The following is a 52751-nucleotide window of genomic DNA, read 5'->3' on the forward strand; positions in this document are numbered from 1 at the left end:
CCGAAGCCGGCCGCGCTGCGGTAGGCGGTGAGGCGGCCATAGTCCGGCAGGAAGCCGTTCTCCGGGTCCTCGGTGGTGATCCGGCATTGCAGCGCGTGACCGTTGAGCGAAATCGCTTCCTGCACCGGCACGCCCGCGGCGCGCACGACGATCTCGCCGTTTTCATTGCGCGTGTTCTCGGTCATGCCGATATGGCCGCCCTCCGTCACGCGGATCTGCGCCTTGACGATATCGATCCCAGTGACCATCTCCGTGACCGTGTGTTCGACCTGGATGCGCGGATTGACCTCGATGAAGTAGAACTGGCCGGAATCGGCATCCATCAGGAATTCGACCGTACCGGCATGGGTGTAGCCGACCGCGCGCATCAGCCGCAGGGCCGATTCGCACAGCGCGGCCCGGCCGGCATCGTCGAGATACGGCGCGGGCGCCCGCTCCACCACCTTCTGGTTGCGCCGCTGCACGGTACAGTCGCGCTCATAGAGATGCACGAGGTTGCCGTGCGTGTCGCCGAGCACCTGCACTTCGACATGGCGCGCGTTGCGCACCAGCTTTTCGACATAGACCTCGTCATTGCCGAACGCAGCCAGCGCCTCGCGCCGCGCCGCGGCGAGCGCCCCCTCAAGGTCCTGCTCGCTTTCCAGGACCCGCATGCCGCGTCCGCCGCCGCCCCAGCTTGCCTTGAGCATCAGCGGATAGCCGACGCCGGCGGCCAGGCGCTTGCACGTATCCAGGTCATGCGGCAGCGGATCAGTTGCCGGCATTACCGGCACGCCCGCCTCGATCGCCGCGTTGCGCGCCGCCACCTTGTTGCCAAGCTTGCGCATGACCTCGGGCGACGGGCCGATCCAGCGGATTCCCGCGTCGATCACGGCCTGCGCGAAGTCCGGGTTTTCCGAGAGGAAGCCATAGCCCGGATGAATGGCGTCGACCTTTGCCTGCCTGGCAATGCGCAGGATATCGTCGATGTCGAGGTAAGCCGCCAGCGGCTTCTTGCCTTCGCCGACCAGGTAGCTCTCATCGGACTTGAAGCGATGGAGCGCGAGGCGGTCTTCCTTCGAATAGATCGCCACCGTGCGCACATTCATCTCGGCGGCGGCGCGCATCACGCGGATCGCGATCTCGGAACGGTTGGCAATCAGCAGGGAACGGATAGGAGCGTAGTCCATGGGGCGCAGGGAAACGAACCAGCCGTGCGCAACCGCCACGGCAGGGTCAGGTGATCAGGGATGCAGCACGGGCGCAAGGCTTGCCCGGGCCGCTAGTCGTAATGGGCAAATGGGGCGTGCGAGTCCATCCAGTCATAGTGCGCCGATGCAGCGGCCCATGCCCAGTTGGCTCGCTTTGGCGACGGCTGGTCCCGATCGCCATGCTCGCTTCGATTCTGGCCGGCAAGCGGCTGATCGCCATCTCCGGCAAGCTCGCGGCTGTGCCCGCGGGCTCCGTTTCTTCCGTAGTACATCGTGGTGCCTTCCTCTTCAAGACCAGGTTCGCCTGCCCGCGACGCAGCGCGATGGCCAGGGCGACGGCAGGTTTGCAGGCGCGATGAAATACGCGCCCATCCCGGCCTGCTGCCGCAAGAAGCGGGCCACGGCCGATTCAGGCCCCATCCCTTTGATTTAGTGGAGGATTTTCTTCCGAGGCCAGCCTATCGGATTTCAGAAATGAAATTTTTCATTTCATCGATGCCGCGGCCAATGCGCGATGCAGCACCTATGCCGCGCGGCAACCGATAGTGCCAGCGTGGGCAACGTGGCCAGGTCGACGACACCCGCCCGGCCACGAATGCCAGGCCTTCAGCAGGCCGCGGGCTGGGGCGAAGCCAGTGCGCAGTATGCGGGGGCGCCGGCCTTGGCCATGCGGGCGCAGTACGCGGGATCGTCCGCCCTGGCCATGCGGGCGCAGTACGCCGGCTCCTCCGCCTTCGCCATGCGTGCGCAGTACGCCGGTTCTTCCGCCTTGGCCATCCGTGCACAGTACGCGGGCTCCTCCGCCTTCGCCATGCGCGCGCAGTACGCGGGTTCTTCCGCCTTCGCCATGCGCGCACAGTACGCGGCCTCGTCAGCTGCTGCCCGGGCACAATATGCGGCAGACGTCAGCGGGCTGCCGAATTCGCGCATGCTCAGCGCATCGCTCGCCGCGGCCATTTGCAGGAGGCGGGCCTCATCCTCCGGGCCATCGATGCCAACGTAGGGGTCGTGGTGAAGGACATAGCCGAAGATGCGCTCGCAATCGCTGGCATAGCGCCTGGTGTCCAGGATGTGGGCATGCCAGAAGGCATCCACCTGCTCGCTGGGGACGGCGGGCGTGTCCGGATGCTTCGCCGCCAGCTTGAGGAATTGCCGGTAGCCGCTCTCCGCCTGCTCCAGCGATTCTGGCGACCAGTGCGCATACTTCTGGTGCAGCAGCTTGGCCTTCATCCTGGAAAAGTCCAGGGCGTCGATGGCCTGCCACATGATTTCAATAGTACGGACCTGCATGATTCATGCTCCCATTTTTATTTGACTGCCTTTTATTGGACTTGCATAAGCGCGCGCCGGATTGCCGGCAGTCAGGCGCGCAGCGGTTGCGGCCCGTGCTCGATAGCGGGGCCGTTCTCCATGCGGCTGGCGAGGAAGGCAGTGATCTTCGCCGGCGGCAGCGGATGGCTGAAGTAGTAGCCCTGCACCTCGTCGCAGCCTTCGCGGCGCAGGAATTCGAGTTGCACCTCGTTCTCCACGCCTTCGGCGACCACTTCCAGGCCGAGCCGGTGGCCGAGCCCGATCACCGCGCTGGTAATCTGCGTGTCGCTGCGGCTTTCCGGTACGTAGCGGACGAAGCTACGGTCGATCTTGACCGTATCGATCGGGAAGCGGCTCAGGTAGGCAAGTGAGGAATAGCCGGTGCCGAAGTCGTCGATCGCCAATCGAACGCCGGTGCGCTTCAGGCGCGAGAGCCAGCTGGAAGCCTGTTCGGCATCGCGCATGATCATGCTTTCGGTGAGTTCCAGCTCCAGCAGGTTGCCAGGCAAGGCCGCTTGCCGCAGGGCATCGATAATGGTCAGCCTGAGCGACTTGTCGGCAAACTGCCGTGCCGAAAGATTGACTGAAACACGCACCGGCGGCAGCCCCTGCGCGCGCCATGCGGCATTCTGCCGGCACGCTTCGCGCAGCGCCCAGGCGCCGATCTCGACAATGGCGCCGCTCTGCTCCGCGAAGGGAATGAAATCTCCGGGCATGACCAGGCCCAGTTCCGGGTGGCGCCAGCGGATCAGTGCCTCGACCGCCGTGCACGCTCCCGACGCGAGCGCAATGCGCGGCTGGTAGTAGAGGATGAATTCGTTCTGCTCGAGCGCGCGGTGCAGGTGCGTCTCCATGTCGATGCGCCGCTGCAGGGACGCGCTCATGCCCCGGCAGTAGAACTGGTAGCCGTTCTTGCCGAGCTGCTTGGCACCGTACATGGCCAGGTCGGCATGCTTGAGCAGGGTCTGCCAGTCGCTGCCGTCCTCGGGGAAGGAGCTGATGCCGATGCTTGCCGTCATGCGCAGCTCCGACTCGTTGACGACGAAGCCTGGCGCGAGCGCAGCCTGGATCCTGGCGATGGTCCGCTCCAGGAGCGTCGAATCGCCCTTGGGGTCCAGCAGCACGACGAATTCATCGCCGCCGAAGCGGGTGATCAGCTCCACCTCCTCCAGACTCCCGCGCAACCGGTCGGCCATCTCGCGCAGCACGATGTCGCCGGCGTTGTGGCCGATCGTGTCGTTCACGACTTTGAACTCGTCCAGGTCCACGAAAATGACATGCAGCGCCTGGTCGCTCGCGCGGGCACGGGTCAGCGCCTGCTCGAACTCGGCCTTGAACATGAGGCGGTTGGGCAGGCCGGTGAGGGCATCGTGATTGGCGAGGAAGCGCAGGTTCTCCTCGGCCTGGCGCCGCAGCAGGAAGTGCCCGGTCTGATTGGCAATGCCGCCCGCCATCGCGAGCGCATGCGTATCGGGGCTGCGCTTGCTGCGGGAATAGAGTTCGACCACGCCGAGCGTCACGTGCCCCCTGCTCAGCGGGAAGGCGAACACCGTCCGGATGCCGCCCGCGTCGAGCCACCTGGCTTGCGAATGCCGGGCCATCGCGCTCCGGCTTGCATACCATTGCGGCGCCTGCAAGACCGCAGCGCCGGCCGGCCCTGCGGGGCGCTCGGCGAACCAGGGCTGCAGCACCTTGACGCGGGCCAGGTAGACCGGTGGCAGCTTCAGCCCCTGGCTGTCATCGCCCGGCCAGAAGGCACCCGCCTCCCAGTCCATGCCTTCGAGCAGCGTGTGGACAATCTCCTCCAGCACCTCGGTTTCGCTGGTGGCGGTGGCCAGGTGCAGGGCAATCTGGTGTTCCTGCATCCTGGCCTGCTCGGCGGACTTGCGCTGGCTGATGTCCTGCGCGGTGCCCCGCAGCACGGCGCTGTCCGCCGCCCCATGCGCGTGGCCGATCAGGTGCAGCCAGCCCCGCCGCCCGCGCCGCGAACGGTAGGGGCACTCGAACTCGAACGGCTGGCGATCCTGCAGGGCTACCCGCATCCTTTCCTGCAGCACGGCGCAATGGCCGGCGTCGATCGCCTGGAACAGCGCTTCCGGAGTCGGTTTGTCGCCGCGCAAGCCCAGCAGGCGCGCCATTTCCCGGGAAAAATGCGCGATGTCCTTGTCCAGGTCGATGCGCCAGTCGCCCAGGCGGGCAATCTGCTGCGCCTCGGCCAGCGCGGCCTGGCTGTCGCGCAGGCTGTGCGTCATCTGGTCGGCCACGGCCACGGCGCGCGCCCGCGAACTCGACAGCGCATAGGCCAGCCACCCCAGCAGCACGCTGATGATCAGGCCGGAAATCACCACCAGCGCCGGCAGGTAGCGCTGGGGACCACTGATGGCCTTGGCATCGGCAGCAAACGCGATTACCCAGCGCCGTCCGCCGAAATTCCGCACCACGCTCTTGACCAGATCATGCTGGGCCGGGGCCGCCTGGCCGTCCGCCAGTGCCGTCGCGCCACGCGCGGCACTGGCGTGGACTGCGCTGCCGCCAGCGCCCCGGCTGCGCTCCCCGACCGCCAGGCCGGTCAGGCTGTCATAGAGCAGGTTGGCGGCGGAGGACGGGACCGCCGCCTCCGCGAAGTCTCCGGCGTCATGCACGCGGAACCGGATCCGGCGCAGGTTCTCATTGCTGACCAGGTCCTTCAGCAGGTCACCCACCCGGATCCCCGCGCCAACCGAGCCGACATAGGCGCGTCGGCGCGCTTCCACGGAATCCAGGTCGGGCACCTTGCGGTACACCGGCAGGCGCAGGGCGATGCCCACATGCGGGTTCTTTGCCTCGCTGAAGATCAGGCGCCCGCTGCTGACTGACTCCCCGGTATCGCGCGCGCGTTCAAGCGCAGCCAGGCGCCGTGGCTCGGCGCCCATGTCGATGCCGATCGACGCCAGGTTGATGTCGAGCGGCTCGACATAGGTCAGCACGAAATGGCCCGGCCGCCGGCCGGGGGGCCGCACGTTAAACGTCACGCCCGCCTCGCGCAGGATCGGATCGCTGCGCTGCCGGGCGACAAAGGCGTCGATCTCGGCCGCCGGCACGTACGGCGCGTAGTTCAGCGTCTGGAAACCGGGATAGCGCTGCGGCAGGTTCAAGCCGCTGACGAAATCGCGAAACTCGCCGCGCGAGACATGGTCGCTGGCGCCGAACAGCGCCTGCATGGTCACGAGTACATCGGTATAGAGGCGGATCCGTGTATCGATCTGCTGGATCACATCGCCAGTATCGTTCTCAAATCGCAGGCGGACGTCCTTTTCCAGCAGGTCGGTGCAGAACGCATAGACGACAGCCGTCGTCATCACGCCAAGCAGCAAGGTGCCCGCGGTGATGGTGCGCGACCCAAGGCGTCCAAGCGGGCGCAGCGCGCGCGCAAGCGTCTGGCGCAAGATTGTTCCCCCCCGGATGTCGATGGCAGCCATGCGGCTGAGCGGCCGTCACCAACGACTGATGCTAATAGTGCACTTATTGGCTGGGGTTCTATTCGGAATCCAGCCTCTTATATGTATTAACAATCTATAACAAGCGGGGAAAAACGGGCCCTGATTATCGCCGCGTAAACACCCAACTTAAGTGGGGTGGCAGTTTAGGGGGACAGTGGCCTGGCTTGCTAGCCGCAAGCGCAAATAGTGACTCCGTTCGCGAGTTATCCAGGCACGCGCTGGCCGTGGGCTTCGAAATCAGATCAACGGCTTTAACGGGAGCATCTGCAGAAACTGGCGCTCTTTCGTCGCCAGATTGCGATATGGACTTCGAGGGTGGAATCGTTGGCGCCGCTCTACGCAACGGCACGAGCAGCAGCAGAGAAGTGGCGGGTGTCTGCTCGCACAGCAGGAATCCGGACCCGCAAAAAACAAAACCCCGGAAGACCGCGATCTTCCGGGGTTCGCCGCCATTTCTGGCGGAGACGGAGGGATTCGAACCCTCGATCCAGGTTTTGGCCCGGATGCTCCCTTAGCAGGGGAGTGCCTTCGACCTCTCGGCCACGTCTCCCAAACTTGCGTTGCGTGAGGGAGCCACACAACGAAGCGCGTATTCTAGCGGCGCCGCACGTGTTGGTCAACGAAAAATCGATCACTCAACACAAAAACCGCGGTCCCGCCAGAAGTGTTCACGAACGGATCACGCCTGTTCCAGTTCGAAGGCCTTGTGCAGCGCGCGCACGGCCAGTTCCATGTACTTCTCGTCGATCAGCACCGAGATCTTGATTTCCGAGGTGGAGATCATCTGGATGTTGATGCCCTCTTCCGACAGGGTGCGGAACATCTTGCTGGCGATGCCCACGTGCGAGCGCATGCCCACGCCCACCACCGATACCTTCGACACCTTCGGGTCGCCCGACACGCTGCCGGCGCCGATGTGCGACTTCACGCCGTCGTTCAGGATGGCCAGCGCGCGCTGGTACTCGCCGCGCGGCACGGTGAAGGTGAAGTCGGTCTTGCCGTCGACGGACTGGTTCTGGATGATCATGTCGACGTCGATGTTGGCGTCGGCGACCGGGCCCAGGATCTGGTAGGCGATGCCCGGCTTGTCCGGCACGCCCAGAACGGTGATCTTGGCTTCGTCACGGGCAAAGGCGATGCCGGAGATGACGGCTGCTTCCATGGTGGAGTCTTCCTCAAAAGTGATCAGCGTGCCCGAGTGCATTTCCTGCTCGAGCGGCATAAGCGGGTCGGTCAGCGACGACAGCACGCGGGTCTTCACGCGGTACTTGCCGGCGAACTCCACGGAGCGGATCTGCAGCACCTTGGAGCCGAGGCTGGCCATTTCCAGCATTTCTTCGAAGGTGATCTGGTCCAGGCGGCGGGCGTCTTCGACCACGCGCGGGTCGGTGGTGTACACGCCATCGACGTCGGTGTAGATCAGGCACTCGTCGGCCTCGATGGCGGCGGCGATGGCCACGGCCGATGTGTCCGAGCCGCCACGGCCCAGCGTGGTGATGTTGCCGTCGTCGTCGATGCCCTGGAAGCCGGTGATCACGACCACGCGGCCGGCGTCGAGGTCGGCCAGGATGCGCTCGTCGTCGATCGATTCGATACGGGCCTTGGTATAGGCCGAGTCGGTCTTCACCGGCACTTGCCAGCCGGTGTAGCTGACCGCGTCGATGTCTTCGCCGTGCAGCGCGATGGCCAGCAGTGCCACGCTGGCCTGCTCGCCAGTCGAGGCGAGCATGTCCAGTTCACGCGGATTGGGCTGCGGCGAAATTTCCTTGGCGAGTCCCAGCAGGCGATTGGTCTCGCCCGACATGGCCGAAGGCACCACGACTACGCGGTGACCGGCGCGGTGCCACTTGGCCACGCGCTTGGCGACATTCTTGATGCGTTCCGTGGAACCCATCGAAGTGCCGCCGTATTTGTGAACGATGAGAGCCATCTTCTTGTCGACGCCAGCGATTATGCAAAGCCCTTGAAAATACACGAACAAGCCCCGTGAGGCAAGGCGGGAGCGGGGTTCGGGCTGCAGATCGGAAGTGATGCCGGCGGCGATCCGGGAGCTTCAGTGCGTCGGCATCGCCACTGCCGGCGGCCGCGGATGCCATTCGACGCACCAGCGCGGCGCTGCCGGGGCGTCCGGCCAGCGGCGGTGCATGCCCAGGCCGGCGGCCAGCACCAGCGTATCGCCAGACCACAGCAACGGCAGCCAGGCGCGGCGCCAGGCCGGGATGCCGGCTTCCTGGCAGGCCTGCTTCAGGGCCCGGGCCGGGCCGCCCGGACGCAGCACGATACGCTCGCCGCCGCTGCGGGCGGCCAGGCGCAAGGGCTGGCGCAGCACCGCTTCGGGCACGCCGAAGGTGTCATCGCGGAAGAAATGGAGTTCGCCGCGCCAGGCTGACACGACGATGCGGGCCTCGCCGCGCCAGTCCAGCGTCACGGGTGCCGGCGCAGCGATCGGTGGCGGCGTGCAGGCCAGCACGCGGTCGCGGAAACGGCGCAGGACCAGCCCCTCATGCGCGATCGCGGGCTCGCCGCCAGCGTGGGTGACCAGTTGCTCGCGCATAGCCGCCAGCCGAGCGGTGGACGGCGCGCGCACGCCGAGGTCGCGCAGCCAGAAGCGCAGCACGGCATCGGCATGTGCCACGGGCAAGGCGCGCAGCCCTGCCAGGTCGAGTTCGGAAAGCGTGTCGGCATCGCGGCCGGGGCGCGCCAGCGCCGCCAGCGAGGCGGCTGCCAGTTCGTCGATCAGTGCGCCTGCCTGGGCGAAATGCGCGGCCGCCTGCACCACATTGGCCGACAACGCCGGAAAGGCCGCCACCAGCGCCGGCAGGTGCGCGCGCAAGGCATTGCGCGCATAGCGTTCATCGGCATTGGACGGGTCGTCGACCCACTGCAGTGCGTTGGCCGCGCAATAGGCCTCGATCTCGGCGCGGGCCACATCCAGCCAGGGGCGCAGCAGCATCACGCCGCTGCGCTCGTCCAGCGGGCGCAGCGCTGGCATGCCAGCCATGCCGGCCACTCCAGCGCCGCGGAACAGCCGCAGCAGCACGGTCTCGACCTGGTCGTCCTGGTGGTGGGCAAACAGCAGCAGGCGCGCGCCGCTGTCGGCGCACATCGCCGCCAGCGCGGCATAGCGCGCGCGGCGCGCAGCCGCTTCCACGCCCTCTCCCGCTTCGGGCTGCACCGATACCCGCCGCACGAAATAGCCGACCTGCCACTGCGCGCACAGCGCGGCGCAGAAGCGGTCCCAGTCGTCGGCATCCGCCTGCAGGCCGTGGTGGACATGCAGCGCCACCACGCGCGCGCCAACGCCCCACTCCGCCGCGGCCGCGCGGGCGGCATGCAGCAGCGCGACCGAATCGCGACCGCCCGACAGGGCCACGGCGATCGTCGCCGCGCCCGTGCCGCCGCCAGAAACAACAAAGGCCGCACCGGCCTGTAGGGCCTGTGCGACCTTGTCGGTCAGCCGGGCGGACGGTTCAGTCCTGGGTGCCGGTTTCCTTGAACTTGCCATAGGCGAGCAGGCGCTCGTAGCGGCGGGCCTGCAACTCCTTCACGCTCATGCCCTGGAACTGGCGCAACGACTCGGCCAGCGAGCGCTTGAGCATCGCCGCCATGCCCTTGTAGTCACGGTGCGCGCCGCCCAGCGGCTCGCTCACGATCTTGTCGATCAGGCCCAGCGCCTTCAGGCGGTGCGCGGTCAGGCCCAGCGCCTCGGCGGCTTCCGGCGCCTTCTCGGCCGTCTTCCACAGGATCGAGGCGCAGCCTTCGGGCGAAATCACCGCGTAGGTGGCGAACTGCAGCATCTGCACCACGTCGCCCACGGCAATCGCCAGCGCGCCGCCCGAACCGCCTTCACCGATGATGGTGGCGATCAGGGGCACCTTCAGGCCGGCCATCACGTACAGGTTGTGGCCGATAGCCTCTGACTGGCCTCGCTCTTCGGCATCGATGCCGGGGAATGCGCCCGGGGTGTCGACGAAGGTGAAGATCGGCAGGCCGAACTTGTCCGCCAGCTCCATCAGGCGCTTCGCCTTGCGGTAGCCCTCGGGCTTGGGCATGCCGAAATTGCGCATGGCGCGCTCTTTCGTGTCACGGCCCTTCTGGTGGCCGATGACCATGCACGCCTGGCCGTTGAAGCGCGCCAGGCCGCCGATGATCGAAAGATCGTCGGCAAAGGTGCGGTCGCCGTGCAGCTCGTGGAAATCGGTAAAGATCTCGCGCACGTAGTCCAGCGTATAGGGACGCTGGGGGTGGCGGGCAATTTGCGCAACCTGCCACGGGGTCAGGTTGGCGTAGATGTCTTTGGTCAGCTGCTGGCTCTTGCCGGCCAGCCGCGAAATCTCTTCGGAAATATCAACAGCCGAATCGTCCTGCACGAAGCGCAGTTCTTCGATCTTTGCCTCAAGTTCGGCAATGGGCTGCTCAAAATCCAGGAAGGTGGTTTTCATAAAATCACACGTACCTGTCTGTGAAGGGGCGCATTCTACCGGAATTTGGTCGCTATCTTAGCGCCTGCCAGATAGCCCGGACTGCACCTGCCACTAAATTTTCTTTCTGCGATGCCTAATACGTCACTGGCAACGGGTCGAGACTGCGCCACATATACCACGTCGCCACGGTTCGCCACGGCTCCCAGTTGGCCGCGACTTCGCGCGCCTCGCTGCGGGTGACGGGTTCGCCGCTGAAATAGTTGGCGGAGATTGCGTTGATCAGGCCGATATCGTCCAGCGGCAGCACGTTGGGCCGCATCAGGTTGAACATCAGGAACATCTCCGCGGTCCAGCGGCCGATGCCGCGGATCTGCGTCAACTCCGCGATCACGGCTTCGTCGTCCATCTGCGCCCATTCGGCGACATGCACCATGCCCGCCTTGAAGTGGTCGGCCAGGTCGATCAGGTATTCCCCCTTGCGCTTGGACAGGCCGCAGCCTGCCAGCTTCTCGGGACCGGCGCGCAGGAACTGGGCCGGGGTGAGCTTGGGGCAGAGCGTATGCAGCCGCTCCCACACCGACTGCGCCGCCTTGACCGAGATCTGCTGGCCCACCACCGCGCGCGCCAGCGTGACGAACGGATCGCCACGCGACACCAGGTGCGCCGGGCCGTAGGTCGGGATCATCTTGCGCAGTATGCGGTCACGCTTCATCAGGTCGGCGCAGGCTTCGTCCCAGTAGGCGGGGCGCACCGCATCGATGACGGTTTCGACCGGCAGCGGCACCGCATCCGCCTCGGGCAGCACGGCCTTGGCGTTGCGCGTGCCCCTGGCCGCGTCCTTGCCATCCGGCAGCGGCGCCTCGCTGGCGCCAGCCTTGCCCGGGCGCGGACCGGCCGCCTTCGCCCGGCCCCTCGTAGCGGGAGACGTGGCCGGCGGCGTGGCGGTGGCGGGCTTGCGCGCGGCAGCGTTCAAGCACGCCTCCACTCGGTGGCACCGCCCGGCTTGTCTTCCAGCACGATGCCCGCTTCCAGCAGTTGCGCGCGGATGCGGTCCGCTTCGGCAAAGTTGCGCTCCAGCTTGGCGGTCTTGCGCGCGGCGATCAAGGTCTCGATCTGTTCCGGCGAGATGCCGTCGTCGGACCTGCCGCCTTGCAGGAAGGTATGCGGATCGCGCTCGAGCAGGCCCAGCGTGCCCGCCAGCGCCTTGAGCTGGCGCGCAGCCGCGGTCGAGCCGGTGCGGTTGATCTCGCTGGCCAGGTCGAACAGCACCGACATCGCGATCGGCGTGTTGAAGTCGTCGCCCATGGCCTCGGCAAAGCGCCTGGCGTGCGGCTCGTCCCAGTCCACCGCGCAGCCGCCCGGCTGGCTGTCCTTGAGTGCCGTGTACAGGCGTGTCAGGGCGTGGCGCGCATCGTCCAGGTGCGCGTCGCTGTAGTTCAGTGGGCTGCGGTAGTGCGCGCGCAAGATAAAGAAGCGCACGACCTCAGCGTCGTACGACTTCAGGACCTCGCGGATGGTGAAGAAATTGCCAAGCGACTTGGACATTTTTTCGTCGTTGATGCGCACGAATCCGTTGTGCATCCACATATTGACGAAGGGCTTGCCGCTGGCGCCTTCAGACTGCGCAATCTCGTTCTCGTGGTGCGGGAACTGCAGGTCAGCCCCGCCGCCATGGATGTCGAAATGCTCGCCCAGCAGCGTGCAGCTCATGGCGGAGCATTCAATGTGCCAGCCCGGGCGGCCGGCGCCCCACTTCGAGTCCCACTTGCTCTCGGGCGGCTCGCTGGCCTTGGCGGACTTCCACAGCACGAAGTCGAGCGGGTCCTGCTTGGCGTCGTTGGCGCTGACACGCTCGCCGGCGCGCAGGTCTTCCAGCGACTTGCCCGAGAGCTTGCCGTAGCCGTCGAACTTGCGCACCGAATAGTTCACGTCGCCGTCGCTGGCCTGGTAGGCCAGGCCCCTGGCTTCCAGCTTGCCGATCATGTCGAGCATCTGCGGCACGTAGTCGGTGGCGCGCGGCTCGTGGTCAGGGCGGATCACGCCCAGCGCGGCGGCATCCTCATGCATGTACTGGATAAAGCGCGTGGTCAGCTCGCCGATGGTCTCGCCGTTCTCGGCCGCGCGGCGGATGATCTTGTCGTCGATGTCGGTGATGTTCTGCACATACGTCACCTCGTAGCCGGCGGCACGCAGCCAGCGGTGCACCATGTCGAACACCACCATCACGCGAGCGTGGCCAACGTGGCAATAGTCGTACACCGTCATGCCGCACACATACATGCGGACCTTGCCGGGTTCGATTGGCACGAATGGCTGTTTCTCACGCGCGAGCGTGTTGTAGATGTTCAGAAGCTGCATGAAACGAAGTGAGTGGTGAGAGGAGACTGCCGGGGTTCGCACAGCAGGCAGCGCGGGCCGTGGCGCCGGTTGCCCGGCGCCTGGCAGGCCGCCGGCGGCAACGCGGTCACTGGCGCATTTCCGTCGCGCCCCATATCTTACCGGAAGGCGGTGCGCAGGTTGCCTCCGGCACCGCGCAGCCAGGCCGCGCGAGATGCCGCGCCTGCCGCCCCGATGGCATCGCCCTTCGTGCCGGACTTGCCGCTTTGCTAGAATGCCGCGGAGTATAACGGACCTGTCCTCAATGAGCCTGCCGCTGCCCTCCCCGTGTTCTGCCATGTTCGCCGCCCCCGCGCGCCGACGCGGCCATCGCGCCGTACTGCCCCTGCTGGCCCTGGCCGCCGCGCTGGCGGCCCCTGCCTACGCGCAGAACGGCCCGCTGTCGCTGGCCGCGCCGACGGCGCCGGCCGGTGGCATCCAGTCGACCGACCCTGGCATGAGCGAGGCCCAGCAGGCCGCCAACGCGCGCCGCTACGACGAAGCCATCAAGGGCTTTGACCGCGTGCTGGCCGCCAACCCGCGCAATGCGCAGGCACGCTTCCAGCGCGCCTGGGCTCTGGCCCAGTCCGGCCGCGAGGACGCCGCCATCCAGGCCTTTACCGAAATGGCGCAGGACTTCCCGGAACTGCCCGAGCCCCACAACAACCTGGCGCTGCTCTACGCCAAGCGCGGCGACCTGAAGCGCGCCGAGGCCGAGTTGCTGCTGGCCACCGAAGTCAAGCCGGGCTTCGCCATTGGCTACACCAACCTAGGCGACGTCTACCGCCGCCTGGCCGAGCAGGCCTACACCGAAGCGCTGCGCCGCAATCCGGGCGATGCCCGCGCCAGCACCGGCCTGCGCCAGCTGAACCCTGATGCCGCGTCGCCGGCGGCGCCCGCCGGCACTGGCCGCAAGGCGACGCCAGCGCAGCGCCAGGCACCTGCCAGCGCCCCTGCGGCCAACTGACGGCCACCCATTCCAAGGTCCGGGCGCGGCGCGCCCGGACCATGTGCATCCAGACTTACCGGAGTTCCTTCATGATCCGTTCCCGTCGCATCGTCCTGGCCGGCCTGACCGCAGGCGCCCTGGCACTGTCCTCGTTCAGCGCGCTGGCGCAGCAAAAGGCCGCCGAACGCGTCCAGTTCGCCACCAGTGCCGGCAAGTTCACCATCGAGCTCTACCCCGAGGCCGCGCCGAGGACCGTCGCGAACTTCCTGGAATATGTGAAGAGCGGCTTCTACAGTGGCACCATCTTCCATCGCGTGATCAATGGCTTCATGGTGCAGGGCGGCGGTTTTGACCGCGACATGAAGGAAAAGCCCACCCGTGCGCCTATCCCGCTGGAAGCCCGTAGCGGCCTGAAGAACAAGGCCGGCACGGTGGCCATGGCACGCACCAGCGACCCCAACTCGGCCACCGCGCAGTTCTTCGTCAATGTGGTGGATAATTCGAATCTCGACTACCCGCAGCCGGACGGCAACGGCTACGCCGTCTTCGGCAAGGTGGTGGAAGGCATGGAGACGATCGACAAGATCAAGAGCGTGCCGACCACGGCCTACGGCCCCATGCGCAATGTGCCGGCCGCGCCGATCGTGATCGAGTCGGCCACCGTCGTCAAATAATTACCGAACAGAGGAAATCCCATGTCCAAGGTCCAGCTCCACACCAACCAGGGTGTCATCACCATTGAACTCGACGCCGAAAAGGCCCCGAAGTCGGTCGAGAACTTCCTGTCGTACGTGCGCAAGGGCCACTACGACAACACCATCTTCCACCGCGTGATCAAGAACTTCATGGTCCAGGGCGGCGGCTTCGAGCCCGGCATGAAGCAAAAGGGCACCGACGCCCCGATCGAGAACGAAGCCGGCAACGGCCTGAAGAATGACCGCTACACCGTGGCCATGGCGCGCACCAACGCCCCGCACTCGGCCACCGCGCAGTTCTTCATCAACGTGGTCGACAACGACTTCCTGAACTTCTCCTCGCCCACGCCGCAGGGCTTCGGCTATGCCGTGTTCGGCAAGGTGGTGGAAGGCACCGACGTGGTCGACCAGATCAAGGGCGTGCGCACCGGCAGTTCGGGCTTCCACCAGGACGTGCCGCTGGAAGACGTGGTGATCGAGAAGGCCGTCATCGTCGAGTAAGCCGATGCCTGCCGATTGCGGTTCCGTGCGCATCCACGTGCCGGCATTCCCCTTCCGACACCGCGCATGACCGCAATCCCCCACACGCCGGTGGCCGGTCCCTTCGAGGCACAGGCGCCGGCGTGGTTCATTTCAGACCTGCACCTGACGCCCGGCATGCCCCGCACGCTGGCGGCCTTCGAGCGCACGCTCGAGCGCGCCGCGCAGCACGCGCGCACGCTGTTCATCCTGGGCGACTTCTTTGAATTCTGGATCGGCGACGAAGAAACCGACTCGCCCTTCGCGCAGCGCGTGACCGGCGCCCTGCGCGCACTGGCCGCGCGCGGCGTGGCCGTGTATTTGATGCACGGCAACCGGGACTTCCTGCTGGGCAAGCGTTTCGCCAGCGCGGCCGGTGCCAGCCTGCTGCCCGACCCCACCGTGATCCACTGTGCCGGCCAGCGCGTGGTGCTGAGCCACGGCGACATGCTGTGCATCGACGACGAACGCTATAACCGCTTCCGCCGCTGGACCCGCAAGGGCTGGGTGCAACGCGTGTTCCTGGCACTGCCGCTTAGCGCGCGTCTGTCGATCGCCCGCAAGCTGCGGGCAGACAGTGAAGGCAACCGCGCCAGGCAGTTGAGCGCGGGTGCGCCCGTGCCGGTGATCTATGGTGATGTGGCGCCCGCCGCCGCGGCCGAGTTGCTCGGCGCCGCCGGTGCGTCGCTGCTGGTGCATGGACACACGCACCGCCCGGCACGGCATGAAGAAGCCGCCGGCGTGCGCTGGGTGCTCACTGACTGGGACCTGGACGGCGCCCATCCGCGCGCCGCGGTGCTGCAACTGGATCGCGACGGCTTCCGCCTGTTGCCGCAGACGGACTGAGCGACAGCGCCGGCCCGGCCCCTGCCCCGCTCACTTCATCAGCCTGCGCAGTTCGCTTGCGTCGAAGGGATCGTTCGGCGTGTTCTCCAGGTGTTCGCCAAGCCGGTCGAGTGCGGCCAGCACCGCCTCGATGCGGTCGTGCTGGCGCCCCGCATTGTCGATCAGGCTCTTGAGCGCCAGCGACACCGGATCGTCCGCATTGGGCGTGATGCCGTAGGCCGAGAACTCCTGCTTGGCACCCTGCTGCGCCGATGGCGCATCCGGCAGGATGATACGGGCCGGGATGCCCACGGCAGTCGCGCCCGGCGGCACCGGCTTGAGCACCACCGCGTTGGAGCCCACGCGCGCGCCGTCGCCCACCACGAATCCGCCCAGCACCTTGGCGCCCGCGCTCACCACCACGTTGGCGCCCAGCGTGGGGTGCCGCTTCTGGCCCTTGTACAGCGAGGTGCCGCCCAGCGTCACGCCCTGGTAGATGGTGCAGTCATCGCCGATCTCGGCGGTCTCGCCGATCACCACGCCCATGCCGTGGTCGATGAATACGCGCCGGCCCAGCTTGACCGCCGGATGGATTTCGATGCCGGTGAAAAACCGCGCCCAGTGCGAGATCCAGCGCCCCAGCCAGTGGAAGCCCGCGTTCCAGCATCCATGCGCAAAGCGGTGGAACACCACGGCATGCAGGCCGGGGTAGCAAGTCAGCACCTCCAGGCGGCTGCGCGCGGCGGGATCGCGCAGCATGATCGTGTCGATATCTTCCTTCAGGCGAGAGAACATCTTGGTCGTGTCGTGTTGCCGCGCCGTGCGCCGCGCCACGCGGGCTGGTGCCCGGGACAGGGTCGCCGGCGAGGTCAGTGGCCGGTGGGGACGGGATCAGGGAGTGTAAGTGATTTGCCGGACCCGCTTGGGGTACCGGTGTTTGGCCCCTGATCCGTCAGGGACATTGCGGCGATGCTGCGATCAACATCGCCCGGGCCTGCGCAAACCCGCAGCCGCGGGACGACAGCACGCGCGCTTGCCGCGCATGCCTGCATCGCCCTGCATCGAATCGCTCCGGTTTGCTGCCACTGTCCTTGCTCCTATCACCGGTCCTGGTGCGGGCCCGGCTGGTTCTGCGCGGCGATCAGCATGTGCTTGGCGATGCCGCGCAGGATATTCACTTCCTCGCGCTCCAGGCCGCTGCGTGCCAGCAGCCGGCGCAGCCGGGTCATCAGCCTGCGCGGGTTGGACGGATCGAGAAAGCCGATCGCCTCCAGGCCCGTCTGCAGATGGCCGAACATGGCCTCGACCTGCTCGGCCGTGGCCGGCTCACCAGCATAGCCGATATTGGCGCCGGCGTCCGGGGCCGCCTCCAGCAGCGCCAGCCGCAACTCGTAGGCGATGAGCTGCACCGCCTGCGCCAGGTTCAGCGAGGTATAGGCGGGATTGGCGGGGATATGGGTGACGGCGTTGCAGCGCTCGACCACTTCATTGGGCAGGCCATAACGCTCGTTGCCGAACACGAAGGCAACGCCGCCGCTGCCGGACAGCGTCTGCCGCGCACGTTCCGCGGCCGCGCGCGGCAACAGCCGCGGCGGGCCGAACTCGCGGTGGCGCGCGGTCATCGCCACGGTCAGCGCGGCGCCGGCCAGCGCCGCGTCGACCTGGTCGACGATGAGCGCGCCCGCCAGCACATCGTCGGCACCGCTGGCCATGGCGATGGCGTCGGGGTGCCGCAGCACCTCCGGCTCGCGTGGCGAGACCAGCACCAGGCTGCCGAAGCCCATGGTCTTGATCGCGCGCGCCACCGAGCCCACGTTGCCCGGGTGGCTGGTTTCGACCAGCACGAAACGCACGCGGCCGAAGGCGTCGCCGCCGGGGTCTCCGCTGTTGCCATCGGCAGCGGGCTGGCTCGTATCAATTGCCGGGTTCATATACAATTCGAGGTTCTTCTTTGGCGCGGCGCCAGGTTTTTGCTTGCTCGCGAGACTCTCGCGGCACATTTGCAGCAGAACCGGCGACGCCCGACGTTCTTCTACAATCCGTTGTGTTGTCAGCTGCCCATGAGCGGGCGTGCGGCGCTTTTGCGCCCCGCCGCGTCGTCATGGCCGGCCTGGAGAGATTCATGCATCCGATGCTCAATATCGCCGTCAAGGCGGCCCGCAAGGCGGGATCCATCATCAACCGCGCGTCGCTCGACGTCGATCTGGTGCGCGTCTCGCGCAAGCAACACAACGATTTTGTCACCGAAGTGGACCGCGCCGCCGAAGCCGCGGTCATCGAGATCCTGCGCACGGCCTACCCGGAACACGGCATTTTAGCGGAAGAATCCGGCCAGTCCTGGGCCGAGGGTGAAGACACCCACGAGTACACCTGGGTCATCGACCCGCTGGACGGCACCACCAACTTCATCCACGGCTTCCCGCAATACGCGGTCTCGATCGCCCAGCTGCACCGCGGCACGCCCGTGCAGGCCGTGGTCTACGACCCGACCCGCGATGAACTCTTCACCGCCAGCAAGGGCGCCGGCGCCTTCCTGAACAACCGCCGCATCCGCGTCACGCGCCGCGACAAGCTGGCCGACTGCCTGATCGGCACCGGCTTCCCGTTCCGCGATCTGGAAGGCCTGGACGAATACATGGAATTGTTCGCGCTGATGACGCGCAGCTGCGCCGGCCTGCGCCGCCCGGGCGCAGCCGCGCTGGACCTGGCCTATGTGGCCTGCGGCCGCCTGGACGGCTTCTTCGAGCGCGGCCTGCAGCCGTGGGACATGGCTGCCGGCATGCTGCTGATCACCGAATCAGGCGGCCTGGTCGGCAACTACGCCGGCGAGCCGCGCCAGATGGAACAGGGCGAAGTGCTGGCCGGCAACCCCAAGGCGTTCGCCCAGATGGTGCGCCTGCTGTCGCCGTTCTCGCTGGACAACGCCAAGCCCGCCGCCTGACACCGGCACCTGGCCTGACGGCCAGATCAGCCATACACCGACGCCCGCCGCACCCCGGCGGGCGTTTTGCATGGTGCGCCCCGCCTGCCACCGCGCCCTGCACTGCAGACCTTTCTCATTCCCCAGACGGCCATGATCCTCGTCAAGGTCGCCCCACCCTGCCCTCCCCAAAATAAAACCATGCGCCACGCCCCGTGCGCGCGGATCCAGCAGGAGAGCCAGCATGTTTCCCGAATACCGCGACCAGATCACCACCCTGAAGACGCAGGATGCCCGCTTCGCGCGCCTGTTCCACCGCCACAACGCGCTGGACCAGGAAATCCACAACATGGAGTCGGGGCTGGTGCCGGCCTCCACCTTCGAGATCGAGCGGCTGAAGAAAGAGAAGCTCCTGCTCAAGGACCAGCTGTACGCGATCCTGCGCAACACCGCTGCCTGACGGAGGACCGCAGATGACCGATCGCGACACCATCCAGCCCTCCCACGCCGCTACCCCGCCACGTGCCCGCGCCACGGCCAGGGGCGACGTGCTGCCCACCAACTCGGCGCTTTCAGCCCAGCGCAATGAAGTCGACAGCGCCGTCGACGCCGCGGTGCAGCTGGTGGCCAGCAGCATGCAGGACATCCTGGCCAGCCGCGCCGGCCACAGCGCCGACATGCTCGACGCCGTGCGCACGCTGCTTGACGGCCTGGCGCCCGACGAAGCAGCGCAGTTGCGCAGCCTGATCCTCGAAGGCGATCCCGCCGCGTGGCAGGCCGGCCGCAAGCGCCATCCGGACGACGAGCTGTCCGCGGGCTGGCGCGAAGGCGCGTACCCGTACCAGAACCTGATGTCGCGGCGCAATTACGAAAAGCAGAAGTACCGCCTGCAGGTGGAGCTGGCCCCTATGTTCAAGCACATCCTGCTGCCCGTCGACGGTTCCGAGCTTTCCCACAAGGCCGTGTCCGCCGCCATCCAGTTTGCCCGCACTGCCGCGGCGCGCCTGACGCCCTACATGTGCGTGGAGACCTACCCCTACATGGTGGGCAGCGACAGCACCCATGAGCGGCGCGAGGTATTCCAGCAACGCGTGGAGGCACTGGCGCGCCAGGAACTGGCCAAGATCGAGGCCGCGGCGGCAATGGCCGGCGTCCCCTGCGCGGGCCACGTCTCGGCCGCCAGCGCCCCGTATCACGGCATCATCAACGCCGCCCGGGACCTGGGTTGCGACGTCATCTTCATGGCCTCGCACGGCCGCAAGGGCATCAGCGGGCTGCTGCTGGGCAGCGAGACGCAGAAGGTGCTGACCCACAGCGACGTGCCGGTGCTGGTGTTCCGCTGACGGCACGCCGCCGACCCCGCCGCCGGGCCAGATCCGGCCCACGCGGCGCGGCAACCGCTGCCCCGTGCTGTACCATATCGCCCATATTCGAAAACGCCCCTTCGCGCCACGGCCCCAGGCCGCTGGATGACCGCCCGGACGCCCCGCGCGGCCGCCACCCGGCTTGCGCAAGGCGGCGATCCGAGCGGAGCGGGCAGCATCAGGCAGGCCCACCGCCAGACAGGCTAAATGGCAATGGGATTGCAGAAGAAAACCGACCCGGAACAGGCGCAGGCAGATTCGGCCGCGAGCCGCCACACGCCAATGATGCAGCAGCGCCTATCCCAAGCTGGTTAAGGCTTTCTTGCGCTACCTACGCCAAAACTTACGCCGTTGCGGTGGTCGACGCGACATGGCAAACGCCAGCGGAGCAAACATCCGCACGCTCTGCAACGCATAGACGAAAGCGGCACTCCGCTAGCCCAGAATAGTTGGAACGGTAAGCTTGGGAGGCGTTTTGGAAAACTTAGACCCAGGCTAGTAGTTTTGCTCCATGCCCTGTAATCGCCCATTTGCCTTGAGCCGATCCTTCAGGGCAAAGTCCACCAAAAGCTTGTACGGTAGTGGTCGACGGTTTTCATATTGTTATAGGGCCCCTCCCAAATAGGCCGCCCGTCTGTAGTGGTCTTGTGCGTATCACCCAAGGAATCAAAAACCCGCTTCGTGATTCTAGTCGGATAATCAATGTCTAAACCCTCAAAGCTATTGAGCTTCGCCGCATAGTTTGCCGCTGGCCCTACCCATACAAGATCACTGTCTACGCGCACACCGGTCTTTGCCGCGAGAACCTGCCCCTTGTCTATACCAACGGTATGCTGCAATAACCGATGCGCAGCACCCTTGGCATCTAAAAATGCAGGATTAATTATTTCACGGACACCACAAAATATTTGCATTCCGGTCCTAACAGCATTTCCAGCCTGATTATCTCCGGTGTAGATAGCCATGATCCTGTCGCCATCGTAGGCTTGGATTTCACCTTCGTTAGCACGCACGATACGGGCGCAAGTTCTAAGAAAGGCCTTGTAGTACTCGGCGGCCAGCGTGTCAGGTATTTCATCTACCATCTGCGTAGACCGATGTACATCGGCATAAAGAATAGTGACATCGAGCCGCTCACCGGAATTTCCGAATGTGAGATCCTCCGGCCCTGGTATCACCCTGGCGTTTGGAATTGCGCCCCAAGCGCTTGTGGCGAAGAGGTTCACATCACTAGAGATATCTTCTCTAAGAGTCATAATTGGCCTTCAGACTTTGACAAGTAGAATCACACTCACCGCCCATAGAATGGCAGTTACAAACGACCACTTCATCGAAATACGTACCCAGTGATGTTTGCTTAGCGCGATCTCAGCGTTCCTGTGAATCTGAGCCAGCCAATCATCAAGCAGTTCCTGATCAGAAATATCACGGAACCTTTCTTGGTAATCCGCTAGTCTCATTATTGCAATCCGACCAAAAAACAGTAGCGATGAAGAAGGGCCACCCGTCCTAGGGAAGACAACCGCACCTGCAGAACAGAAAGCTCCACAAGAGGAGCCGATAGTCCAAATCAGGAAAATATACGCCCACGCTGTACGCGCCGCGGCCTCTGATGTACTAAACACAGCGGCCAGCCCCCCAAGCATTGCGACTTGGAGCGTAATAACGACACCCACTTTGATCTCCGCAGCGGCAATCCAGGCCAAATTTCTTTCCAGAACCCATTGCGCGGCCGCGAACCTCTCATTGTAGTTATCCATGTGCAGTACCCTAATCCCGTTGCCCGGATGTTACATCGTCTGCTCACGCCAAGGATGCCTGGCACTGCGAGATCAAGTACAAGTAGGCACCTCGCCGCGCGTTGCCCTTCAAAGGCTTGGCCTAGCAAAGGCTGTCTCAAGGGGCTGTTGCCTTTCGAAATCGACGACTGTTGCTTTTGAGCGATGCGTTGACATAGCGTGCGACGATTGTCCGGCCGATGTCTCAAGTCGACCACCCATTGCTGTCGGCCGGCTTTCTGCAAAGCAGACTGTCGTGGAATTAGGCGGTCGGTCAGGTACTGACACTCAAAGGCATCAGGCCTCTGGTAGGCTATCGTCTCAGCAAAACCAATTAGAAAAGAAGCGCATGAAAGTGAGCATGCTGACGGACGGCCAAGCTACCCGTACCGTTGTCCGCCTCGTACGCGAGTGCATCCGATTTGATGTCGCAGTAGCCTGGGCAGGCTCCAACACTGCAGTGGACGCGATGCTGGCGGCGCATCCGAAGCTCAGGCGTGTTGTGATCGGCACCCACATGTACCAGACCGACCCGGCAGTGCTGCGGAGGTTCATGCCCCACAAGGGCGCTCGCTGTTTGCCACCAGACGGCAGGCTCTTTCACCCGAAGGTCTACCTTTTCGAGATGCCGAAGGGTTTCGCGACGATCGTGGGGAGCCACAACCTTACCGGGGGTGCTTTCGGCGGCAAGAACGTCGAGGTGAGCGTTTTGCTCGAAGGCGGCACCGAGGATGCGGTCTTCGCCGATTTGACCTCGTTCATCAAATCGAGCTGGGGCTCAGCGGAGGCCATCGACGACGACGCCTTCCTGTTCGCCTATGAAGCTCAGTACCGGATCAACAAGGCCAAGCGTAGTGCGCTGGACAGGTTCCACCGACTGAAGAAGCCCCGTGCCGGGGCGAAGATATCGCCTATGGACATTTCATGGTCGAGCTTCATCGCGGACGTGAAGAACGACGGTCACCACAACCTCGAAGGTCGGTTGGCAATCTTGGAGAAAGCGTCGGCGCTGTTTAAAGAACATGGATCATTTGAGGCCATGTCGCAGTACGAACGCAAGGCTATTGCTGGCACCTACGGGGGCAAGGAACCTCAACTCGATGACTTGAAGTGGCCCTGGTTTGGAACGATGTTCGGTCAGGGCGACTTCAAGAACCTTGTCAATGAGTCGCCGGGGCTTCTGTCCAAGGCTCTGCAAAACATCCCCCTGGACGGCAATGTCTCAGAGGCACAGTTCGACGCCTTCGTGCGCCACTTTGACCTTGCCTTCGAGGGAAAGGCACACAAGGGCGGCGTCGCAACGGCAAGCCGCCTGCTCGCGATGAAACGGCCCGACATTTTCGTCGGCCTGAACAACGCTAACCGAGTGGGCATCAGCGAAGCGTTCGGGACGGCTCCGACGACCTTGAACCTCGGCAACTACTGGGAGCGTGTCATTGTCCCTATGCAGAACAGTCCTTGGTGGCTACATCCAAGGCCAAGAGAGGCATTGGCCGGGCGTATTTGGGACAACCGTGCCGCACTTATGGACAGCATTTACTACGATCCGAGCACGAAGAAGACGGCCACCGGCTGATTGGCCGAGCAGTGACATTGCGTGGTGACGATCTCAGCAGCTTGGCGGATCGGGCGCCAGCCGGATGTTTGACCCGGGGTGATCTGCAGGCGGCGCAATGCCCCTTCCTCGCCCGCCAGTAGGTATCAGCGTTGCGTTCGCGATATCGACGGACGAGTCACCACGAAATCGGTGCCCATCTGCGCGGGCAGCCCATCGCGCGGCGCAGGGCGCAGCTGCAGCAACTGCTGGCCAGCACCACCACCGGCATCCTTTACGTGTCAGCGGTTGACGATGGCGCCTGGCTCTATCAGCAGGCGCTGGCGCTGCAGTTGGAGGGCGTCGTGGCCAAGCGCGCCGGCAGCGCGTACACGGCCGGGCGCTCGTCTGACTGGCTCACGATCACGCGGCCCCGGCGCGGTGCCGCCCGGGCGATTCCGCCGCGGGGGATAGGCTCCCCGTGATACTGTATATTTGTACAGTGATTGGACAGATCGGACCGCCCCATGGCCACCACCATTTTTCTCGAAGCCCATTACTTCGGCGAGGAACGCGAGGAATTGCGCCTGCCGTGTAACGCGGTGGCGGCCACGGCCGGCGGCCTAGTCGTCGCCGGCGTCGAGGCGCGCCACCTGCAGGCGTTGAAATGGCGGCCGGATTATCTGTCCTACTGGGCCGAGGGTCAGCTGCTGCGCTTGGCGGTGGGGCCGTGGACGGCGCTCGACGCCACCACGGTGCGCTTTACGCTGCGGTGAGGGAGGAGGGCCATGGCCGCGAAGGAGGTGCCGCTGGACCTGCCAGCGCTGACCGAGGAGGAGCTGCGCGACATCGGGCTGCGCCAGCGCCATCCGGATGTGCGGGACCTGCTGTGGGAGATCGCGCGACTGCGCCAGACGGTGCAGCGGGCGCACTACATAGCCGAGCTGCTTTACGGCCAGGGCGGCGTGATGGCCGACAGCTGGATGCAGCAGCTCGCGGCGGAGCCGTGCATCATCGAGGCACTGGAGGCCGACTATGGCAGCGGCACGCCAGGATCGCGCGGGTGGCGAGGGGATGTGCGCCCCCCCGAGCATGAGGTGCGCCTGGCCACCATGCAGGCACAGGCCCGGGGGCGCATCGCGAAGCGACGCGCCCGAGCCCGGGAACGATAGACGCAGGCCCTACCCTGGCCACGCCTGCACCGTCTTGCGGTGGCGCGCCGCGCAATCCCCCAGCGCGCCCAGCACCGTGGAGGATACCCATTCCTGCCAGGCATCGTAGTCGGCCGCCACCGGCACATCAGGCACCACACAGGGCGCAGCCAGCGCGCTATCGAGCGGCGGCGGCTTGCTTGGCTGCATCGACGGCTTCGGCGAGCTTGCGCACGCGGAAATCATCAGGGCGGCAGCCCACAGGCAAAGGCTTCGCATTTTTCAGATCCTTCCGGATGGCGTCGAGCTTGGCGCCGAGGTCCGATTTGATGGTCAGGTAGTCGTCCGCGCTCTGCCGGACCCGGGCGCCGGCTTCACGAAGATCGCTGAGCGCTGAGTTGGCGCTGGCCAGATCGGCCTGGGCGCGCGCAGCGGTGAGCTCGGCAATCTCGGCATCCTTGCGCCAGCCGTTGGTCGTCCAGCCGGCCGCGAACACCGCGGCCGCCAGCAACAAGGCACCAAGGGCGCGGGTAAAGTTAGGCGTCATCGCATCACCTCCTCGTACTTGTTCATGCGCGCCTCGACGCGTCCCGGATAGCGGCTGTTGATCTGGCAGAACGACTCTCCGTAGCCGACGACGCGCCGCTGCGACTGCGGGCACTGCCGCTCCAGGTTCCCGAACCAGGTGCGCGCGTCGCAGCCGGCGACCAGCGAGCAGCTGCGCACGCGCTTGGCCACCGAGCCGGCGCCGCCGTTGTACATGGCGGCCGCGCAGGCCTTCACCTGGCGATTGCCACGCATGAGCGGCTGGCACTGCCGGTCGTGCATCCGCAGCTTCACCACCACTGCGCGCAACTGGTAATCGGGACGGTCACAGTCCGCCCAGGACCAGCCCGCCAGCCGCCGGTCAAGCGCCCGCGTTTCCGCCAGCGCATCGAAGCGCACCGAGCCGTCTGCCGCATAGGCCAGCGTGAACTGCCCTAGCCCGCAGCCGTGCTCGCGCGCCGTGTGCAGTGTCGCCCCAACCCGCCACAGGCTCTCCTGCTCGATTAACGCCGGCACCCAGGCGCGCGGCGCCACCTCCGGCCAGGTCGTGGCGAGCTCGGCGCGCAGCTGCGGCAGGTAGCGCGACGCGTCGCCGGGGAGCGGCACCTGCGCGGCCGCTGGCACGGCCAGGCAGAGCAGCACCGCGGCGGGTAGCAGCAACTCACCCCAACTTGCCCACAGCGCCGCCAGGCGCGCCATCACCGCACCGCGTAGACGATCCATAGCACCACCCCCATACGCATCAAGACGCCAGCCGCCAGTACTGCCGCGACGATGGCAGCCCCCAGTGACGAACTGGCAGCCGCACTGAGGGCAATGTCCTGAAAGTCCAGCCGCGGGCAGAGCGCTACCCGCATCACCGTGATGGACATCTCCACCCAGTACAGGACGGCCAGCGCGGGCAGCACCGCCGCGACCTCCGGGATGCCGCTCGCCAGAGCCAGCGGTTGGAACAGCGCGAAGGCCGCTGCAGTGGCCAGCACCGACCAGAACAGGCGCCAGCCCAGGCGCCGCATGATTCGTTTCATCGATTACCCCTTCAGTTTGGAAAGAAAGTGTTCCCACAGCGCCCATGCCACGCCCGCCAGAGCGGCCCAAGTGCTGGTTTTGACGAGATGCGAGATCAACTCCTGACGCAGCTTGCGGCGATCGGCCATCTGATCCATGACTTCCTCGTGGTATCGCCGATGCCCCTCGGCATCCCCCTCCGGAAAACCGGCGCGCAGTCGCCGCACCTCCTCCGTCAAGTCCGCGACCGCCTTGAGCACCGCCTGGCTTGTCGACTCCTCCATGCTCCTCCCCGGCACAAATGAAAAAGCCCGCACGCGGCGGGCAAGAAAATGCCACCCCGCAGGGTGGCCCGTATTGGCGTGGCGGCGGGCTAGGCCGTCAGCAGGCGATAGGCCTCCTCCTGTGTGAGGTCCAGGTCGTAGTTGCTGGCCAGCATGCCGGCAAACAGCAGCGCCGGCAGCGGACCCGTCACCGCCAACTGGGCGCGGTAGGCCTCGAGCTCGAAGCGCAGGCGCCAGCGGCGGCTGACCTGGTATAGCAGGCCATTGAGGCCCCAGCAGCGCCAGAACTGGCGCACGTGGGTGAGCTCATGTGCGAGGAGCGCCGCGCTGGTACCGGGCCGCACCAGCACCACCGGGCCGACGGCGTAGCCATCGAAGCGGGCCGGGATCAGGCGCGTCGTGGTGAGGATCAGCGCTAGCGGATGCGTGCCGAGCTTCATGCCCACACCCGATACGGTGTCGTCGGTGCCGGGTCAAGGATCCAGGCGCCGACGTGCGCGAGCTCGGCCTCGGTGAGCGGCCGCACCAGGCGCAGGTTGGTGTGCCAGCCCGGCACCGGCGTGGGCGGCGTGATCACCTTGCCGTCGGCATCCCACTCGCCGCCCAGCGAGATCTCGCCCGGCGACGTAATGCTGACGCCCTCGGCCGCCACGCGAAGTGGCTGCCCGTCGTCGCCCTGCATCTCGACGGTGAGGCCTGCCGCCAGCAACGCGGCGCGTACGGTGTCGCGGTCGGGGCCGCGCAGGTAGTAGTCGAAGAACATGGTCACCTCACGTGGTCAGTGCTTGCTGCTCAGCCGTGGTCAGCCGGCGCGGGATGTAACGGGCAGCGCGCAAGCGCTCGCACAGCGCCGTCGGCGACCCCGCAATCGTCTGTCCGAACAACAGTTGACTCACCACCGGGATCGCGGCGGAACCAGTGACCGGGGCGCCGCCGTTGACGCACAGGCTGAAACCCGTGGCGTCATAGGTGACGACCGCCTTGCAGATGGCACCCGCCGACACGGCCGGCCCGTTCAGCGTCAGCACCGTCGAGCCGCCCACATTGATGCCCGCCTTCATCGAGCCACTGCTGGAAAACAGGGCGATGCGGTTGTTCAGCGTGCCGTCGTTGAACGACAACGGTGCACGCGCCGCCGTATCCTGCGGGATCGTCCACTCGGCATACAGCGCGCCGGCGCTCGGGTTGAACGCGATCTTGCTCAGATCGGTGATGATCGCGCTGTCGGAGGCCCGCGTCACCTGCGCCGAGGCGGTCAGGATCGGCGACGTTGCAAAGGAGCCAAGCTCAAGCTGCGGTGCACCGATGCGGAATGTTGCGTCAATCGTCTGCCCGGACGCGATGGGCACTTGGAAACTGACCGCAGCGGACATGGTGAGCGCGTCGATCACCTTGGAAACGCTATACCGCTGCGATGCCAAGGGGGCGCCGGTGATCGTGCCGAGGTTGATGCCGTTATACAGGGGGCCGCCGGATGAACGGGTTTCCACAAGGCGGAGACCTTCACCGACTCCGTAAGTGCCACCCGACAGCGACCCGGCCACCAACCGGATGAATCCGGATAGGGTGTAAGCCTGGCCGGTGGTCAATGCCCCCGGCGTCTCGATGCTGATGGGCAGGTAGGTTTGCGCGGACGCAGCGCCACTAAGCCGCAAGTCGATATAGGGAATGCCGTTCTCGCTGCCGGTTCCGACGAAAGACCAGCTGACGCCATTGGAACTCGTCCACGGAATGCTCCAGAACGTCGGTGAGACGCCAGGGCCAGCGCCCGCCATCGAGTTATTGCGGATGATGTTGGTCCGCGGCTCCTCCAGCAGCAGCCCCAGTGCTGCCAGCGAGTTCGGGTCATAGCTCAAGCGCGGCACGTTGGCCGACTCCTGCACCAGCACACCGCCACTGCTGTAACGCCAGGCAGCAGACGCCCGCGTGAACGTGACGATGTCGCTGAAATTCTTGCTTGTCAGCATCGTTATCCCTTACGTTGAAACACACCGATGGCGCCATACGGCCAGCTCGGGTCATCGACCCACGCCTGGTGCGCATCGACGATCAGATTGAGATCGAGGGTCAGCTCATTGACGGAGACGAAATCGAGTTTGAGCGTGCCCTTGCTGAGATCGTCTGCGTCATAGGCGCTGCCCCCACCGCGGCCCATCAAACCGAGTCCCAGCCCTAGCACAGCGCCACCAGGTCGGCCGCCGTGGTACCGGTCGTCATCACGCGCACGGCGCGCACCGGCAACATCTCGCCGGGGTAGCAGTTGCGAAACAGCACCGTCGAGCCGTCCGTGCGCACCGCCACCACATCGCCGCCAGTACCGACGCGAATGGCGCGGGACACCGTCGGGAAATCGCTGGCCGACGTGTCGCCCTTGGTAATCGCGAAGTACTCGGACGAGGGCGAGTTCAGACCGGGGACATGAAACTTGAACTTGTCTTCTGCAGGCATGCAGACCTCCAAACAAAAAAAAGCCACCCGCAGGTGGCACGATGGAACAGAAGCCCGGGCGGGCCCTAGAGCTTGATGAGGTTGACGTCCCAGTAGCCGGCAGACTGGAAGAGGCAGGTGCTGTGGTCGGTCCCGGTCGTCTCTGGCGTTCGCCAGTTACCGGTAGAGGAGTTGTAGGAGAACACGACCTCACGCAACACCCCCCAGTCGCCGTCCAGCAACTGCCCCTTGATGTCATTCCGGAAGCCCGGGTCCGAGGCAAAGTTCAGAACGCTGCCAGACCCGGCAGTGTTGAGCGAGGACTGGATTGCAGTGATGGCCACATTCCCGAAGTAGGGATCGACCGCCTCCGCCAGGCCACCGTCCGCGGTTAGCCAGCTGTAGTAGGTCGTCGAACCGGTCGTCTGCTTGACCGGCACCAGACCCCACCAGGGACGCGTCTTGCCGAGGAGTTGCGCCAGCGTAATCGGCCCACCGCTGAGTCGGCTAATGCCGAGCAAGCGCTTCACGTCATCGTGGTTGATAAACATGCCCCCGGCGGCGCGCAGCTCGGTGGCCACGTTCGCCAGAGAAATGGGCGCGGAAGCGGGCGTTGTCATGCGCCCCTCCGTTCAAGTTCCTCGATGCGCGCGCACAGCTCCTTGACCGCCTCGATCAGCACCGGCCCCAGCGCGCCGTAGTCGACCGACAGCATCCCGTCGGAGCCCTCACGCACGGCTTCCGGCAGCACCTCCCTCAGTTCCTGCGCGAGCACACCGACGAAGCGGGGGCTGTCCGCGATGTCGCTACGGACGTAGGACACGCCGCGCATGCGCTTCACTTTGGCGACCGCTGCCGGGATCGTCTGGACGTCATCCTTGAGTCGCGCGTCCGACGCCCAGACCACGTTCACGGTGGCGGAGAGAGTGCCGACGCAGCGCAGATCGCCCTGGAAAATGTACTTGTAGAGCGAATCGTCCGCCGCGCCGCCAAACAGGTGGCGGCCCGAGCTGTTGACCAGGTGCTCGGCCACATAGGTGCTGAAGTCCCGCGCCGTCGCCGTATTGCGCACCAGCGAATAGGCACCGCTCTCGACCTGGTTCTGGAACACGCCGGCGGCGCCGCTCTGGTCGCTCTCCACGTAGCGCGTGTAGGGCACCGTGTGGGTGAGCGTCGCGGTCTTTCCGGCGAGCGTGTCCGTCGTCACCGAGGTCGCCGTCACCGAGGTCGCCGTCAGTGCGGTCACCGTCAGCGCCGGCAGCGACTGCACCCACGCGACGCCGTTGGCCGCGCCGTTCACCGCCAGGACCTTGTTGGCATTGCCGGCCAGTGCCGGCGCCCCGGCCGCGGCCTGCGCTGCCGAGGCATAGGTCTGCGCCTGGGTGGCCGAGGTGGCGGCATCGGTCTTGTACTGCAGCACCGTCGCCGCGGTGGCCTTGATCCACTGCGCCACTTTCATCAGCTGCTGCAGCGCGATCATGAAGCGGGTGCGGTGGCCACCGTTGGCGAGGCCCGTGGTGGCGTTATCGGTGTCGTCGATGGTGATGTTGTCGCCGCCGACGTCCGTGGTAAAGGTGACGCTGGTCATGTCAGTTCCTCGATTTCAAACGGGTTGCTGTAATTGCCAACGAAGGCACGCGTGATCGGGTTGAGCTGGCGCAGTCGCCCGAGGTACGACTGGCGCAGCAGGTTGATGGCATCGTCCTTGTCCCAGATCAGCAGCACCTCGCGGTCGACGCCGGCCTGGCGCTGGAGTTCGAACACCCCGCCAAGCGCCTCATCGCGCGATAGGAAGCTGAGCTCGAAACGCGTCACGCGCCGCCCGCTCTTGCGGTCAAAGTACGGCGTGCCGGACAGCGCGCGCTGCACCGTGGTGTCGGTCTCCCAGCCCAGCGAGGCGCCCCACTTGGCGTTGTATTGCGGCTGCCAGGCGCGCCCGACGAACACGCGCCCGAACTCGACATAACCGTCCGGGTTGGCCTCGTCGTCGACCTCCACCTTGATGTAGCGCCCCGCCGTCGGTTTGGGCAGCACCACCAGCAGCAGCGACGGATACTCGCGCCGCGCCTCTTCGGTGATTGAGCCGGTCCAGAAGTTGTCATCCTCCCATTCGAGTGCGGAGGGCGGAAACAGCGTTGGCCACGCCAGCTGCCAGTCCGGGTCCCACAGCAGATAGGAGGCCGCGACGAAATCCATCTGCAACGAGGCCGAGCCGTCGGGTGGCACCAGCACCGCGTTGTCGTAGACCGGGCTCGCGAAGCTGGGATCGTTAGCCATCTTCAGGCGCCACTTGGCGGCCGTCGACAGGTTGTGTCGCACCACTGCGATCACCGACACCAGCCGGCTTTGCCCGAGATCCAGCACGAACTGGGTATCGGCCTTGGCTGCGGTGGTGCTGCGCGCCACGCGCGACAGCCGCCGGTCCATCAGATTGTTGAGCGCCACCTGCCAACTGCCACCCGACAGGGCGCCGCCGTCGGCGACGTTTGGATGCGCCAGGAGTACGTTTGCCATTTAGCCCCACAAGGTCAGTTTGGCCGTGCCGCGATCGACGCCGGTGTCCAGGCCGATCACCCGCAGCAGACGGCCGCTCAAGCCGTAGCGACTGGTTTGCACCGTCACGACGCTGTCCAGGTCGATCGCGCCGAGCTCGGCGAGCGGGATCTCGACATCGACCAGCACGCGCCGCACGCTGTACAGGTCGGCGCGCCGGCTGGCCTCGGCGGCTGCGTCGGCCTCCGCCACCAGCGCGGTATCGAAGATCACCGCCTCGGACGACGGCCAGGCCGTCTGTACCGTGGTGCGCTCGCTGGCGGTCTGACGAAGATCCAGCGCGAGGAACGCCCGCCGCGCCGCACTGACCGATCCCGCCGGCTGCGCCTGCACGGTGTAGTTGCGGGCGAAGCGCACCACCGCGCGCCAGCTCGGCACACCGGCCGAGCGCACCGTGAGCGCCATCTCGGCGTCGGCATAGATCGTGGTCGGCGTGCCGCTGGGCGCGGTCAGGCGCCCCATGCGCAGCCGGTTGAGGCGGTCGAAGCCGTACCAGGCGCCGATCGCGTTGGCCAGCGTATCCATCACCGCCTGGGCGCTCGCCTCGCCATCGACCCAGACCCCCACCGGCGCGGCGTTGGCGGCGTTGAGCGCGGTTACGTCGGCCGCGACAATGTCGCCGGACGGGATCCCCGCGTCGAGCGCCACCGCCTGCAGCAGTGCCCCCGCCCGGGTCTCGGTGGTGGCCACGTCGACGGTCACCTGCCCCGCCGGCGACGAGCCCAGCCGGCACAGGCCGCCCCAGCAGCGCACCGTGCTGGCCGCGGGCGCGGTGGCCAGGAGATCCGCCGAGCTCGCATAGTCGGCGCCGCGCGTGAGCGCCACGCCGTTGTCATAGACCGTGCCGACCGTACAGCCCTGGTCGGAGACCTGGTAGACCAGCTTGCTGCTGTTGACCAGCTTGGCCGGCAGGTTCAGTACGCTGCCGTAGACGCGCGGCTTGTACTGATCCTTCAGGTCGTCCTTGGTGCCCTCCAGGCCATCGGGCAGCACGTTGTTGCCGGCGTACTTGGCGCGCGACAGCGGCCTGCCCAGTGCCGCCAGGCGATCGCGCACCACCAGGCTGATCTCGCTGCCGGCGCTGCGCACGTCGTCGAGCAGCCCCGACAGCACCACCGGCCAGCCCGACACCGCCGTGCCGAGCGCGCCGGACTTGACCACGAAGGGGCGGCCGTCAAAGGCATAGTCGGTCAGCAACGCATCAAGCTGGCCGTCCGGGTTGGACAGCAGGATCTCGCCCACCGAGGCGCGCGAGGCGCCGTAGGTGGTGGCCTGGTCGAACAGCACGCGCGACAGCCGCGGCGGCTCGACCAGGCGCGGGTCGAAAAACGCATTGGCCGGCGTGTCGGTCGGGCGCGTGGTGAAGCCTGCGTCGGAATACCGCAGGGTCTCCACCAGCCCGGTCGACAGCCGCCATGCGCTCACTTCAATGGCAATGGTCATGGTCATGGTTACTTGTTGAGTAAGTCCTGTTGCAGCCGCACCTGCTTGGCTTGCACCGCCATGGCCTCCTCATGACGCGCCGCGGCCTGGGCCTCCTTGATCGCCTCGACCTGGCCGACGGACTCGCGCAGCGTCGCCAGCTCGTTGCGCAGCGCCTTGACCTCGGCCACCAGCGCGGCGTTGGCCCCCTGCCCGTATTGCGACCAGTTCGGCGACTGCGCGTACTGCGCGCTTTCCGCCCGGGTCAGCACCCGCTCGCCCTTGTGCAGCTCGGCCAGGTAGCCGTCGAACGGCACATAGGCCAGGCCGCCGGCGTGCGAGCCGTCGGGGCGGAAGCCCTGCACCGCGGCGTAGTCGGCGGCGTACTGCCCGCCGCTGGCGTAGAAGCCGCGCGAGGCCTCCAGGAAGGCCTGCGCGATCTGCGTCCACTTGGCCTGTGCCTCGGCATCCCCGCCCTGCGCCGCGGCCGAGGTTGCCTCGTAGCGGCGCCGCGCCTCGGCATACTGCTGCTCCGGCGTGAGCGTGGACAGGTTGCTCAAGCCCAGCGACTGCTGGAACTCCTGCGCCTGTTTACCGAAGGCCTCCATGGCTTGCCCGGCCTGTCCCAGGACATCGGTCATCTGCGCGAAGGCGGGCGCGATCTCCAGCAGGTTGGCGTACAGCTTGCGCCCGCTGTCGCTGCTCAGGTCGATGCCTTCCATCATGGCGCGGAAGGCCTCCTTGCTTTGCGGCATGGCCACGTTCAGCGCGGCGAACTGCTTGGCCAGCTGGTCCTGCGCGAGCGCCTGCTGCTCCTCAGCGCTGTAGAACGTCTGGTAATACGTGGTCAACCCGTTGACCAGCGCGTCCATGCCGCCGGCCGCCTTGGCCAGCGCCATGGCCGCGGCGGCGGACAGTTGCGCAAAGCCCTTGAACGGCATGTCCTGTACGGCATCGCTGAAGCTCTTCAGGGCGTCCAGCGTGCCCAGCACGGACTGCACATCGGTGGCGCTGAGCTTGCTGGCGTCAATGCCTGACAAGAACTCGGCAAACGGCGCCTCCAGGTTCGCCTGCTGCAGCCCCTGGATGATCGAGCGCTGCAGCTGCAGCTCGAAGGCCGCCATGACCTTGTCCGGGTCCTTCTCGCCCTTCAGGTCCTCACGCCCCGGATACCAGCCGTCGCCTAAGCCTGCCGCGACGAAGGAATTGCCCTTCTTCGGGCTGACTTCATAGCTGGCCTTGAACTGCCCCAGGCCAGCCATCGACCCACCGAACTGCGTCGCCAGCGCCTCCATCGACGCATAGGTCGAGCCGATGGCAGCCGTGACCTGCTCGGCCGCGCGATCGCCCCCGGACGGGCCGGCAAACTTCTGCGCCCGGCCGTTGGCGTCGACCGCGTAAGAGGCGCCATAGCGCGTTTCGCCGCCGCCACCGATCAGCGACCCCAACGCCGCGCCAGCAACCGCGCCGATGATCGTGCCGACGACCGGCAGCGCCGAGCCGATCGACGCGCCGAGTGCCGAAGCGGCCGCGGCACTGGATCCGGCCACCGCCAGCCCGCCGATGGCGCCCAGGCTGCCGCCCATGGCCGAGTAGCCTTTGTTGTTGAACAGCGCCCCGCCCAGCAAGCCCCCGGCGATACCGGCGCCGGCGCCCCACAGGCCGCTCGCGCCATTGAGCCAGGACAGGTTCGAGGCCGCCGACCCGGCCGTTGCCGACAGGCCCGCCGAACCCCCGGACAGCGACATGGCCGAGCCGGTCCCGTACAGCGACAGGCCGGCGTTGGCGCCGTAGCCCACGCCGGACACCCCCGAGCCAAGGATCGAGGCACCGGTGCCGGCACCGAACACGCCAGACGCCAGGTAACCACTGCCACCGAAGGCCGCGCCGCTCACGCCGGCCGGTGCGCCGCCGAACAGGCCGGTTGCCCAGTTGTAGGCGTCCCGGCCATACCCCAGCCAATCCGTGCTCCCGCCGTTGCCCGAGGCGGCATTGGCGGCATTGCTGCCGAACCCCAGCGCGGTCATGGCGGTGGTCTGCACATACTGGAACGGGATGCGCAGGAGGGTGGCCTTGAACATATTTTTCAGGCCGTCCAGGAAGGCCTTGCCATAGCTCGCGCCATTCTCGAAGGCCCGGAAGAACGAGTCGGTGAGCGACTGGTTGATCTGGTCGGCGACTTTGCTCCATTCCTTGGCGGTCTCTTCCGCTTCGTCAGCCCGCGACTGCTTACGCGCATTGGCGAGCTTCTGGTCGGCCAGCACGTTGAGCAGATCGGCCTGCTCGCGCAGCGCCGCGGCCTGCGCCTCATACCCAGGCATCAGGTCATATATGGCCGCCTTGGAACGCTTGGCCGCCGCCTGCTCGGCCAGCCGCGCCGACTCGAGTTCGACCAGCTGCTGCTTGTTCAGGCCGATCGCCTGGCCTTCCAGGAGCGCCGTCTCGATGTTGGTCCGCAGCGCGTCGGTGCCCTTCTCGATCGCGTCCCACTCCTTGTCGCGGGCCTCGAGGTACTCCTTGCGCGACTTGGCCGCCTTCTCGCCGGCGATCACCTCATGGTAGAGCGCGGTGATCTGCGCCTTGCTCTGCTTGAGCGACGCATCCTTGCCGATACGCAGATCCTCCAGGAACTTGGCGTAGGCCTTTTCCCCGTCGGTCAGCTCCTTGGTCGACGCGGTGACCGCGTCCTGCACCGCGATCTGCTCATGCAGCGACTTGATCAGCTTGTCGGCCTCGCTTTCCTTGGCCTCCCCGGACTTGCTTTGCACCGGCGCCTTGCGCTTGGCACCACCAGCCCCATCATCCTCGCCGCCACCACCGGCCTTTAGATTGGCCAGCCGCTTCTCCAGCTCCTGCGAAAACAGCTTGCGGTTGAGGATCTCGTCGACATCCGCGAGAAAGGCGTCCCCGACATTGGCGGCGGCCTTGAATTCCCCTTGTGCGAGCAGCACGGCCTGCGCGGCCGCGGCCCCAATGCCCTTGCCGATCAGCTCGAAGGTGCGATAGACGCCCTGGCCCGCGTCGACAATGAAGCCCAGCACGCGCGCGCTATCCATCGCCCACTCGCGCAGCGTGCCGTCCTTGCTCAGCCGCTGCGCCGACTGGTTGAGCGAGTCGGTGTCCGTCGCCGCCTCGATCATGGCCTCCATGAAGGCGTTCATGGCCGGCAGCGCCGCGGCGTTGATCTGGTTGAAGGTGCCGCGGGCCACCATCGCCATGCGGTCGAGGTTGTCGTTGAAGTCACCGGCGGCCTTGGTCGCCGCCTCCGGCACGATCACGCCGAAGCGCACCGCCTCCTCGGTCGCCTTCTTGATGCCGTCGGCGCCGCTGCTGAGCCAGGCATTGAGGTTGGCGCCCGACTTGCCAAACAGATCCACGGCCAGCGCGGTCTTGCCGGCGCCATCCTCCATGTCGGAAAACTTCTCCATCACGTCGGCCATCACCGCGTCAACGTCACGCAGTTGCCCGCCTGCGTCGACCACCGACACGCCGATTGCGCGGAACAGCGCCGCCTGGTCCTTGCCGCCGCCAGCCGCCTCAGCCATGTTGACCGAGAGCTTCTTGACGGCGCCGCCCACCTCATCGAGGCCGAGCCCGTAGAAATGCGCCTGGTAGGCGTACTTCTGCAGCGTGGTAGCGTTGACCGCCAGTCGCTCGGAGAGCTCGTCGACGGCATCCAGGCCATCGATCGAGGACTTGACCGACATCAGCACGGCCGACACGCCCGCGAAGGCGGCTACCGCCGCCGCGACCTTGGTGACGGTTTCCTGCGCAAAGTCCCCGATCATGCCCTTGGCTTCGCCGGCAACCTCGCCGATGTTCTTGCCGAAGCCCTGCGTATCGGCCTGTGCCTTGCTCAGGCCTCGGGTGTAGTCGCTCAGGTCCAACCCGAGCTTGATGAGCAGATCGCCCAGTTTCATGCCTGTACCCTCAGTTGCCCTGTTGGCTGCGCCGCTCTCGCTGCGCCGCAAACTCCTCAAGCGCCGCCGCCTCCATCACACGCAGGTCGTTGAAGAGCGCGGCGCGGCGCTTGCGCTTGACGCCATACAGCCGCAGCGGCGTCTCGATCGCGGGATAGTTCAGGCCCGTGCGCACGCATCCGGCGATGCCGGCAACCTGATGCCACTGGGTCTGCACCGTCAGGAACAGCTGCAGCGATTCCCAGTTGTCGGCATGCACCGGGCAGTCCTCGGCGCTGCCGCGCGCGCGGACCTCGTCGACACAATCGCTCGCCACGCCGAAGGCCTCCAGCATCTCGGCCATGTCGGCGTCGACCTCGAAGTCATCGGTCCGGTAGCCGGCCCAATGGCGAGCGATCGCAATCAGTTTTTTTCTCGCGCCCCGTTGCCGTAGGAATTGGTCCAGAACACCAGCTGCGTCGCGGTCAGCGCCTGCGGGATCACCAGCAGCAGCTCGCGATGGGCTTCATTGAACTCGACCACGGTCTTACCGTCGTCGCCGACCATGTCGCGCCAGCCGACCAGCACCTGACGCATCGCGCTCGCTTGCGCGCGCCACTTTTCCGCGGGCGGCAGCTCGGCGGCCTCCTTCTCGACCGAGGCCTTCAGCTCCTCGAGCTCGGGCAGCTGCAGGCGCTTGAATTCGGCGGTGAAGGACGAGCGCTCGATCTTGCCGTTTTCGCCGCGCAGCTCGACCTGGACGACGTCGCGGAAGGTGGGGTTGATTGCCAGTTTGAAAGCCATGGGGGTTCTCCAGAAATGTTTGCGGCCCGCGCGTGGCGGGCCGTGTGGCGTGGTGGGTACGGGTTACAGGAAGGTCAGCAGCAGCTCGTCGTTGCCGGCGTTGGGCACCAGCGACAGCGCCGTCTGCAGGAACACGCTGCCCTCGGAGTCCTGATACTGCGGATTGCTCAGCTGCACCTTGGGCGCGTCGAACTTGACCTTGTTGCCGGCGGTGGTGCCGTGCGTGAGCGACAGCGTGCCGGTGGTGGCCGCGCGGATGATGCCAGGGAAGTCCTTGATGGCGATCGTCGGCAGCTCCAGCGTCGCGCTGCCGGTGGTGGCGCGATCGGTCAGCTCGACCGTCTCCAGGCCGATCAGGTTGCGATAGCTGATCGTGTTGCCCAGGTCGATCGACAAGGCCTCGCAGGCTCCGGTGAAGCCGTGCAGGCTCCAGGCGGTGGTGTTGGTGTTGTTCACCACCTGCGGCACTTTGAAGCCGCTGAAGTCCGGCGAGGCAGGCAGCGTCGCGTCGGTCACCGGCGAATAGATGCCGGTAAAGGCGAACTGCGCTACCGGGATCTGCTTGGCGTTGAGCGAAAACACCACGGTGCCGCGCGCGCCGGTCAGCTTGTGCAGCAGGCCGTCCAGGTAGTAGTAGATCGTGGCCGACTCATAGGTGCCGCTCGCCGGCGCGTACTTCACGTCGGTCGACGCCGTGACGGTCTCGCTCATGCCGCAGGCGCGCAGCAGCGTGCCGAACTTCGGCGCGGTCCCGGCCGTGCCGCTGGCCGCCAGCTCCACCTCGAAATTGACGGTCGAGTAGATCGCCGCCGGCAGTTGCTCGTCGCCGCCCAGGTAGGGGCGCACCACGTCGCGCGGCACGAAGTCGCCGGTCACCGGCTGCACGCTCTGGTTGCGCACCAGGATCGCGTTGGCGGCGGCCGTCGGCGTCGGGTCGACGTTGTAGGTAGTTTCCAGCTTGGCCAGAATCAAGGCCTTGCGCATGATTTTCATCGCTTACTCCTGAGATGGGGCGGGCGCGGCCGGCGCCGGATCTTGGTGGTCCGGACCTTCGACGCGCGTGCGCTTGCCGGTGGCCGGGTCGAAAACGTAGCTGCCGCCCAGCCCGGAGTACTCGTCCGAGACGATGGCGGCCGCCGAGTCCAGCGGCGCTGTCGCGCCGTCAGCCGCTTCCGGCTGACTCGAAGGGGTTCGTTTCATGGTTTCCTTAGGCACTCAGGCTGCCGCGCTGGGTGCGATAGAAGAGGTCGTAATGCACGGTGCGCGCCGAGCGCATGCCGCCGGTGTGCTCATAGGCCGGCGCATCGGTCGACAGCTCGCTGACATCGATGAGCTGCCCCGCGGTGAAGCCCATCACCAGCGGATGCACGATCGCCAGTGCCGCCTCGGACAGCGGGTCGGGGTTGGTGTCGCGCACCACCAGCGTGAGCAGCAGCTCGCTGTGGCGATCGACCGCGCCGGTGGTTTCCTGACCTGGCGCATCGGCACCGTGATGCAGCACCAGCACGTACTTGGTGGCGCGCATCTCCAACGCCTCGAAGATCGAGCGGGAGAACTGCATCCCTAGCGCCTGCAGCGCCGGCGTCGCCTCCAGGGTCGCGCGCAGCTGCTCCGCGTAGGACTCGCGCAGGGTGGTGGTCATGGCAGCTCCTTATGCAGCTCAACCGCGACGAAGGCGCCATCATCGATCGGCATCGGTTCGCCAAAGGGGCGATAAGTGCCGGACGAGGCGCCGGTGGTCACCACGACCTGGTGCGATCGCGACAGGACGCCGAACACATCGGCGCGACCGGTCAGCGTCCAGGAGCTGGCCCGCACGGTGCCGTCGAGCACGTCCTTGAAGCCCTGATCGAGCAGCGCCTTGGCCGACAGGCCGAGGCTCGCCACGGTCACCAGGTCGCCGAAGTCCTCGACGAAGATGTCGAGATCCTCGCCCGGCAGCATCAGCTCTGCGGCTCGCCGGCCTTACCAGCGCCCGAGTCGGTTTCGCCAGGCTTGTCCGCGCCCTTCTTACGGCCCAGGATCTCGACCGCGCCCAGCCTTTCCAGGTGCTCGGCCTCGTCCTTGTCGAGGTCGAACTCCTCGCCGGCCTGGCGTACCTTGTTGCCGGTGTCGACCGGCCAATTCGCTTTGACTTTCATGCTTGTCCTTGCCATGACAACGGCCCGCACGTGGCGGGCCGTCAGGGTGGATTACCGTCGCGCGTCGCCTGGGCGTCAGGCGATCGCGTTCTGGAAGAAGAACGACAGATCGGGTGCGGTCACCAGCTCGTTGACGCGCTCGCCGGCGCGCACCTGGTAGCCGCCCTCGAGGCCGCCATGCTGCTTGCCGAACTCCGCATCGGAGATCCGCTCGCCCTGCTGCGCGGTGAAGCCCCAGGTCGTCGAGCGCGTGGTCTCGGCCGGGATCTCGCGGTAGATGAACGCGGCATGCTTGCCCCAGGCGCGCTGCAGCGACATCGCCTGGCCCTTGCGCGCCGTGTTGACGAAGGCGCTGCCCACCAGGATCTCCTCCAGCTCGAGCGCATCGGCCAGCTGCTGGCGCGTCACGCCGCCGCTGGTACCGCCTTTGCCGTTGACGTAGTCGATCACCTTCGGGTGCAGGATCAGCTTGGTCCAGACCGAGCGACCGAAGATCGCGACATTGGGCCGCATGATCGGCGTGTCCAGGTTGGACAGGATGGCGGTGATCGGATCCGAGCTGGTGTAGTCGGACCACTGCGAGGTGCCCGACAGCGTCACCTTGTTGTTGTGGTTGGCCGCACCGAAGACGGTGTTGGCCACGCGCACCTCACGGTCGAGCGTGACCAGCTTCATCACGAACTCGGCGGCGAGCGCCAGCGGGTCGACGCCTTCCGGGGCATTGCGCACGTCCTCGACCGGGACGATTTCGTCCAAGCCGTAGTCGAACACCGCACCGGTCAGCATCGTGCCGCTGCTTTCGACCTGGTTGGGTCGCGCCTTGCGGCCGACGCGGGTGTCGGGCACGGTGAAGTGGTCGGCGACCGTCTGCACCAGATACTTGAACTCGGCCTGCGAGACCGTCACGCGCGGCATCACGCGGTCGGCGATCATCTCGCCGTTGGCGTAGGCGATCACGATCGACGCGATGAGCGCAAGATTGATCGGGTACGGAGCGACAGCAGTCGTCATGGATGACTCCTAGAAATGAGGAAAGGGAAAAGCAGCGAGGAAAGCGGGGCGTTTAACCCTGCATCAGACCGGGCGAAAGGAACACGCCGCAGATGTCGCCCGAGACGCCCGATACCTCGGCGAAGCCGATGATGCGAACGTTGGAGCCGGCGCCCGGCGCCGCAGCGACGGCACGACCGACCGAGTCCGAGGTGAGCGGCTGGCCGCGCGTCACGTTGCCGCCGTACTCGATGTCGGCGATGCCGCTGCGCACGATGGAGGGACGGTCGCCGGCGACGTAGGCAAAGCCCTCGGTGGCACCGAGCAGGGTATCGGTGGCCGCGGCGGCCTGCTTGACGGTGCCATCGGTCGCCCCATGGGTGACGATGCGATTCTTGGCCAGCGCGCTCTCTGCGGTGTGGGTCTTGAGGAGTCCGGGATTGCTCATGGTGGGGTCCTGTGATGGATCGAAGGGAGAGCGCGGCGATTACGCCTGCGCCAGTTCCTTGGTGGCCTGAGTGGCCGCCGCGGCGTAACTCAGCTTCTGGCCGGAGGCCTGGGCGGCAGTCACCAGCTCGCGGGCGCGGGCGGCGACCGCCTTCGGGTCCGGCTTGGCCGCGACCGCAGCCGGGTCGCTGGTGGGCGCGGCCGGCAGCGGTGCCGGGGCGTCGGCGTTCAGGGTGGCGGCCTGCTTGGCGAGTGCGGCACGGTGCGCGCCCAGCACCTGGGCGGCGGCCTGGTCGGGCGTGGTCGTTCCGTCGGCCTTGAGCGAGGCAATCAGCGCCTCGTGGCCGACCATCGCGTGCGCCTCGATGCCGAGGATGCGATCGCGCTCGGCGGTGGCGCCGGCGGTGCGCGCCTCGGTCTGGATTGCTGCCAGCAGCTCGGGCGACTGGGCCGCCAGCTCTTCGCGGGTAATGCTCATCGTGGTTCCTTTCGGAGAGGTGGGCAGGTCTGCCCGGGTTTTGACTGGCGCAGGCTTCGCGCCGGGGACTTGAAACTCGCCGGCGGCGAGCCTGGCGATCAGCTGCTCGGCTGTGGCCATGCCATCGACCAGGCCAGCATCGATCGCTTGCCGGCCGACGAAGATGCGACCGTCGGCCATATCGGAGAGAACCTTGTCGGCGGAGACGCCTCGGTTCTTGGCGACCGCATCGACGAATTGCCCGTAGAGGTAGTCGATGTAGTCCTGGATCGAGGACTTCCCCTCTTCGGACAGCGGCGCATAGCTGGTGGCGATCCGCTTGAACTTGCCGGAATAGATGTCCGTCGTTTTGACGCCGCGCTGGGCCTCGGCGCCGGACACGTCGCGGTGCACGGTGGCCACGCCGATCGATCCGACCTCGGTGGTGGTGTCGGCGATGTACACGGCCTGGGCCGCGCTGCCGATCCAGTAGGCGGCGCTGGCCATGGTGCCGTCGGCAAGCGCAATCACAGGCTTGATGGCGCCGACCTCGCGCACGATGTCGGCGAGCTGCTGCGTGCCGGCCACCGTGCCGCCGGGCGAGTCGATGTGCAGCAGGATCGAGCTCACTTGGCGATTAGCCGCCGCGGCGCGCAGATCCCGGGCGACCAGGTCGCTCGAGGCGCCACCGGAGATGTCGCTGAAGAGGTTCGCGCGGCGCGCGATGGTGCCCATGATCGGCACAATCGCCACGCCGCTGACGATCTCGTAGTCCTGCGGGGTACTGCCCAGCGGCTTGCCGATGCTGGCCTCGATCGCCCTCAGGTCGGCGGCCTCCCCCAGCATGTGCCGCTCATAGGCGCTGGCGATCGCCACCAGCTTGTCGGGAAGGATGGCCCAGGCGCCCGTGACCACATCCAGTAGTCGGTTCATCGTCGCTCCAGAAAAGCGAAACCCGCCACGCGGGCGGGTTCGGGTTGTCATTGGTCGTTGGTGTTATCGGGCGGGGCCGGTGGATCCGGCGGTGCGGCGGCCTGCCCGGCCGGCACACTCAGCAAGCCGTCGCGCTGGCGGGCCTCCTGCTCGCGCGTTTGCTGGGCGTGGTTGTCTTCCCAGTTGCTGCCGTCGTAGGCCATGGTTTCTTTGGCCAGCGTGGTGCGCCCGATCTGCAGGTTTTTCTCCGACGCCTGCGCCTCCTTGAGCGGATCGATCGCGCCCGGCGCATCGCCCACCCACTGGCAGCCGAGCCAGGCGCGGCGAATCAGCGGATGCTCGAAGTAACCCGGCGCAGACAAGTAGCCGTTGGCGACCGCCTCATCAATGACCAGTTCATACACCGGCTGGCAGAAGTTGGTGGCCAGCCAGAAGCGACGCATCTTGAAGAAGCGCCACGCGTCCAGGATCGCCGCCCGCGCCGCCGTGTAGCTCGAGGTGTAGTGCTTGATCAGCACCTCGAAGGGCAGTTCCAGCGCGACCCCGATCTGGCGCAGGATCGACTGCACGAACGGGTCAAAGAGCGCGTTGGGCCGGCCTGGATTGATCACCTCGACGCTGTCGCCCGGCGCGCCCTGGATCACCGCACCCTTGCCGAGCTTGTAATCCGGGCAGTCAGTCTCTTCCGGCACGACCGCGTCGCCGCCCTCGGTCTTGATGAAAACCGTGAACATGCCCGACACCACCGCGGCGGCGAGCTCGGCATCGGTGTAGGTGCCGAGCTGGCGCAGCGGATCGATCACCGGCGCCAGGTACGGCTCGCCGCGCGTCATGCCGACGCGCCGGCGCTCGAACAGGTGCAGCACATTGCGCCGGCCGGAGCCGCTGCCGAAGGCCTCGCGCCGGTCCCACACGCGCTTGCCGCCGGCAGCACCGAGCGCGCCCGGGTGCTTACGCAGAAAGTGGTACGCGACTGCTGCGCCCACATCGTCGAGCTCGACGCCGCCGGCAAACTGGTCGTCGTCGCGCCGCCCCTGGGGGTTGCAGCAGCGATCGGCCTCGATCAGCTGCAGGCGCGTGCGGTAGCGCGTGCGGTGACGCTCAAGCATCGGCGTCAGCACGAAGATGTCGCCGTTCTCCGCGGTCGAGCGATACACCAGCTGCTGCAGCTCGTAGAACGTCTGCGTGAGCGCCGCGTCGCATTCCTTGCTCTCGGCCCACAGCGCAAACTCGCGCTGCGCCTGCCGCTGCCAGGCCGTCGCCTCTTCCGGCGTGAGCCCGAGCATCTCGCTGTCGATGGCGGGCTGCGGCGCGAGGCCGGTGCCGACCACATTGGTGACCACCGTGTTGATCGCACCGCGCGCGAGCGGGTTATTGCGCGCCAGGTCGCGGCTGCGGTTGCGCAGCACGGCCAGCTGCGGGATCAGGTCCGCGTCGGCCGAGCCGCCGAACGCAAACCAGTTCTTGAGCGAGCGCTTGATGGTCGAGCCGCCGTCATAGGCGCCGGAATAGGCCTGCACCGTGCGCGCATGCACGCGCCGGTTGCCGGCCGCCGGGCTGAAGTAGTTGACGACGCGGTCGACCATCGTCAGCCGTGGAGTGGGCTTGGCGACCTTCATTCCGCCACCCCGTAGCCGATCGTCATGCGGCGGCCACCGCGGCGGGCGACGCGGAGCTTACCTTCCCAGTAGTCGATCTGCTGACGGATCTCGGCGGCATCGACGCGGGTGAAGCTGCGCCCACCGATGGTGTAGGCCTGATTTTTCGCCACGGCGCTGCTGGCGGCCAGCCAGAGGTCGAGCTGCTGCTGGGCTTGTTCGGCTGTGATCATGGATCAAATCTCCACGCCGCCCGACACGGTGCCGTAGCGGCGCCGACGTCGGGGTGGCAGGTTGGGTGAATCGACGGGCGCAGCCGGCGAGGCCGGCGCACTCGGCGCGGCGGCCTCCTCGTCGTGCGTTTCGTCCTGGTCGGGCTCTGGCGGCGGCGCGATCGCGTCGACCGTCGGCGGCTCCGACACCGGCTCGGGCTCGTCGAACAGGCCGCCCTGCGACAGACGCGCCTCCAGGATCGACCAGTCGCGCTCCTGCATCAGGTGTACCTTGGCCGCGCGGGACGCGTGCAGCGCGTAGACCTCGCAGTCCAGCACCTCGTTGCGCTTGCCGACCTTCTTCTGCCAGACGCGGATCACGTGGCCGTTCTGCTGCCGCACCGGCGCCTTGACCTCGGCCAGGAGCTGCTCGAAGTAGTCCGCGATCACGTGCTTGTAGACGTGAAAGCGGCCCGGCCCCCTGCCCTCCAGGCTGACGCGGCCGCGCTCGCCGATCAGCAGGTCCTTGGCCCGCCCGACACCGACCATGAACACCGACACGCCATAGCGCGCCGCCTTGGTGTTCTTCTTGTTGGTCTCCAGTACCGGGCCCGGCTTACGGAAGATCTCGGCGTCGGGGCTGCGCGCGCCCTTGATCGCCATCACGTGCGGCACGCCGCGGCCCTGGCGCGAGCGCACGTATTTGTAGACGGCATCGGAGGTATTGCCGTCCGAGCTGTCGATCGACACGGCGCTGACGCTCAAGGCCATGCCTCGCGCATGGCGGTACTTGCCGAAGATCAGCTTGTCGAGCTGATTCCAGCAGTCATCGCTGATCAGGCCGGTCTGCCCATACAGGCGCTCATACAGCACCAGCCAGGTCTCCTCGCCGCGGCCCCAGGCGCGAATGACGACTTCGAGGCGATCGGGCTGCACGTCGACGCCGACGGTCAGCAGCAGGCCACCCTCGGGCACGGTGCGCGGCAGGTAGTCCTTGGCCCGCTCGGCCAGCTCTTCCGGCTTCGCCTGGTCGCCCTTGAACGAGTACGCCTCGCCCTTGGAGCTGTTAGTGAAGGCAACGAGCTTGCTTTCGTCGCCCATCGCCAGGTGATGCAGCGCCGTGAGCCAGTTCTCCATCAACGTGGGCATGGTCGAGCCCGGAAACGGGCTGTACAGCTCGTTGATGAAGTAGCCGGCGATGCCATTGAACGGCGCAGTCGCCATCCAGCGGCCGGCGCGCACGTTGCGGCGCTTCTCCGCGTCGTTCCAGAGGCCGCCGCAATGCGGGCAGACGTAGTAGGCCTTTTCGGGCACCTTGTTGCCGAAGATCGGATGCGAGACCGCCGGGTCTTCGGGGCACTTCAGGTTGTCGAAGCTGAGCGCATGCTCTTCGCCGCAGTGGTGGCACGGCACCATGCCGACGCGCTTGTCGGACAGCTCCATCTCGGCCGCGATCGTCGACGTGCCCTCGACCGTCGGCGTGCCGCCGATCACGATCTTGACGCGCGAGCGCCGGAAGGTCTTCGTGCGCTCCTTGGCCAGCTTGATCGAGTCGCCCTGGCCGCGCAAGTTCAGGTTGCAGTCGTCCGGCTCCTCGATGAAGATCCGCGGAATCGGGCTCGACTTCACCGAGCTCGGCGAGTTGGAGCCGACCAGCTTCAAGAACCCGCCGCGGAAGCGCTTGAACAGCATGCGCTGCTGCGACTTGCGGCTGCGCAGATCCACCGCCTGGCGCAGCCGCGGCGTGGCGGTGACCATCGGCTCGAACTTCTCGGCCATGTATTCCTTGGCCGCGCCCTCTTTCGGGAACAGGCCCAGGATCGGCGACGGGTCCAGGTCGATCCACTTGCCGAGAATGTTGCCGAGCACGCCCGAGGTCCATGCGACCTGCGCCGATTTCTGGCAGCACACCTCGATCACGGTCGGGTCATCGAGCGCCTCGAGCGGATTGCCCGGCCAGCACAGATACGGCGTCACCTCCGGGTCATACTTTCCGGCGCGGTCGGCCTCGATCGACGACAGGACTCGGTATTTGCGCGCCCACTCCAGCGCGTTCATGCGCGGCGGGAGCGCCCAACGCGCGACGGCCGAGCGCAGAGCGCGCTTAGCCGTCGTCGTCATCCTCCTCATCGTCGCCGGCATCGTCAGGATGCTCAGCGTCGGGATCTCCATCATCGTCCTCGCTCAGGTGCTGGAGCTTGCCCAGGCACTCCTCAATGAAGGGCAGCACCAGCGCCTCGTCGATCTCGACGCCGTGCTTCTCGAATATGGCGTCTGCGATTTTTCCGGGCAGCAGCAGCAGTTCGGTCTTGGCGGCCTCGACATGGCTGCTCCACAGCCCCTCGAACTTGGTCGCCGGCGCCAGCATGTCGAGCTTCTCGCCGATGCGGATCTCGACCTCGATCTTGCGGGCGCGGTCGAGCTCATCCTTGGGACTCGACAGGCCTGCGCGATGCAGCTCACGCCGCGTTAGCCAGGTGATCACCGCGCTGGTGTCGTACTCGTTGCCGCGGCCGCGCTGGCCTGCGAGCAGCACCGGCATGCCTTCGTCCTTTTGCCAGCGAATCAGCGTCTGCACCGCGAATCCGGTGATCTCCGCCAGCTCCTGCAGGTTGACTGTCTTACCCATCGGACCTCCAACTAACTAACCCTTGCGCCCCCTTTATCTAGAAACGAAACGCGGATCGAATTACCCCCATGACGCGATTTCCGGAAGGACCCGGCCGCCATCGGGGGCAGGCCGGGCCGGGGGCGGCGCCGGCCGCACTTTCGTCAGCGCCGCGCCGTGGCCTCGGCCAGGTCGGCCGCGGCGCGCAGGTTCGGCACGAGATTGGTGCTGGCCACCTCTGCGACCAGGTCGAAGAACGCGAAGCGCGCGGAGTACTGCGGCGCGTCGACGAACAGCAGCACCGGCTTGGCCGCGCCGCGCTGCAGGTGGCCGATGCGCGCACGCTCGGCCGTGCTGTATGCGTCCTTGCGGTAGATACCGGCAGGCAGCTTGCCGTCGGGCTTGCTGAGCGCGAAGTACGAGAAGCCGCGCAACCCTTTGGACGGGCGCCCCTTGGCCAAGCTGTAGCGGCGCTTGTCCGTCATGTTGGCGCGATAGCCCTGCTCGCCGAACGCGCGGAAGTACGACAGCAGCTGCACGATCTGGCCGCGGTTCAAGTTGCCGAACGCATCGAGCTGCGCCGCCCTGCCCGGCACGGTGGCCTGGCCGGCGGGCAGGATGCCGGCGGACTGCAGCGAGCGCTCGTATCGCTTCAGGCGCCGCTCGCCGCCGTAGACCTCGGGCAACAGGTACTTCTCGGCCGGCGTGCCCTTGCCCGCATCGCTCTTGACCCACACGCGCGCCTCGAGCGTCTGCTTGGTGGCCGAGCGAATGTAGATCGCATTGAGCGTGTATGGCGTGGGCCGATCGAAGCGCCTGGCCATCTCGCCGACCAGGCGCTGCTTGGCATCGAGCGCGGTCTGCGTCAGCCCCTTGGCCACCGCGAACGGAAACTGCCGGCCGAGCTGGTCTTCCATCAGACGCAGGAACGGGCCGATGTTGGTCGAAGCCGTCACGTTCGCCATGGCCACTCCGAGAGAAAAGAAAATCGGGCCGGCACGTAGCGGCGCACCGGCCCGACAAGCCCTGCCAGCCATCCCCCGATAGCCAGGCAGAGAGGAGACACGGTTCAAGCGCCGAACGATCCTGCGTCCGCCGCGCACCCACACTCGTCGCAGTGGCTGGCCAGCAGCATCGCCGCCGGCAGCATCGACATGCCCTCTTCGAGGTCACGCAGGCGGGAAGCAGACGCGCCCGGCGCCAGGCGCGACACCGGTGCGCGACGCGGCACCGACACGGCAGCCAGCAGCAGCGCGCGCGAGGCAATCACGTCAGGACTGCGCCCGGCCGCCAGCGTCGGCGCCATCACTGGCATGCGGATCGGCGGCAACGGGTCGCTGCGCTTGCTCTGCCACCAGGCCACCAGACTGCGGATGATTCGCTTCACGTCGCCGCCTCCGTTGGGCGCGCGCGGCGCCGTTGTCCAGCAGTTCGCGAGTCATGATCGCCCCCACGGTACAACCGAGCATGAACGGGTAGAACATGACGCGCTCCAAATGAAAAAGCCCGACGCGGTAGGGACCGGGCCGGGCTTCATTCACTGCACGCAACGAGCGCACAGCGTAGCGGAAATCTACTGATTCACTGCACGGATTGCAAGAGCAGGTGAAAGGGTGGTGTCTTAACGTGCTGATTCTCAAGGCAATATTTCACCATCACATGCAGCGTCTTTTTCATGTGGTACGCCTGGCGCTCGCTGACCTTCACGCGCTTGGCCACATCGCGCGCCGGCAGGCCGTCGACGTAGAACCCCATCGCCACCTTGCGCATGTCCAGCGGCAGCTTCAGCACGGCCTTGTGCGTGCGCTCGCACTCATCCTCGAAGGTGGCCACGAACGGGCGCACCGGCACCGTGCGCGCCTCGTCGATCGTCAGGCTGCTTTCCCCGTAGCCGCGCCCGCCATTCCCCTTGTGCAGCCAGGCTGCCCAGGAGCGCAGCCGATCCTTGACCCAGTCATTGCTCGCCATGCTCACCTCCGTTTGCCGACGATGGCCCGCGCCGACGCGATACCGCGCTCGGCCACGGAGGCCGTTGACGGCATGTTGTTGACTTCGGGAATTCCGGGAATCGGCGGCAGGTGTTCACGCCGCGCGACTTGCCACAGCCTGGTCCAGCGCGCCGCAGCCACCGACCAGGTGCCGGGCCGGATCGCGCCCACGCCATAGCGCACCGCGGTCCAAAATGCTGCGCGGTCGCTCCACCGGTCGCGCCGCTCAGCGCGCAGCGGCAGCTGCTCGACCGCCTCGGCATAGGCCTGCTCGGCGCTGATCTGGCCCGCGCTCATGCTTGACCGCGTCGCTCGCGCGCCGCATCGAGATCCCGCTTCCACTGCAGCAGCTCACCAGGCGACACCGCCGGCCCCTGCATGCGCTCAGCATGAGCGGCCTCGGCTGCGGCCCCGTTGGCGAGCCGCAGGCGCTCCTGCTCGCGCGCCTCGGCGACGGTCTCGGCATGGACGGTCTGCCACGCCTCTCCCTGCTGTTTCGCATTCCGCAATAATCCGTTGAAGTACGGCCACGGCTTCTTGACGTCACCGGCCTGCGTAGCGCCGTGCCATTCGTCCAAAACGCGCTGGGCGAGCGTTTTGCTTAGCTCGGCCGTCCTTCGTGCGATGTAGCCCCGCTGGCGCTGCGTGATGCCTGTCGGCCAGGCGAGATGCGCTTCCCACGTGACGCCCGGCTTCGCCCCCTCATCTAATCGCCCGGCCGCAGGCCGCTCCCCACCGCGCGTCTGCTGCTCGAGGCGATCCTCTGAGGGCTGCTGGCTGCGCACATCGTTCGGTGTTTCGTCGGTTTTGGGGTTGCCAGCCTCTTGTGCCGCAGGCGCGGGAGGGTCGATTGATCCATCCTCCTCGGGCCGCAGGCCTGAGGGGGTAGGGGGAGGAGGTTTTAAGGTGTTACCGGACTCCGGATGTGTAGCGGCTCCGGCGTTTTCGCTAGCTGTGGACAAGTTCCGCGACGGCTTGCGCTGACTAGGCTTAGCGGGCTTCTCCAACTGTATCGACTTCGTATCGGCCTGTTTTTGGTCGCAGTTATCCGTATCAGCGAGCGGACACGCAAACACCAGGTCATACGGGCCGCCCATCTTGCGCAGCAGGCCGAGCTGCTGCAGGCGCGCCAGCATGCGCTGCAACTTGGACTTATCGTGGGCCAGGAACCGCACCCCGGACCGTCCAGCGCGCTCGGTCCACTCCTTAAGGGCCTGGTAGGAGATGCGCACGCGCCGGCCCACCACGCCGGTCTTGAAATCCATCCGCGGCCGCAGCGCGCCGACGTAGAGCTGGAACAGGTCCGCGCCCTCGCCCAGCAACGCGTCGAGCTCAGCGTCATTGATACGGAATGCGGGCATCAGACACCCTCCTCGCGGCGAGGATCGAGGAGCTGCCACACGTGGCCATGCTCCCACTGGCGATAGTGACTGCCGTAGCGCGGGAACGGATTGGCATCGTCTCCCTCGCCCTGCTTGGCGGCCGCACGCCCTGCCGCGCGCAGTGATTCGATCGATTGGATAGGTAGGTCCATGGAAGTCCTTACGGCCGCACTGCGGCCTCACAGAGAACATCGAACGTGGCCACGAATGCGGCCGGGCTATCGGGCCCGTTCTCCACGCGGTACACCTGCGTGGCGGCGGCCACTTCCGCGCGATAGGCGGCGCGCGCGGTGGCGTCTGGCATCCGCACCCAGCGCTCGCAGCAGATCTCCGCGAGCGCCGACATCTGCCCGGCCGCCGCGAAGATCAAGAACACGTCGCACAACGGCCAAAAGCCCAGCAGATGCTGGGCAAAGGCGCGCAGGCCGCGCATCCCCTTGTCGGGCGCCAACCGACAGGCGTGATGCCAGGCGCAGCACAACTGATAGGGTCGGACGCATGAGAAGCCGAGCGACTCCCGCGTTGATTTGCAGCAGGACATGTCCTGCCGGAAGCGGATCTCCATTTTCACGCCGCGAGTACCTGGTCAAATGCGCACAGGTCTTCCCAGACGTGCCCCAGGTCCGCACTGCCGTCATAAGTGGCGACCATGTGCTGCAGCGCCTTGTCGACGCGCAACTGGGCGACGTAGTCCGCATGCTTCACGCTGATCAGGCGAAACACCCGGCCCCGGCCATGCTTGATGGCGAAGACCCCGAACGCGTCGCCGCCCCGCAGGATGCGTTTCTTGACGCGGGCGAAGACCGATTTCAGCTCGCGCTGCGTCAGTGGCTTGCGCGGGCGCAGGATGAGTTTTGGGCGCACGCGACCCGCCGGCGCCGCGCTGGGAGCGCCGGGCAACAGATTGATTCGAGTCATACGAGACGCGCGCTACCGAAGGGGGTATCGTCAGGAACCGTGACAGCCTCGATGCACTCCCGAAGCATCGTCACCATGGTCAGCACGTGCTGGACCTCAGGGAGCACACGCTCAGCCTCGCTGCGCGTGATCTTGCCGTCTGCCGCAGCTTGGGCAAACTCCGCCATCATTTCGCCGAACTCACGCGCCGCCTCACCGGCCTGACGCATGGCGGTCGCCACGCTGGCGGGCGCCCCCTCGGTTTGCGGCAAGCAGATCGCGACCATGCCATGACGCCAGCAGAGCGCGCGCATCGGGATCTGCCAGCCATCGAGCTTGGCCTCCTCGCACAGCTCCAGGATGAGGGAGTACTCCTCGAAGTTGAGATGGTGCGTATCGATCCCCGGCCGCAGCTTGTTGCGCAACACATTGGGGTACATCTGCCGCCCGAGGCGGCGACCCATGGCCTGCGCGAGGCCTTCAATCGAGCCCGGATAGCGGCTCGCGAGGCTGTAGAGGGCCTCGTGCTGATTGATGTCGTTGTCGGTCTTCACAGAAACCACGGTAAACCCCCGGAATACAGCCGTTCTTTCCTAGCGCACGGCCTGTTAATCTTCGTCTCAACGCGGCTCTTGACCGCGAGCTCAGGGAGAAATCTGTGTTCCAACCCAAGCCAAAAATCCTTCGTCCAAAATTTCTTCGTCGTATGACTCCGATCGAGAGGCAACGAATTTCCCCTCGTCGGAGGAATAGGTGCGCACCCCAAAGTCAGGTATGAATCGCTGCTTCTGAGCTCAACAACCCAACCTGAAAGGGTCCGCATGGAAGAACAGCTGTACTTCGTTTCAAAGCAAATCGACCGTGGCGCCGGCACCATGGAGCCAGGAGGCTGGGGCCGCGGATACGACAGGTATCACGGAGAAGTGCCAACCGGATCTCTGTCTCAACTGATCATGGAACTAGCCATTGAGCGCGTCCGTTTAGAGCGCCATCCGACCTTGCCAAGCCGATTCAACTGCAACTTCCTTTTCACATCCGAACACGCGGCAAGGAACTGGATGGCGGACCGGCAGAGCAAGGACACACCGACCGTTCTTTGGAAGGCGGAGGTCGTTGACCCCTCTCTGCCAACTCACCTCGGCTACTTCAACATCTTTCCGTTTCCTCCGAACTGGAACTTTCGCGACGTACAACGCACCGCCGAGCACTACTGGATTCCGAATCAAAATCTCGCCACGCAGGAGTTGCTAACGGCTTCGCCCGTTCGCTTAATCGAGCGGATGGACCCAACGGAGCGACCGGCCGTCACGGCTGATGTGCCTGGCGAGCCATGCGTCTAACCTGCCATCCTGAAGCTCTTCACACATTCGAGATTGACCATGAAAATCCTTGTCAGCATCAGCACCCCCGACACTGTCATCCCCGAGTTTCCGTGGCCGAGTGATGCACCACCCCCGTCGGTTGGCGACAGCGTACTTACTCGCTACCTTGACAAGCCATTTGCGTTTCGGGTGACAGAGCGCTTTGTTGCGGTAGGGAGCTTTGCGAACGGGGAGCCGGCAACCCACTATTCATTGAAAGTCGAAGTAGTTCCGGATGATCTAGAGGACGAGCCTCTCCAGCGCTGATTTCCCAGCCGC

General features: G+C 66.2%; 64 protein-coding genes and 1 tRNA gene (1 of these 65 running past the window's edge). 13 read left to right on the forward strand and 52 right to left on the reverse strand.

The annotated features are described in order from the left end of the window. Positions 1-1169: ATP-binding protein (locus AC3WL8_RS24925; protein WP_492379022.1), on the reverse strand; the 1169-nt coding region annotated here is incomplete at its 3' end. A 200-nt stretch (positions 1170-1369) separates the two neighbouring features. Between AC3WL8_RS24925 and AC3WL8_RS24930 the strand changes: the two genes are divergently transcribed. Next, complete coding sequence (locus tag AC3WL8_RS24930; RefSeq protein WP_013956238.1) at positions 1370-1549, forward strand: hypothetical protein; 180 nt, start codon at positions 1370-1372, stop codon at positions 1547-1549. A 247-nt stretch (positions 1550-1796) separates the two neighbouring features. On the opposite strand, the gene AC3WL8_RS24935 is transcribed toward AC3WL8_RS24930, so the two are convergent. The 8 genes from AC3WL8_RS24935 to cysS form a co-directional block, all read right to left on the reverse strand. Further along, positions 1797-2480 (reverse strand): glycine-rich domain-containing protein, encoded by a 684-nt coding sequence (locus AC3WL8_RS24935; protein ID WP_153954362.1) that lies wholly within the window; start codon positions 2478-2480, stop codon positions 1797-1799. 71 nt (positions 2481-2551) lie between these two features. Continuing rightward, entirely contained in the window at positions 2552-5959 is a 3408-nt protein-coding gene (locus AC3WL8_RS24940; protein ID WP_153954363.1) for a bifunctional diguanylate cyclase/phosphodiesterase, read from the reverse strand. A gap of 477 nt (positions 5960-6436) precedes the next feature. Next, a tRNA-Ser gene (locus tag AC3WL8_RS24945) sits at positions 6437-6530 on the reverse strand. Positions 6531-6659: 129 nt separating this feature from the next. Continuing rightward, the gene (locus AC3WL8_RS24950) at positions 6660-7910 is read right to left on the reverse strand and encodes an aspartate kinase (RefSeq protein ID WP_010808959.1); all 1251 of its coding nucleotides are present in this window, start codon (positions 7908-7910) and stop codon (positions 6660-6662) included. Between the two features lie 123 nt (positions 7911-8033). Next, positions 8034-9485 (reverse strand): tRNA lysidine(34) synthetase TilS, encoded by a 1452-nt coding sequence (gene tilS / locus AC3WL8_RS24955; protein ID WP_228772438.1) that lies wholly within the window; start codon positions 9483-9485, stop codon positions 8034-8036. Beyond that, entirely contained in the window at positions 9451-10422 is a 972-nt protein-coding gene (locus tag AC3WL8_RS24960) for an acetyl-CoA carboxylase carboxyltransferase subunit alpha (RefSeq protein ID WP_010808961.1), read from the reverse strand. Before AC3WL8_RS24960 ends, tilS begins: the two co-directional genes overlap by 35 nt. Before the next feature lie 115 nt (positions 10423-10537). Continuing rightward, positions 10538-11377 carry a DNA-3-methyladenine glycosylase family protein gene (locus AC3WL8_RS24965; RefSeq protein ID WP_013956234.1) on the reverse strand — a complete coding sequence of 280 codons (840 nt, stop codon included), beginning with the start codon at positions 11375-11377 and terminating at the stop codon, positions 10538-10540. Beyond that, positions 11374-12762, reverse strand: coding sequence for a cysteine--tRNA ligase (gene cysS, locus AC3WL8_RS24970; protein ID WP_013956233.1), 1389 nt, complete (start codon positions 12760-12762; stop codon positions 11374-11376). The genes AC3WL8_RS24965 and cysS overlap by 4 nt, the downstream gene beginning before the upstream one ends. Positions 12763-13045: 283 nt before the next feature. Here cysS and AC3WL8_RS24975 point away from each other — a divergent pair, with 283 nt between their 5' ends. From AC3WL8_RS24975 to AC3WL8_RS24990, 4 genes are all read left to right on the forward strand, one after another. After that, entirely contained in the window at positions 13046-13747 is a 702-nt protein-coding gene (locus AC3WL8_RS24975; protein ID WP_153954364.1) for a tetratricopeptide repeat protein, read from the forward strand. Between the two features lie 71 nt (positions 13748-13818). Further along, the gene (locus tag AC3WL8_RS24980) at positions 13819-14403 is read left to right on the forward strand and encodes a peptidylprolyl isomerase (RefSeq protein ID WP_492379023.1); all 585 of its coding nucleotides are present in this window, start codon (positions 13819-13821) and stop codon (positions 14401-14403) included. A 21-nt stretch (positions 14404-14424) separates the two neighbouring features. Further along, a complete protein-coding gene (locus tag AC3WL8_RS24985) occupies positions 14425-14925 on the forward strand; it encodes a peptidylprolyl isomerase (protein ID WP_013956230.1) in 501 nt (166 codons plus the stop codon). A 66-nt stretch (positions 14926-14991) separates the two neighbouring features. Further along, positions 14992-15789 (forward strand): UDP-2,3-diacylglucosamine diphosphatase, encoded by a 798-nt coding sequence (locus AC3WL8_RS24990; protein ID WP_013956229.1) that lies wholly within the window; start codon positions 14992-14994, stop codon positions 15787-15789. Between the two features lie 30 nt (positions 15790-15819). On the opposite strand, the gene cysE is transcribed toward AC3WL8_RS24990, so the two are convergent. Beyond that, entirely contained in the window at positions 15820-16563 is a 744-nt protein-coding gene (gene cysE, locus AC3WL8_RS24995) for a serine O-acetyltransferase (RefSeq protein WP_035825307.1), read from the reverse strand. A gap of 305 nt (positions 16564-16868) precedes the next feature. Next, entirely contained in the window at positions 16869-17768 is a 900-nt protein-coding gene (locus tag AC3WL8_RS25000) for an RNA methyltransferase (protein WP_211980946.1), read from the reverse strand. Between the two features lie 122 nt (positions 17769-17890). On the opposite strand from AC3WL8_RS25000, the gene AC3WL8_RS25005 reads away from it, so the two are divergent. The 3 genes from AC3WL8_RS25005 to AC3WL8_RS25015 all read left to right on the forward strand — a co-directional run bounded on the left by AC3WL8_RS25005 (position 17891) and on the right by AC3WL8_RS25015 (position 20031). Next, positions 17891-18709, forward strand: coding sequence for an inositol monophosphatase family protein (locus tag AC3WL8_RS25005; RefSeq protein ID WP_013956226.1), 819 nt, complete (start codon positions 17891-17893; stop codon positions 18707-18709). Positions 18710-18932: 223 nt separating this feature from the next. Further along, complete coding sequence (locus AC3WL8_RS25010) at positions 18933-19148, forward strand: HP1242/YdcH family protein (protein ID WP_010808971.1); 216 nt, start codon at positions 18933-18935, stop codon at positions 19146-19148. 448 nt (positions 19149-19596) lie between these two features. Beyond that, positions 19597-20031 (forward strand): universal stress protein, encoded by a 435-nt coding sequence (locus tag AC3WL8_RS25015; protein WP_153954433.1) that lies wholly within the window; start codon positions 19597-19599, stop codon positions 20029-20031. 569 nt (positions 20032-20600) lie between these two features. Here AC3WL8_RS25015 and AC3WL8_RS25020 read toward each other — a convergent pair. Together AC3WL8_RS25020 and AC3WL8_RS25025 are read right to left on the reverse strand one after the other, a co-directional pair. Then, the gene (locus tag AC3WL8_RS25020; protein ID WP_492379024.1) at positions 20601-21308 is read right to left on the reverse strand and encodes an adenylate/guanylate cyclase domain-containing protein; all 708 of its coding nucleotides are present in this window, start codon (positions 21306-21308) and stop codon (positions 20601-20603) included. Positions 21309-21317: 9 nt separating this feature from the next. Then, entirely contained in the window at positions 21318-21812 is a 495-nt protein-coding gene (locus AC3WL8_RS25025) for a Pycsar system effector family protein (RefSeq protein WP_492379025.1), read from the reverse strand. A 367-nt stretch (positions 21813-22179) separates the two neighbouring features. Here AC3WL8_RS25025 and AC3WL8_RS25030 point away from each other — a divergent pair, with 367 nt between their 5' ends. From AC3WL8_RS25030 to AC3WL8_RS25045, 4 genes are all read left to right on the forward strand, one after another. After that, positions 22180-23406, forward strand: coding sequence for a phospholipase D family protein (locus AC3WL8_RS25030; RefSeq protein ID WP_492379026.1), 1227 nt, complete (start codon positions 22180-22182; stop codon positions 23404-23406). A gap of 131 nt (positions 23407-23537) precedes the next feature. Beyond that, positions 23538-23849 (forward strand): hypothetical protein, encoded by a 312-nt coding sequence (locus AC3WL8_RS25035; RefSeq protein WP_492379027.1) that lies wholly within the window; start codon positions 23538-23540, stop codon positions 23847-23849. A 42-nt stretch (positions 23850-23891) separates the two neighbouring features. Next, the gene (locus tag AC3WL8_RS25040) at positions 23892-24140 is read left to right on the forward strand and encodes a hypothetical protein (protein WP_492379028.1); all 249 of its coding nucleotides are present in this window, start codon (positions 23892-23894) and stop codon (positions 24138-24140) included. Between the two features lie 12 nt (positions 24141-24152). Then, complete coding sequence (locus tag AC3WL8_RS25045) at positions 24153-24536, forward strand: hypothetical protein (protein ID WP_492379029.1); 384 nt, start codon at positions 24153-24155, stop codon at positions 24534-24536. A 9-nt stretch (positions 24537-24545) separates the two neighbouring features. Here AC3WL8_RS25045 and AC3WL8_RS25050 read toward each other — a convergent pair whose 3' ends face one another. From AC3WL8_RS25050 to AC3WL8_RS25235, 38 genes are all read right to left on the reverse strand, one after another. Continuing rightward, positions 24546-24725, reverse strand: coding sequence for a hypothetical protein (locus AC3WL8_RS25050; RefSeq protein WP_492379030.1), 180 nt, complete (start codon positions 24723-24725; stop codon positions 24546-24548). Further along, positions 24694-25062 carry a hypothetical protein gene (locus tag AC3WL8_RS25055; protein WP_492379031.1) on the reverse strand — a complete coding sequence of 123 codons (369 nt, stop codon included), beginning with the start codon at positions 25060-25062 and terminating at the stop codon, positions 24694-24696. Before AC3WL8_RS25055 ends, AC3WL8_RS25050 begins: the two co-directional genes overlap by 32 nt. Next, positions 25059-25784 carry a hypothetical protein gene (locus AC3WL8_RS25060; protein WP_492379032.1) on the reverse strand — a complete coding sequence of 242 codons (726 nt, stop codon included), beginning with the start codon at positions 25782-25784 and terminating at the stop codon, positions 25059-25061. The genes AC3WL8_RS25055 and AC3WL8_RS25060 overlap by 4 nt, the downstream gene beginning before the upstream one ends. After that, a complete protein-coding gene (locus tag AC3WL8_RS25065; RefSeq protein ID WP_492379033.1) occupies positions 25760-26089 on the reverse strand; it encodes a hypothetical protein in 330 nt (109 codons plus the stop codon). Before AC3WL8_RS25065 ends, AC3WL8_RS25060 begins: the two co-directional genes overlap by 25 nt. Before the next feature lie 3 nt (positions 26090-26092). Then, a complete protein-coding gene (locus AC3WL8_RS25070) occupies positions 26093-26353 on the reverse strand; it encodes a hypothetical protein (RefSeq protein ID WP_492379034.1) in 261 nt (86 codons plus the stop codon). Between the two features lie 89 nt (positions 26354-26442). Next, positions 26443-26793, reverse strand: coding sequence for a hypothetical protein (locus AC3WL8_RS25075; protein WP_492379035.1), 351 nt, complete (start codon positions 26791-26793; stop codon positions 26443-26445). Then, positions 26790-27122: a hypothetical protein gene (locus AC3WL8_RS25080; protein ID WP_492379036.1), complete on the reverse strand. Its 333-nt coding sequence runs from the start codon at positions 27120-27122 to the stop codon at positions 26790-26792. Before AC3WL8_RS25080 ends, AC3WL8_RS25075 begins: the two co-directional genes overlap by 4 nt. A gap of 1 nt (position 27123) precedes the next feature. Further along, positions 27124-28320: a phage head spike fiber domain-containing protein gene (locus tag AC3WL8_RS25085; protein WP_492379037.1), complete on the reverse strand. Its 1197-nt coding sequence runs from the start codon at positions 28318-28320 to the stop codon at positions 27124-27126. Between the two features lie 2 nt (positions 28321-28322). Beyond that, complete coding sequence (locus AC3WL8_RS25090) at positions 28323-28532, reverse strand: hypothetical protein (protein WP_492379038.1); 210 nt, start codon at positions 28530-28532, stop codon at positions 28323-28325. Next, complete coding sequence (locus tag AC3WL8_RS25095; protein WP_153954378.1) at positions 28526-28801, reverse strand: spike base protein, RCAP_Rcc01079 family; 276 nt, start codon at positions 28799-28801, stop codon at positions 28526-28528. The genes AC3WL8_RS25090 and AC3WL8_RS25095 overlap by 7 nt, the downstream gene beginning before the upstream one ends. A gap of 65 nt (positions 28802-28866) precedes the next feature. Beyond that, on the reverse strand, positions 28867-29400 hold the full coding sequence (locus tag AC3WL8_RS25100; RefSeq protein WP_211980932.1) for a hypothetical protein: 534 nt from the start codon (positions 29398-29400) through the stop codon (positions 28867-28869). Next, positions 29397-30368 carry a tail fiber domain-containing protein gene (locus AC3WL8_RS25105; RefSeq protein ID WP_492379039.1) on the reverse strand — a complete coding sequence of 324 codons (972 nt, stop codon included), beginning with the start codon at positions 30366-30368 and terminating at the stop codon, positions 29397-29399. The genes AC3WL8_RS25100 and AC3WL8_RS25105 overlap by 4 nt, the downstream gene beginning before the upstream one ends. Further along, positions 30365-31294, reverse strand: coding sequence for a hypothetical protein (locus AC3WL8_RS25110; protein WP_492379040.1), 930 nt, complete (start codon positions 31292-31294; stop codon positions 30365-30367). The genes AC3WL8_RS25105 and AC3WL8_RS25110 overlap by 4 nt, the downstream gene beginning before the upstream one ends. Next, entirely contained in the window at positions 31295-32782 is a 1488-nt protein-coding gene (locus tag AC3WL8_RS25115) for a hypothetical protein (protein ID WP_153954382.1), read from the reverse strand. It lies immediately after the preceding gene. A gap of 2 nt (positions 32783-32784) precedes the next feature. Then, a complete protein-coding gene (locus AC3WL8_RS25120; protein ID WP_492379041.1) occupies positions 32785-36675 on the reverse strand; it encodes a hypothetical protein in 3891 nt (1296 codons plus the stop codon). A 10-nt stretch (positions 36676-36685) separates the two neighbouring features. Further along, on the reverse strand, positions 36686-37018 hold the full coding sequence (locus tag AC3WL8_RS25125) for a DUF1799 domain-containing protein (RefSeq protein ID WP_211980927.1): 333 nt from the start codon (positions 37016-37018) through the stop codon (positions 36686-36688). A 59-nt stretch (positions 37019-37077) separates the two neighbouring features. After that, complete coding sequence (locus tag AC3WL8_RS25130; RefSeq protein ID WP_492379042.1) at positions 37078-37458, reverse strand: hypothetical protein; 381 nt, start codon at positions 37456-37458, stop codon at positions 37078-37080. Positions 37459-37521: 63 nt separating this feature from the next. Then, the gene (locus AC3WL8_RS25135) at positions 37522-38451 is read right to left on the reverse strand and encodes a phage tail tube protein (RefSeq protein ID WP_492379043.1); all 930 of its coding nucleotides are present in this window, start codon (positions 38449-38451) and stop codon (positions 37522-37524) included. A 3-nt stretch (positions 38452-38454) separates the two neighbouring features. Continuing rightward, positions 38455-38658, reverse strand: a complete 204-nt coding sequence (locus AC3WL8_RS25140; RefSeq protein WP_153954387.1) for a hypothetical protein — start codon at positions 38656-38658, stop codon at positions 38455-38457. A 7-nt stretch (positions 38659-38665) separates the two neighbouring features. Then, positions 38666-39100, reverse strand: coding sequence for a hypothetical protein (locus tag AC3WL8_RS25145; RefSeq protein ID WP_492379044.1), 435 nt, complete (start codon positions 39098-39100; stop codon positions 38666-38668). Continuing rightward, positions 39097-39402, reverse strand: coding sequence for a hypothetical protein (locus AC3WL8_RS25150; protein WP_492379045.1), 306 nt, complete (start codon positions 39400-39402; stop codon positions 39097-39099). Before AC3WL8_RS25150 ends, AC3WL8_RS25145 begins: the two co-directional genes overlap by 4 nt. Then, positions 39402-39599, reverse strand: coding sequence for a hypothetical protein (locus AC3WL8_RS25155; protein WP_492379046.1), 198 nt, complete (start codon positions 39597-39599; stop codon positions 39402-39404). Before AC3WL8_RS25155 ends, AC3WL8_RS25150 begins: the two co-directional genes overlap by 1 nt. 75 nt (positions 39600-39674) lie before the next feature. Beyond that, entirely contained in the window at positions 39675-40610 is a 936-nt protein-coding gene (locus tag AC3WL8_RS25160) for a phage capsid protein (protein WP_492379047.1), read from the reverse strand. Positions 40611-40662: 52 nt separating this feature from the next. Next, positions 40663-41037, reverse strand: a complete 375-nt coding sequence (locus AC3WL8_RS25165) for a DUF2190 family protein (RefSeq protein ID WP_211980920.1) — start codon at positions 41035-41037, stop codon at positions 40663-40665. Between the two features lie 39 nt (positions 41038-41076). Then, positions 41077-42426 carry a S49 family peptidase gene (locus tag AC3WL8_RS25170; RefSeq protein ID WP_492379048.1) on the reverse strand — a complete coding sequence of 450 codons (1350 nt, stop codon included), beginning with the start codon at positions 42424-42426 and terminating at the stop codon, positions 41077-41079. 47 nt (positions 42427-42473) lie between these two features. Beyond that, on the reverse strand, positions 42474-44045 hold the full coding sequence (locus AC3WL8_RS25175; protein ID WP_492379049.1) for a phage portal protein: 1572 nt from the start codon (positions 44043-44045) through the stop codon (positions 42474-42476). Continuing rightward, positions 44042-44257 (reverse strand): DUF6148 family protein, encoded by a 216-nt coding sequence (locus AC3WL8_RS25180; RefSeq protein WP_153954395.1) that lies wholly within the window; start codon positions 44255-44257, stop codon positions 44042-44044. The genes AC3WL8_RS25175 and AC3WL8_RS25180 overlap by 4 nt, the downstream gene beginning before the upstream one ends. Positions 44258-44260: 3 nt before the next feature. Then, on the reverse strand, positions 44261-46357 hold the full coding sequence (locus AC3WL8_RS25185; RefSeq protein WP_492379050.1) for a phage terminase large subunit family protein: 2097 nt from the start codon (positions 46355-46357) through the stop codon (positions 44261-44263). Continuing rightward, positions 46341-46865 (reverse strand): terminase small subunit, encoded by a 525-nt coding sequence (locus AC3WL8_RS25190; protein WP_492379051.1) that lies wholly within the window; start codon positions 46863-46865, stop codon positions 46341-46343. The genes AC3WL8_RS25185 and AC3WL8_RS25190 overlap by 17 nt, the downstream gene beginning before the upstream one ends. A gap of 143 nt (positions 46866-47008) precedes the next feature. Next, entirely contained in the window at positions 47009-47809 is an 801-nt protein-coding gene (locus AC3WL8_RS25195) for a hypothetical protein (RefSeq protein WP_492379052.1), read from the reverse strand. Positions 47810-47913: 104 nt separating this feature from the next. After that, positions 47914-48231, reverse strand: a complete 318-nt coding sequence (locus tag AC3WL8_RS25200; protein ID WP_492379053.1) for a hypothetical protein — start codon at positions 48229-48231, stop codon at positions 47914-47916. A 194-nt stretch (positions 48232-48425) separates the two neighbouring features. Then, a complete protein-coding gene (locus AC3WL8_RS25205) occupies positions 48426-48812 on the reverse strand; it encodes a hypothetical protein (protein WP_492379054.1) in 387 nt (128 codons plus the stop codon). Between the two features lie 2 nt (positions 48813-48814). Continuing rightward, entirely contained in the window at positions 48815-49129 is a 315-nt protein-coding gene (locus AC3WL8_RS25210) for a hypothetical protein (protein ID WP_492379055.1), read from the reverse strand. Next, positions 49126-50193, reverse strand: a complete 1068-nt coding sequence (locus AC3WL8_RS25215) for a hypothetical protein (protein WP_492379056.1) — start codon at positions 50191-50193, stop codon at positions 49126-49128. Before AC3WL8_RS25215 ends, AC3WL8_RS25210 begins: the two co-directional genes overlap by 4 nt. Beyond that, positions 50193-50366, reverse strand: a complete 174-nt coding sequence (locus AC3WL8_RS25220; RefSeq protein ID WP_492379057.1) for a hypothetical protein — start codon at positions 50364-50366, stop codon at positions 50193-50195. The genes AC3WL8_RS25215 and AC3WL8_RS25220 overlap by 1 nt, the downstream gene beginning before the upstream one ends. A gap of 8 nt (positions 50367-50374) precedes the next feature. Next, on the reverse strand, positions 50375-50779 hold the full coding sequence (locus tag AC3WL8_RS25225; protein ID WP_492379058.1) for a hypothetical protein: 405 nt from the start codon (positions 50777-50779) through the stop codon (positions 50375-50377). A 2-nt stretch (positions 50780-50781) separates the two neighbouring features. Further along, complete coding sequence (locus AC3WL8_RS25230) at positions 50782-51078, reverse strand: hypothetical protein (protein WP_492379059.1); 297 nt, start codon at positions 51076-51078, stop codon at positions 50782-50784. Between the two features lie 50 nt (positions 51079-51128). Further along, entirely contained in the window at positions 51129-51665 is a 537-nt protein-coding gene (locus AC3WL8_RS25235; protein WP_492379060.1) for a phage regulatory CII family protein, read from the reverse strand. Between the two features lie 267 nt (positions 51666-51932). On the opposite strand from AC3WL8_RS25235, the gene AC3WL8_RS25240 reads away from it, so the two are divergent. Continuing rightward, on the forward strand, positions 51933-52451 hold the full coding sequence (locus tag AC3WL8_RS25240; RefSeq protein ID WP_492379061.1) for a DUF2441 domain-containing protein: 519 nt from the start codon (positions 51933-51935) through the stop codon (positions 52449-52451). Positions 52452-52587: 136 nt separating this feature from the next. Here the strand turns inward: AC3WL8_RS25240 and AC3WL8_RS25245 are convergent, their stop codons facing one another. Beyond that, positions 52588-52751: the 3' portion of a hypothetical protein gene (locus AC3WL8_RS25245; protein WP_492379062.1), read on the reverse strand. 157 nt of this gene lie beyond the right edge of the window; 164 of the gene's 321 nt are visible here — the last part of the coding sequence; its start codon lies off the right edge, out of view — the gene reads right to left on this strand; its stop codon occupies positions 52588-52590.

Source organism: Cupriavidus sp. FW305-F7 (assembly GCF_058782875.1).

Coding starts and splice junctions, on each gene's coding strand:
- AC3WL8_RS24960 (WP_010808961.1), bottom strand. CDS start 10,422: ATGAAAACCACCTTCCTGGATTTTGAGCAGCCCATTGCCGAACTTGAG.
- AC3WL8_RS25115 (WP_153954382.1), bottom strand. CDS start 32,782: ATGACCATGACCATTGCCATTGAAGTGAGCGCATGGCGGCTGTCGACC.
- AC3WL8_RS25210 (WP_492379055.1), bottom strand. CDS start 49,129: ATGAGCGCGGGCCAGATCAGCGCCGAGCAGGCCTATGCCGAGGCGGTC.
- AC3WL8_RS25190 (WP_492379051.1), bottom strand. CDS start 46,865: ATGGGTAAGACAGTCAACCTGCAGGAGCTGGCGGAGATCACCGGATTC.
- AC3WL8_RS25125 (WP_211980927.1), bottom strand. CDS start 37,018: ATGGCCGAGATGCTGGAGGCCTTCGGCGTGGCGAGCGATTGTGTCGAC.
- AC3WL8_RS24940 (WP_153954363.1), bottom strand. CDS start 5,959: ATGGCTGCCATCGACATCCGGGGGGGAACAATCTTGCGCCAGACGCTT.
- AC3WL8_RS25085 (WP_492379037.1), bottom strand. CDS start 28,320: ATGCTGACAAGCAAGAATTTCAGCGACATCGTCACGTTCACGCGGGCG.
- AC3WL8_RS25040 (WP_492379028.1), top strand. CDS start 23,892: ATGGCCACCACCATTTTTCTCGAAGCCCATTACTTCGGCGAGGAACGC.
- AC3WL8_RS25170 (WP_492379048.1), bottom strand. CDS start 42,426: ATGAACCGACTACTGGATGTGGTCACGGGCGCCTGGGCCATCCTTCCC.
- AC3WL8_RS25220 (WP_492379057.1), bottom strand. CDS start 50,366: ATGGACCTACCTATCCAATCGATCGAATCACTGCGCGCGGCAGGGCGT.
- AC3WL8_RS25020 (WP_492379024.1), bottom strand. CDS start 21,308: ATGACTCTTAGAGAAGATATCTCTAGTGATGTGAACCTCTTCGCCACA.
- AC3WL8_RS25055 (WP_492379031.1), bottom strand. CDS start 25,062: ATGACGCCTAACTTTACCCGCGCCCTTGGTGCCTTGTTGCTGGCGGCC.
- AC3WL8_RS24935 (WP_153954362.1), bottom strand. CDS start 2,480: ATGCAGGTCCGTACTATTGAAATCATGTGGCAGGCCATCGACGCCCTG.
- AC3WL8_RS25060 (WP_492379032.1), bottom strand. CDS start 25,784: ATGGATCGTCTACGCGGTGCGGTGATGGCGCGCCTGGCGGCGCTGTGG.
- AC3WL8_RS25110 (WP_492379040.1), bottom strand. CDS start 31,294: ATGGCAAACGTACTCCTGGCGCATCCAAACGTCGCCGACGGCGGCGCC.
- AC3WL8_RS25070 (WP_492379034.1), bottom strand. CDS start 26,353: ATGGAGGAGTCGACAAGCCAGGCGGTGCTCAAGGCGGTCGCGGACTTG.
- AC3WL8_RS25150 (WP_492379045.1), bottom strand. CDS start 39,402: ATGCTGCCGGGCGAGGATCTCGACATCTTCGTCGAGGACTTCGGCGAC.
- AC3WL8_RS25005 (WP_013956226.1), top strand. CDS start 17,891: ATGCATCCGATGCTCAATATCGCCGTCAAGGCGGCCCGCAAGGCGGGA.
- AC3WL8_RS25135 (WP_492379043.1), bottom strand. CDS start 38,451: ATGAAAATCATGCGCAAGGCCTTGATTCTGGCCAAGCTGGAAACTACC.
- AC3WL8_RS25175 (WP_492379049.1), bottom strand. CDS start 44,045: ATGAAGGTCGCCAAGCCCACTCCACGGCTGACGATGGTCGACCGCGTC.
- AC3WL8_RS25240 (WP_492379061.1), top strand. CDS start 51,933: ATGGAAGAACAGCTGTACTTCGTTTCAAAGCAAATCGACCGTGGCGCC.
- AC3WL8_RS25095 (WP_153954378.1), bottom strand. CDS start 28,801: ATGCCTGCAGAAGACAAGTTCAAGTTTCATGTCCCCGGTCTGAACTCG.
- AC3WL8_RS25215 (WP_492379056.1), bottom strand. CDS start 50,193: ATGCCCGCATTCCGTATCAATGACGCTGAGCTCGACGCGTTGCTGGGC.
- AC3WL8_RS25075 (WP_492379035.1), bottom strand. CDS start 26,793: ATGAAGCTCGGCACGCATCCGCTAGCGCTGATCCTCACCACGACGCGC.
- AC3WL8_RS25045 (WP_492379029.1), top strand. CDS start 24,153: ATGGCCGCGAAGGAGGTGCCGCTGGACCTGCCAGCGCTGACCGAGGAG.
- AC3WL8_RS24990 (WP_013956229.1), top strand. CDS start 14,992: ATGACCGCAATCCCCCACACGCCGGTGGCCGGTCCCTTCGAGGCACAG.
- AC3WL8_RS25160 (WP_492379047.1), bottom strand. CDS start 40,610: ATGACGACTGCTGTCGCTCCGTACCCGATCAATCTTGCGCTCATCGCG.
- cysS (WP_013956233.1), bottom strand. CDS start 12,762: ATGCAGCTTCTGAACATCTACAACACGCTCGCGCGTGAGAAACAGCCA.
- AC3WL8_RS25165 (WP_211980920.1), bottom strand. CDS start 41,037: ATGAGCAATCCCGGACTCCTCAAGACCCACACCGCAGAGAGCGCGCTG.
- AC3WL8_RS24950 (WP_010808959.1), bottom strand. CDS start 7,910: ATGGCTCTCATCGTTCACAAATACGGCGGCACTTCGATGGGTTCCACG.
- AC3WL8_RS25140 (WP_153954387.1), bottom strand. CDS start 38,658: ATGAAACGAACCCCTTCGAGTCAGCCGGAAGCGGCTGACGGCGCGACA.
- AC3WL8_RS24980 (WP_492379023.1), top strand. CDS start 13,819: ATGATCCGTTCCCGTCGCATCGTCCTGGCCGGCCTGACCGCAGGCGCC.
- AC3WL8_RS25155 (WP_492379046.1), bottom strand. CDS start 39,599: ATGAAAGTCAAAGCGAATTGGCCGGTCGACACCGGCAACAAGGTACGC.
- AC3WL8_RS25010 (WP_010808971.1), top strand. CDS start 18,933: ATGTTTCCCGAATACCGCGACCAGATCACCACCCTGAAGACGCAGGAT.
- AC3WL8_RS25065 (WP_492379033.1), bottom strand. CDS start 26,089: ATGAAACGAATCATGCGGCGCCTGGGCTGGCGCCTGTTCTGGTCGGTG.
- AC3WL8_RS25225 (WP_492379058.1), bottom strand. CDS start 50,779: ATGGAGATCCGCTTCCGGCAGGACATGTCCTGCTGCAAATCAACGCGG.
- cysE (WP_035825307.1), bottom strand. CDS start 16,563: ATGTTCTCTCGCCTGAAGGAAGATATCGACACGATCATGCTGCGCGAT.
- AC3WL8_RS25130 (WP_492379042.1), bottom strand. CDS start 37,458: ATGGCTTTCAAACTGGCAATCAACCCCACCTTCCGCGACGTCGTCCAG.
- AC3WL8_RS25185 (WP_492379050.1), bottom strand. CDS start 46,357: ATGACGACGACGGCTAAGCGCGCTCTGCGCTCGGCCGTCGCGCGTTGG.
- AC3WL8_RS24975 (WP_153954364.1), top strand. CDS start 13,046: ATGAGCCTGCCGCTGCCCTCCCCGTGTTCTGCCATGTTCGCCGCCCCC.
- AC3WL8_RS25195 (WP_492379052.1), bottom strand. CDS start 47,809: ATGGCGAACGTGACGGCTTCGACCAACATCGGCCCGTTCCTGCGTCTG.
- AC3WL8_RS25145 (WP_492379044.1), bottom strand. CDS start 39,100: ATGACCACCACCCTGCGCGAGTCCTACGCGGAGCAGCTGCGCGCGACC.
- AC3WL8_RS25000 (WP_211980946.1), bottom strand. CDS start 17,768: ATGTGCCGCGAGAGTCTCGCGAGCAAGCAAAAACCTGGCGCCGCGCCA.
- AC3WL8_RS25205 (WP_492379054.1), bottom strand. CDS start 48,812: ATGGCGAGCAATGACTGGGTCAAGGATCGGCTGCGCTCCTGGGCAGCC.
- AC3WL8_RS25025 (WP_492379025.1), bottom strand. CDS start 21,812: ATGGATAACTACAATGAGAGGTTCGCGGCCGCGCAATGGGTTCTGGAA.
- AC3WL8_RS24930 (WP_013956238.1), top strand. CDS start 1,370: ATGCTCGCTTCGATTCTGGCCGGCAAGCGGCTGATCGCCATCTCCGGC.
- AC3WL8_RS24985 (WP_013956230.1), top strand. CDS start 14,425: ATGTCCAAGGTCCAGCTCCACACCAACCAGGGTGTCATCACCATTGAA.
- AC3WL8_RS25050 (WP_492379030.1), bottom strand. CDS start 24,725: ATGCAGCCAAGCAAGCCGCCGCCGCTCGATAGCGCGCTGGCTGCGCCC.
- AC3WL8_RS25120 (WP_492379041.1), bottom strand. CDS start 36,675: ATGAAACTGGGCGATCTGCTCATCAAGCTCGGGTTGGACCTGAGCGAC.
- AC3WL8_RS25105 (WP_492379039.1), bottom strand. CDS start 30,368: ATGACCAGCGTCACCTTTACCACGGACGTCGGCGGCGACAACATCACC.
- AC3WL8_RS25015 (WP_153954433.1), top strand. CDS start 19,597: ATGTTCAAGCACATCCTGCTGCCCGTCGACGGTTCCGAGCTTTCCCAC.
- AC3WL8_RS25180 (WP_153954395.1), bottom strand. CDS start 44,257: ATGATCACAGCCGAACAAGCCCAGCAGCAGCTCGACCTCTGGCTGGCC.
- tilS (WP_228772438.1), bottom strand. CDS start 9,485: ATGGCAAGTTCAAGGAAACCGGCACCCAGGACTGAACCGTCCGCCCGG.
- AC3WL8_RS25030 (WP_492379026.1), top strand. CDS start 22,180: ATGAAAGTGAGCATGCTGACGGACGGCCAAGCTACCCGTACCGTTGTC.
- AC3WL8_RS25100 (WP_211980932.1), bottom strand. CDS start 29,400: ATGACAACGCCCGCTTCCGCGCCCATTTCTCTGGCGAACGTGGCCACC.